Origin of the sequence: Thioclava sp. SK-1, from assembly GCF_001705665.1 — a bacterium.
Lineage (GTDB): Bacteria > Pseudomonadota > Alphaproteobacteria > Rhodobacterales > Rhodobacteraceae > Thioclava.
The window spans coordinates 1-57671 of sequence record NZ_MDHA01000028.1 but is presented as its reverse complement, the minus strand read 5'-3'; the positions used below and the strand labels follow the sequence as shown (position 1 = coordinate 57671).

Annotated in this window: 44 protein-coding genes (1 of these 44 running past the window's edge); 31 read left to right on the top strand and 13 right to left on the bottom strand. The window is 56.0% G+C overall.

The window, feature by feature from the left end; all coding sequences use genetic code 11:
- The 3 genes from BFP70_RS05160 to BFP70_RS05150 form a co-directional block, all read left to right on the top strand.
- Positions 1 to 530, top strand: partial view of an AAA family ATPase gene (locus BFP70_RS05160; protein WP_066010307.1) — the final stretch only. 874 nt of this gene lie to the left of the window's left edge; 530 of the gene's 1404 nt are visible here — the last part of the coding sequence; its start codon lies beyond the left edge, outside the window; it ends in the stop codon at positions 528 to 530.
- 87 nt (positions 531 to 617) lie between these two features.
- Positions 618 to 1784 (top strand): ParB N-terminal domain-containing protein, encoded by a 1167-nt coding sequence (locus BFP70_RS05155; protein ID WP_083217369.1) that lies wholly within the window; start codon positions 618 to 620, stop codon positions 1782 to 1784.
- A 185-nt stretch (positions 1785 to 1969) separates the two neighbouring features.
- On the top strand, positions 1970 to 3313 hold the full coding sequence (locus tag BFP70_RS05150) for a hypothetical protein (RefSeq protein ID WP_176715496.1): 1344 nt from the start codon (positions 1970 to 1972) through the stop codon (positions 3311 to 3313).
- A gap of 48 nt (positions 3314 to 3361) precedes the next feature.
- Here BFP70_RS05150 and BFP70_RS05145 read toward each other — a convergent pair whose 3' ends face one another.
- Positions 3362 to 4252 (bottom strand): ExeA family protein, encoded by an 891-nt coding sequence (locus tag BFP70_RS05145; RefSeq protein WP_083217367.1) that lies wholly within the window; start codon positions 4250 to 4252, stop codon positions 3362 to 3364.
- Between the two features lie 323 nt (positions 4253 to 4575).
- Here BFP70_RS05145 and rfbC point away from each other — a divergent pair, with 323 nt between their 5' ends.
- The 9 genes from rfbC to BFP70_RS05100 all read left to right on the top strand — a co-directional run bounded on the left by rfbC (position 4576) and on the right by BFP70_RS05100 (position 18061).
- A complete protein-coding gene (rfbC, locus tag BFP70_RS05140) occupies positions 4576 to 5133 on the top strand; it encodes a dTDP-4-dehydrorhamnose 3,5-epimerase (RefSeq protein ID WP_066010305.1) in 558 nt (185 codons plus the stop codon).
- Positions 5134 to 5136: 3 nt separating this feature from the next.
- The gene (gene rfbB / locus BFP70_RS05135; RefSeq protein ID WP_066010304.1) at positions 5137 to 6204 is read left to right on the top strand and encodes a dTDP-glucose 4,6-dehydratase; all 1068 of its coding nucleotides are present in this window, start codon (positions 5137 to 5139) and stop codon (positions 6202 to 6204) included.
- On the top strand, positions 6201 to 6977 hold the full coding sequence (locus BFP70_RS05130) for a hypothetical protein (protein ID WP_066010303.1): 777 nt from the start codon (positions 6201 to 6203) through the stop codon (positions 6975 to 6977). Before rfbB ends, BFP70_RS05130 begins: the two co-directional genes overlap by 4 nt.
- Positions 6978 to 7040: 63 nt before the next feature.
- Entirely contained in the window at positions 7041 to 7880 is an 840-nt protein-coding gene (gene rfbD, locus BFP70_RS05125) for a dTDP-4-dehydrorhamnose reductase (protein ID WP_066010302.1), read from the top strand.
- Positions 7881 to 7904: 24 nt separating this feature from the next.
- Entirely contained in the window at positions 7905 to 8648 is a 744-nt protein-coding gene (locus BFP70_RS05120; protein ID WP_066010301.1) for a sulfotransferase family 2 domain-containing protein, read from the top strand.
- A 21-nt stretch (positions 8649 to 8669) separates the two neighbouring features.
- Positions 8670 to 9554 (top strand): glucose-1-phosphate thymidylyltransferase RfbA, encoded by an 885-nt coding sequence (rfbA, locus tag BFP70_RS05115; RefSeq protein WP_066010300.1) that lies wholly within the window; start codon positions 8670 to 8672, stop codon positions 9552 to 9554.
- Positions 9555 to 9901: 347 nt separating this feature from the next.
- A complete protein-coding gene (locus tag BFP70_RS21515) occupies positions 9902 to 13492 on the top strand; it encodes a calcium-binding protein (RefSeq protein ID WP_066010299.1) in 3591 nt (1196 codons plus the stop codon).
- 195 nt (positions 13493 to 13687) lie between these two features.
- A complete protein-coding gene (locus BFP70_RS05105) occupies positions 13688 to 16603 on the top strand; it encodes a hypothetical protein (RefSeq protein WP_066010298.1) in 2916 nt (971 codons plus the stop codon).
- An 81-nt stretch (positions 16604 to 16684) separates the two neighbouring features.
- A complete protein-coding gene (locus tag BFP70_RS05100; RefSeq protein WP_083217366.1) occupies positions 16685 to 18061 on the top strand; it encodes an oligosaccharide flippase family protein in 1377 nt (458 codons plus the stop codon).
- 67 nt (positions 18062 to 18128) lie between these two features.
- On the opposite strand, the gene BFP70_RS05095 is transcribed toward BFP70_RS05100, so the two are convergent.
- A complete protein-coding gene (locus BFP70_RS05095) occupies positions 18129 to 19196 on the bottom strand; it encodes a glycosyltransferase (RefSeq protein ID WP_066010297.1) in 1068 nt (355 codons plus the stop codon).
- A 189-nt stretch (positions 19197 to 19385) separates the two neighbouring features.
- Between BFP70_RS05095 and BFP70_RS05090 the strand changes: the two genes are divergently transcribed.
- Positions 19386 to 20411 carry a glycosyltransferase gene (locus tag BFP70_RS05090; protein ID WP_066010296.1) on the top strand — a complete coding sequence of 342 codons (1026 nt, stop codon included), beginning with the start codon at positions 19386 to 19388 and terminating at the stop codon, positions 20409 to 20411.
- Between the two features lie 245 nt (positions 20412 to 20656).
- Here the strand turns inward: BFP70_RS05090 and BFP70_RS05085 are convergent, their stop codons facing one another.
- Together BFP70_RS05085 and BFP70_RS05075 are read right to left on the bottom strand one after the other, a co-directional pair.
- Complete coding sequence (locus BFP70_RS05085; protein WP_066010295.1) at positions 20657 to 21934, bottom strand: glycosyltransferase family 4 protein; 1278 nt, start codon at positions 21932 to 21934, stop codon at positions 20657 to 20659.
- Positions 21935 to 22314: 380 nt separating this feature from the next.
- The gene (locus BFP70_RS05075) at positions 22315 to 23778 is read right to left on the bottom strand and encodes a hypothetical protein (RefSeq protein WP_066010293.1); all 1464 of its coding nucleotides are present in this window, start codon (positions 23776 to 23778) and stop codon (positions 22315 to 22317) included.
- Between the two features lie 156 nt (positions 23779 to 23934).
- On the opposite strand from BFP70_RS05075, the gene BFP70_RS05070 reads away from it, so the two are divergent.
- Both BFP70_RS05070 and BFP70_RS05065 read left to right on the top strand, forming a co-directional pair.
- Entirely contained in the window at positions 23935 to 24909 is a 975-nt protein-coding gene (locus tag BFP70_RS05070; protein WP_066010292.1) for a glycosyltransferase family 2 protein, read from the top strand.
- Complete coding sequence (locus BFP70_RS05065; protein WP_083217365.1) at positions 24902 to 25924, top strand: glycosyltransferase family 2 protein; 1023 nt, start codon at positions 24902 to 24904, stop codon at positions 25922 to 25924. The genes BFP70_RS05070 and BFP70_RS05065 overlap by 8 nt, the downstream gene beginning before the upstream one ends.
- 100 nt (positions 25925 to 26024) lie before the next feature.
- On the opposite strand, the gene BFP70_RS05060 is transcribed toward BFP70_RS05065, so the two are convergent.
- From BFP70_RS05060 to BFP70_RS05050, 3 genes are read right to left on the bottom strand one after another with little or no spacing between them, the layout of a single operon-like run.
- A complete protein-coding gene (locus BFP70_RS05060; RefSeq protein ID WP_066010291.1) occupies positions 26025 to 26852 on the bottom strand; it encodes a CpsD/CapB family tyrosine-protein kinase in 828 nt (275 codons plus the stop codon).
- 10 nt (positions 26853 to 26862) lie between these two features.
- Positions 26863 to 28395: a hypothetical protein gene (locus BFP70_RS05055; protein WP_066010290.1), complete on the bottom strand. Its 1533-nt coding sequence runs from the start codon at positions 28393 to 28395 to the stop codon at positions 26863 to 26865.
- On the bottom strand, positions 28392 to 29243 hold the full coding sequence (locus BFP70_RS05050) for an ExeA family protein (protein ID WP_066010289.1): 852 nt from the start codon (positions 29241 to 29243) through the stop codon (positions 28392 to 28394). The genes BFP70_RS05055 and BFP70_RS05050 overlap by 4 nt, the downstream gene beginning before the upstream one ends.
- 285 nt (positions 29244 to 29528) lie before the next feature.
- Between BFP70_RS05050 and BFP70_RS05045 the strand changes: the two genes are divergently transcribed.
- From BFP70_RS05045 to BFP70_RS05005, 8 genes are all read left to right on the top strand, one after another.
- A complete protein-coding gene (locus tag BFP70_RS05045; protein ID WP_066010288.1) occupies positions 29529 to 32009 on the top strand; it encodes a tetratricopeptide repeat protein in 2481 nt (826 codons plus the stop codon).
- Between the two features lie 130 nt (positions 32010 to 32139).
- Positions 32140 to 32727 (top strand): polysaccharide biosynthesis/export family protein, encoded by a 588-nt coding sequence (locus tag BFP70_RS05040; RefSeq protein WP_066010287.1) that lies wholly within the window; start codon positions 32140 to 32142, stop codon positions 32725 to 32727.
- Between the two features lie 39 nt (positions 32728 to 32766).
- Positions 32767 to 34128 carry a hypothetical protein gene (locus BFP70_RS05035; RefSeq protein ID WP_066010286.1) on the top strand — a complete coding sequence of 454 codons (1362 nt, stop codon included), beginning with the start codon at positions 32767 to 32769 and terminating at the stop codon, positions 34126 to 34128.
- A gap of 42 nt (positions 34129 to 34170) precedes the next feature.
- Positions 34171 to 34812 (top strand): rhomboid family intramembrane serine protease, encoded by a 642-nt coding sequence (locus BFP70_RS05030; RefSeq protein WP_066010285.1) that lies wholly within the window; start codon positions 34171 to 34173, stop codon positions 34810 to 34812.
- Positions 34813 to 35090: 278 nt separating this feature from the next.
- Complete coding sequence (locus tag BFP70_RS05025; RefSeq protein WP_141693102.1) at positions 35091 to 35540, top strand: DUF2726 domain-containing protein; 450 nt, start codon at positions 35091 to 35093, stop codon at positions 35538 to 35540.
- Between the two features lie 335 nt (positions 35541 to 35875).
- Positions 35876 to 36613, top strand: coding sequence for a WecB/TagA/CpsF family glycosyltransferase (locus tag BFP70_RS05015; protein WP_083217363.1), 738 nt, complete (start codon positions 35876 to 35878; stop codon positions 36611 to 36613).
- Positions 36614 to 36632: 19 nt separating this feature from the next.
- The gene (locus BFP70_RS05010; protein ID WP_066010282.1) at positions 36633 to 37847 is read left to right on the top strand and encodes a glycosyltransferase family 4 protein; all 1215 of its coding nucleotides are present in this window, start codon (positions 36633 to 36635) and stop codon (positions 37845 to 37847) included.
- Between the two features lie 65 nt (positions 37848 to 37912).
- Positions 37913 to 38983, top strand: a complete 1071-nt coding sequence (locus BFP70_RS05005) for a glycosyltransferase 61 family protein (RefSeq protein ID WP_066010281.1) — start codon at positions 37913 to 37915, stop codon at positions 38981 to 38983.
- A gap of 90 nt (positions 38984 to 39073) precedes the next feature.
- On the opposite strand, the gene xrtD is transcribed toward BFP70_RS05005, so the two are convergent.
- Positions 39074 to 40660, bottom strand: a complete 1587-nt coding sequence (xrtD, locus tag BFP70_RS05000; protein ID WP_066010327.1) for a VPLPA-CTERM-specific exosortase XrtD — start codon at positions 40658 to 40660, stop codon at positions 39074 to 39076.
- A gap of 375 nt (positions 40661 to 41035) precedes the next feature.
- Here xrtD and BFP70_RS04995 point away from each other — a divergent pair, with 375 nt between their 5' ends.
- Together BFP70_RS04995 and BFP70_RS04990 are read left to right on the top strand one after the other, a co-directional pair.
- Positions 41036 to 42979, top strand: coding sequence for an acyltransferase family protein (locus BFP70_RS04995; protein WP_066010280.1), 1944 nt, complete (start codon positions 41036 to 41038; stop codon positions 42977 to 42979).
- A 227-nt stretch (positions 42980 to 43206) separates the two neighbouring features.
- Positions 43207 to 44283 (top strand): acyltransferase, encoded by a 1077-nt coding sequence (locus BFP70_RS04990; RefSeq protein WP_066010279.1) that lies wholly within the window; start codon positions 43207 to 43209, stop codon positions 44281 to 44283.
- Between the two features lie 174 nt (positions 44284 to 44457).
- Here the strand turns inward: BFP70_RS04990 and BFP70_RS04985 are convergent, their stop codons facing one another.
- Positions 44458 to 44976 (bottom strand): hypothetical protein, encoded by a 519-nt coding sequence (locus BFP70_RS04985; protein ID WP_066010278.1) that lies wholly within the window; start codon positions 44974 to 44976, stop codon positions 44458 to 44460.
- Between the two features lie 142 nt (positions 44977 to 45118).
- Positions 45119 to 45247, bottom strand: coding sequence for a hypothetical protein (locus tag BFP70_RS21320; RefSeq protein ID WP_255356593.1), 129 nt, complete (start codon positions 45245 to 45247; stop codon positions 45119 to 45121).
- 358 nt (positions 45248 to 45605) lie between these two features.
- On the opposite strand from BFP70_RS21320, the gene BFP70_RS04980 reads away from it, so the two are divergent.
- The 4 genes from BFP70_RS04980 (at position 45606) to BFP70_RS04960 (ending at position 52091) form a co-directional block, all read left to right on the top strand.
- Positions 45606 to 46280: a sugar transferase gene (locus BFP70_RS04980; protein ID WP_066010277.1), complete on the top strand. Its 675-nt coding sequence runs from the start codon at positions 45606 to 45608 to the stop codon at positions 46278 to 46280.
- A 188-nt stretch (positions 46281 to 46468) separates the two neighbouring features.
- Complete coding sequence (locus BFP70_RS04975) at positions 46469 to 47911, top strand: DUF6212 domain-containing protein (protein WP_066010276.1); 1443 nt, start codon at positions 46469 to 46471, stop codon at positions 47909 to 47911.
- Positions 47908 to 50583: a glycosyltransferase gene (locus BFP70_RS04970; RefSeq protein WP_066010275.1), complete on the top strand. Its 2676-nt coding sequence runs from the start codon at positions 47908 to 47910 to the stop codon at positions 50581 to 50583. The genes BFP70_RS04975 and BFP70_RS04970 overlap by 4 nt, the downstream gene beginning before the upstream one ends.
- A 479-nt stretch (positions 50584 to 51062) precedes the next feature.
- Entirely contained in the window at positions 51063 to 52091 is a 1029-nt protein-coding gene (locus tag BFP70_RS04960) for a hypothetical protein (RefSeq protein WP_066010273.1), read from the top strand.
- A gap of 66 nt (positions 52092 to 52157) precedes the next feature.
- Here BFP70_RS04960 and BFP70_RS04955 read toward each other — a convergent pair whose 3' ends face one another.
- Positions 52158 to 52973, bottom strand: a complete 816-nt coding sequence (locus tag BFP70_RS04955; RefSeq protein ID WP_083217361.1) for an ABC transporter permease — start codon at positions 52971 to 52973, stop codon at positions 52158 to 52160.
- A gap of 113 nt (positions 52974 to 53086) precedes the next feature.
- On the opposite strand from BFP70_RS04955, the gene BFP70_RS04950 reads away from it, so the two are divergent.
- Positions 53087 to 54553 (top strand): hypothetical protein, encoded by a 1467-nt coding sequence (locus BFP70_RS04950; RefSeq protein ID WP_066010272.1) that lies wholly within the window; start codon positions 53087 to 53089, stop codon positions 54551 to 54553.
- Between the two features lie 9 nt (positions 54554 to 54562).
- Complete coding sequence (locus BFP70_RS04945) at positions 54563 to 55216, top strand: ABC transporter ATP-binding protein (protein ID WP_066010271.1); 654 nt, start codon at positions 54563 to 54565, stop codon at positions 55214 to 55216.
- A 517-nt stretch (positions 55217 to 55733) separates the two neighbouring features.
- On the opposite strand, the gene glf is transcribed toward BFP70_RS04945, so the two are convergent.
- Together glf and BFP70_RS04935 are read right to left on the bottom strand one after the other, a co-directional pair.
- On the bottom strand, positions 55734 to 56870 hold the full coding sequence (glf, locus tag BFP70_RS04940) for a UDP-galactopyranose mutase (RefSeq protein WP_066010270.1): 1137 nt from the start codon (positions 56868 to 56870) through the stop codon (positions 55734 to 55736).
- A gap of 99 nt (positions 56871 to 56969) precedes the next feature.
- Positions 56970 to 57671, bottom strand: a 702-nt coding sequence (locus tag BFP70_RS04935; RefSeq protein ID WP_141693100.1) for a calcium-binding protein, incomplete at its 5' end; no start/stop codon positions are given.

Below are 57671 nucleotides of genomic sequence, written 5' to 3'. Positions count from 1 at the left end.
ACATCGTCTTTCTCGATACCCCGCCTGCACTTGGTTATCTGACGATCAACGGGCTGGCGGCGGCGGATATCTTGCTGGTGCCTTTGGGGGCGTCTTTTCTGGAATTCGATTCCACAGGACGGTTCTTTGACATGTTGCATTCCACCTTTGCTTCGATCGAGGATGGGGAGAATATGGCGGCCCGTGCGCTGGGGCGGGAGGAAATGAATTTTCAATGGGATGCGGTGCGTGCCGTTGTCACCCGGTTTGATGGCGCACAACAAGGGGAGCTGGCCTCGCTGATGCAGGCCTATCTGGGCCGCACCCTCTCGCCGCATAAACAGGATTTCACCGCGCTGATCGGTCAGGCGGGGGAGCAGGTCAACGGCATCTATGAGGCCGATTACCGTGACTTCAACCGTGAAACCTATGTGCGTGGTCGCCAGACCTTTGATGCCACCTATGCCGCGTTCAAACGGTTGCTTTTGGGCAGTTGGCGCCGTGATGAGCTGGCATTGGCGGATACGGCAGTATCAGAGCCCGCACAATGATGCGCAGCGCGCGGTCAGTTTACCGCGCGCTGACCTGTCCGCATAGAGCCTGAGGCAGCTCTGCGGTTGTGATATAAGGAGAACGACATGGCCAAGCGCAAACGCCTGACCCCTGCCCGTCCGGATTTTCTTCAAACCTCACCGGAGGCGCCCATACGCCCCCCCCTGTCTGATCTGGCACTTGGGGATGCGCTCTCGGTGCAAACCGATCCGCAGACGCCCACACATGGCGTGCCCCCTGATGATGACATGGAAACAGCTCTGCCTTCCGATCTGGAAACCAAAGCGATCTTCCCGATGGGAGTGGCGCGCACCGTCACCCATAAAACGGGCGTGCGCCCGCCCATTGCCAAGGTCGCCGGTGATGCCTCGGACCGCGCGGCATTGGAAGAGCTGTCTGAAATGGTGGCACAGGCCCGTGCCAATGGGCGTATGGTCGAAGCACTGCCTTTGGATCAGATTGATGCAGGCCATCTGGTGCGCGACCGTTTGACCAGCGATGATGAGGATATGGCCGCGCTTGTCGCCTCGATCCGGGCGCGCGGACAACAAACCCCGATTGAAGTGATCGACAATGGCTCTGCCGCGCAGCCGCGCTATGGGTTGATTTCGGGGTGGCGGCGTTTGGCGGCGTTGCGCCAGATTTCAAATCAGGCACAACAGAGCCTTTCTGCAGCACGCATTTTGGCAGTGATCCGTAAACCAGAGACATCGCAAGATGCCTATGTTGCGATGGTTGAAGAAAACGAGATCCGCGCAGATATCAGCTTTTATGAACGTGCCCGTATCGTGGTCAAAGCGATGGAACACCAGGTGTTCGATACCCAAAAACAGGCATTGCAGAGCCTGTTTGCCAATGTTTCGCGTGCGAAACGTTCCAAGATTAAAAGCTTTATGACGCTGGTCGAACAGCTTGACCCGGTGTTGCGTTTTCCGACGGCGATTTCCGAACGTGCCGGGTTGGATCTGGTTAAGCGGCTTGAGGCGGATCCCGATCTGTCAGCGCGATTGCAAGATCGGCTGCGTGCCGCACCACCCTCTGACAGCGCCGCAGAACAGATGTTGCTTGCAGCAGATTATGCAGCCCCGGCAGTGCCAACAGGTCCCGATGCAGCCCCCGTGCCCGCTGCAACCGAAGAGATGCCCGATGTAAAATTCGACCCTATAACGGGAGAAATTCGGATTTGTGGGCCGCAGGTGGATGTGGCTTTGCAGCGCGCCCTTCAGGGCTGGCTGCGCAAGCGCTATTCATGATGCGCTGAAAAATCTTCCCCTGTCCCGGGGATATGCCACGTATTCAGGCACGGCCACCAGGGATATATGGCTTGTCAATATAGACGCCTGGACCCGTGTTTGCGCGCGGGACAGGCATGCATTTTTGTGCTAAAGTTCATTTTTGTAATGGTCTTATCTTACAGCCTGCTCATAAGGATTTCACAGTGCGACCCAACATCATTTCGATGGTCGCGTTGAGCTGTTTTTGTATTGGTGTTGCGGCCCCATCCGGGGCTGTCACACTGCTTGATCCGGTATTTACGTTCAACGCACCTACTGCAACAACAGGAGATCAATTCGGATCTTCGGTTACGATCTTTGACGACAAAATTCTGATCGGTGCTCCGCAAGCCGATACGAATGGCGTTTCCAACTCTGGTGCCGCCTATATGTATGATCTGAACACAGGAGGGCTGCATGCGGTACTGTCGCAGCCCAATCCGCAAGTGTCGGCAAATTTCGGCTATTCGGTCTCTATGTCGGCGGATCAGGTGGCCGTCGGGGCGTATCGTGCGAATGCTTCAGGCGTGTCATCCGCCGGCGTGGTCTATGTGTTTGGGACCGATAGCGGCGCGTTAAACTATCAGGTTTCTGCGCCGGCGCCTGAAACTTCGGGATATTTTGCACAGTCTGTGGCCCTATCAGATGAGGATCTGGTGGTCGGCGCGCCCAGGCATTGGTTGGAATATGTCGGCCCTTCTGGCGCGGCCTTTCATTTCGCCGCCGATACAGGAACGGCCCGGGGGGAATTGACCAATCCAGACCCTACAGGGGCGGATTTCTTCGGCACGTCGGTCGCTGTATCTGGCGGATATGCGGTTGTGGGCGCATATGGCGATGATCCAGATGGCGCGGCTTCGGCCGGATCGGCCTATGTCTATGACACAGCTACGGGCGCGCAGGTGTCGACCCTGACATCCCCGGAACCGGCGGCCTATAGCTATTTTGGCAAATCGGTGTCTCTTTCGAATGGCTATGTGCTGGTGGGGGCCTATGGTGCAGATCCGGGCGGTATCAGCAGCGCAGGCGCTGCCTATGTATATGATGCGATCACGGGTGCCTTGGTCTCTACGCTGTTAAGCCCGGAACCAGAACGGTTCGATTGGTTTGGCTATGCCGTGTCGATTTCAGGGGATTATGCGCTGATAGGGGCTCATCGGGCCGATCCGTATGGCATCAGCAATGCTGGTGCTGCCTATGTGTATAATATCCATGATGGCGCGTTGCTGGCCACATTGACCGCCCCCGACCCGGAGCGTTCCGATTATTTCGGCTATGCGGTGTCCCTATCGGGTACGATGGCTTTGGTTGGGGCCTATGGGGCGGATGCAGGCTATCTGTTTGATCTTAGCCATGTGGTTCAATCTGCATCCGTGGTGGCAACCCCTATACCATCGGGGATCCTATTGCTGATGTCGGGTCTGTTGGCGGGTGGTTATCTGACCCGGTCGCGTCAAAAGCGTGATCTACAGGCGCGTAAAATGGGGGCGCAAGATACGGCTCTATAAAGAGCACCCCCAATGTTTCGCATGCGAAACATTGGGGGATATTGCAGCTTAGGCCACTTTGGCCAATGCGGTCCCAGGCGCTGTATCCGCATCCGTGTGGCCGGCCAGCGCAAAGATGAATGTGCCGGCCTCTTGCATGACTGTATCGACAAAATCACGGTCGATCTGCATCTGAAGATCGGTATAGGCATAGACCAATGTCAGATCACAAATTTGGTTGATCAATCGGGGGATACCGCCTGACATCGCGTGGATCCGGGCCTTGGCCTGTGGGGTGAACAGCCCCGGCTGCGCCCCCGCCACCTGAAGCCGGTGGTCAATATAGGCCGCAGTTTGCCTGCTGTGCAATGCGCACAGTTCGGTCCAGACACCGATACGCTGTGTGAAATGCGCCATATCTTCCTGGCGCAACCTGTCGCCCAAATCGGGCTGACCGGCCAAAACCAACTGAATCAATTCTCGTTTTCCGACATTGATATTGGTCATCAATCGCAGGGTTTCCAGGGCAGCCCGGTCTAGGTGCTGGGCTTCATCCACGATTAAAACCGTATGTTTGCCGCGGGATAATTGCCGGGCCAGAAACCCTTCAAATTGATCAACTAGACTGTTTTGGGGCAGATGCAATGTGTATTGCACCCCCAGGGACTGCATGATCCAGCGCAGGATTTCGGCAGATCCCCGTGCGGCATTTTGCAGCAAAATGGGCGTTGTATCGGCGGGCAGGTCGCGCATCATATGACGCAGAATCGTGGTTTTTCCACTGCCGGTGATGCCGGTCATAACCGTTATCGGCGTGCGGCTTTCAATACTGTAGCGCAGTAAGGTTGCCGCTTTGGAATGCGCCGGCGACAGATACAGGAAATCCGGGTCAGGCAGCAATGAAAATGGTCGTTGCGACATGCCAAAATGCTGACCGTAAATATGCATCATATTGGACATTGGACGCGACTCTCTGACTCGTGAATGATTAAATTTTTACCCTTAATTTTCATCTCTAATAAAGGCTTTGGGCAAAACCATGGCCAAAACATGACCCAGGCTGCAGAAATTACCCTGCCCTACAGCCACTGCGGCCTTTGCACGATGCCAGAGAAATGGACAAACATCGCCTGAACTGCCCTGGGCTGCCGCATAACGGTTGTGATTTCTTAATAAATTGCGCAGGCTTCGCCGAGGTGGGTCTGCCAATCTGCGCATTCTTGTGAAGACTGCAGGCAGGTGGGCCGCGCCATATTGAAACCGATGCAAGACGAGCTTTGACCATGATCGAACAAACCGCCCTCCCCGGCGTTGTTATCGTAACTCCACCGCGTTTTGGCGACCATCGGGGTTTTTTCTCTGAAAGCTGGAACCGCAAGAAGCTGGAAAGCGAAGGCCTGCACCTGCCTGAATTTGTCCAAGACAACCATTCCCTGTCGCGCGAAAAAGGCACCGTGCGCGGTTTGCATTTCCAATCGCCGCCGCATGCGCAAGGTAAGCTGGTGCGCTGTGGCCGAGGGTCGGTTTTTGATGTGGCGGTGGATGTGCGCCGCGGCTCGCCGACCTATGGGCAATGGGTGGGGGAAACCTTGTCATTTGAAAATGGCAAACAGCTGTGGATTCCGGGCGGGTTCTTGCACGGGTTCATGACGCTCGAAACTGATAGCGAGCTGGTCTATAAATGTACCGATCATTACGCGCCGGACTGCGATGGCGCAGTGAAATGGGACAGCTGCGGGATCGACTGGCCGATTGACGATATCACCCCGATTATTTCAGAGAAGGACGAAAAGGCGCAAAGCCTGTCCGATTTCGACACACCTTTTACCTTTGAGGGCTGAGCCATGAAACTTCTTATCACCGGCGGCGCCGGGTTTATCGGATCGGCTGTGGTGCGCTTGGCCATGGCGCGCGGATATTCAGTGGTCAATGTTGATGCGCTGACCTATGCGGCCTGTCTGGACAATGTGGCACAATGCGCCGACAGCGCCAATTACGCCTTTGAGCAGGCCGATATTCGCGACCGTGCCGCGCTGGATGCGGTATTTGCAAAACATCAACCCGATGCGGTGATGCATTTGGCGGCGGAGTCCCATGTGGACCGATCGATCGACGGGCCAGGCGATTTTATCGAAACCAATATCACCGGCACCTATAATATGCTGGAAGCCGCGCGCGCCTATTGGGTGTCAAAGGGCAAACCAGACAGTTTCCGCTTCCATCACATCTCTACCGATGAGGTCTTTGGATCGTTGCCTGCGGATCCATCGGTCAAATTCACCGAAGACACGCCCTATGATCCGCGTTCACCATATTCATCCTCCAAGGCGGCATCGGATCATCTGGTACGGGCATGGCATGAAACCTATGGTCTGCCGGTGGTGCTGACCAATTGCTCAAACAATTATGGCCCGTATCATTTCCCTGAAAAGCTGGTGCCGGTGATCATCTTGAACGCGCTTGCGGGCAAGGATCTGCCGATTTACGGCGACGGGGCGAATATCCGTGATTGGCTGTTTGTCGAAGACCATGCAGATGCGCTGCTGTTGGTGGTGGAAAAAGGTGTGCTGGGGCGCAGCTATAATATCGGTGGCGAGAATGAGCGCACCAATCTGGAGCTGGTGAAAACCCTATGCGAAATCCTGGACCGTAAACGGCCCAAAGCCACAGGGTCCTATGCCGATCAGATCACTTTCGTGACCGACCGTCCGGGCCATGATGCGCGCTATGCGATTGACCCGACCCGGATCCGCACCGAATTGGGCTGGCGTCCCAGCGTGACGGTGGAAGAGGGGCTGGAACGCACTGTGGATTGGTATCTGGCCAATGATGCATGGTGGAAGCCGCTTCAGGCGCGTCACGGCGTTGGTACCCGTTTGGGCACAGGCGAAAAGGCAAAGGAAACCGCATGATTGATCAAGGTGTGGCGGACGAGGTTCTTCTGCTGACCGGGGCCATCAATACCAGTCCGAAGATGGCCAATAACCAGCGCAGCAATTCCGATTTGCGCCGGGCCGATTATCACGAGGGTCTGGGCCATTACATCGACACGGTGCCTGCGCGGATCAAGACGATCTTGTTTTGTGAAAATACAAATGCAGATCTGAGCGATTTTGAACCGTTCAAAGCGCGCGCCGCCGCACGGGGTATCACGTTAGAGCTGCTGAGCTTTCAAGGTGAAACATCGCCCGAATTGGGCAAGGGGATCTGCGAGTTTGAGATCCTGGACACAGCATATCGGTTTCTTGCGCAGCGTTTCGCGCGCGAAACATTTGTGTGGAAAATCACCGGACGGTTGTTGGTGAAGAATATTGCGGCAATGATCGCGTCCCGGCCACAAGATGCGGATATCTATGTTGATATGCGCTCTGTGCCGTTGATCGGGGAACGTTTGGGCGGCAATGACTGGGCCGAAATGCGGATGTTGGGCTACAGGCTTGGCACTTATGAGGATCTTCTGCTGGGGCAGGGGCGGCGTTGTGGGTATGTCACGGAAAAGGGTCTGTTCACCTTATTGCAAGAGGCGCGCGACACCGGGGCAAAGATCGCGCCGCGTTACCGGGTGCAGCCACGGTTCAAGGGGATCTGTGGCGGATCCAACAAGGATTACGAGAGCTTTGAATATCGTATGAAGGATAATATTCGCGGTGTGGCCCGTGTGGTCGCGCCGGGGCTATGGCTGTAGCAGGACGTCTTGGAATTTGCGCCGCGTGCCCTATGATAAGAATATGATTTAGAAGGATATTTCATGATTTTGGTTTTTGGATCGACAGGGCAGGTGGCGACAGAACTGAAAACGCTTTTGCCCGATGCGTTGTTTTTAGGCCGCGACCGGGCAGATTTGTCCGATCCGGCGGCCTGTGCGCGCGCGATTGCCGATGCCGCGCCCGAGGCGGTGATTAATGCGGCCGCTTATACCGCTGTGGACCGGGCCGAGGAAGAAGAAGATCTGGCCACGGTGATCAATGGTGCAGCCCCTGCGATGATGGCTGCGGCCTGTGCCGATCTGGGCATTCCTTTCGTGCATATTTCAACTGATTACGTCTTTGACGGGGCAGGAAATACGCCCTTTGCGCCCGATCATCCAACCGCCCCTTTGGGCGCATATGGTCGGTCTAAACTGGTGGGCGAAGCCGGGGTGATTGCTGCGGGCGGGGCATTTGCAGTGATGCGAACATCTTGGGTATTTTCTGCCCATGGTGGCAATTTCGTCAAAACCATGCTGCGCCTGTCGCAAAGCCGCGATCACCTGACGGTGGTGGCCGATCAGATCGGCGGCCCAACCTCGGCGGCATCGATCGCACGTGCCTGTGTGACCATGGCACAGCAGTTGCAAACAGACCCTGATAAGGCGGGTTTGTATCATTTCTCTGGTGGGCCCGATGTCAGCTGGGCTGATTTTGCCCGGGCGATTTTTGCCCAATCGGGGGCCGCAACCACAGTTGAGGATATTCCCGCATCCTCTTATCCCACACCGGCCAAACGTCCCGGTAACAGCCGGATGGATTGTGCGACAACGCAATCGGTCTTCGGTATTGCCCGGTCCGACTGGAAAGCGGACCTTGCGGATGTGCTACGCGCTTTGTAAGCGCGCCTTGTTCATGAGGTTTTTATGCCCCTGATCCGTTCCGATGCGCGCGCCGCCTATTTTGCCCATTGCCCGAAGGCGGGGGGGACATCTGTAGAGATGTTCTTGATCGATAATTATCCGCAAACAGAGCTGTATGACGGCGACTGGCACAGCCGTCGGCTGGCCGGAGAGCGGCGCGATCCGGCGTTTGACTGTTCGCCCCAGCATCTGACCTGGGCGGATGCGCAAGGGCAGTTATCTGTGGAGCCAGATCTGGTTTTTGGCATTGTGCGTGACCCGGTCAAACGAATGATCAGTGAATATAAATTTCAGCGGATGTATCGCAAACGGTTGTTTTGGCTGACCCGGCTGGGGTTTTCGACCTGGTTACATGTGGTTTTGGCTGCCGCCCGGCGCGATCCTTATGTGTTGGACAATCACCTACGCCCACAGGTGGCGTTTTTGCCCGAGCACGCGCAATGGTTCAAACTGGAAGATGGGTTGGACCCGGTGCGTGATGCGGTGGTGGCCTGTCTGGGGTTGGGGCAGGGCATGTCCGATATTCCGCATTCTCTTAAGGGCGCATCTCCGGGCCAGGCGGTGCGCCCGGCGCGTGCCGATCTGGCACTGATAACCCAGGCATTTGCGGCCGATTATGACCGGTTCGGCTATGCCCGGCCCGACCTTTCCTCTGCGCCCGATGATGGGCGCGGTCTTCTCCGGCAGGCCGTTGCGGCCTGCCTGTCCCCGGTGCTTTGCGGTCTGTACCGCGCACAGAAACTTTAAGCTTCGACAGGATATTTTGATATGGCAGATCAAAGTCAACGCAAGGGTATTATCCTCGCCGGCGGGTCCGGCACCCGGCTCTACCCGCTGACGATGGCGGTTTCAAAGCAGCTGATGCCGATCTATGATAAGCCGATGATCTATTATCCCCTGTCGGTTCTGATGCTGACCGGCATTCGCGACATTGCGATCATCACGACACCAGAGGATCAGCCGCAGTTCAAACGGCTTTTGGGTGATGGCAGCCAATGGGGTATCGCCCTGACCTATATCGAACAACCATCCCCCGATGGTTTGGCGCAGGCCTATCTTTTGGCTGAGGATTTCCTGGCCGGTAGCCCGTCAGCGATGGTTTTGGGGGATAATATCTTCTTCGGCCATGGCTTGCCAGAGATGCTTAAATCGGCCGATAGTAAATCGGTGGGCGGCACGGTATTTGGCTATCATGTGGCCGATCCAGAACGCTATGGCGTGGTCAAGTTCGATGCAGATGGCACGGTGCAGCAAATCATCGAAAAGCCAGAAGTTCCGCCGTCGAATTATGCTGTGACGGGGTTGTATTTCCTGGATGGCGAGGCGCCTGCGCGCGCGCGCGCAGTCAAAAAATCACCCCGTGGTGAGCTGGAGATCGTGACATTGCTGGAAAGCTATCTGGGCGATGGCACCTTATCTGTTGAACAGATGGGGCGCGGCTATGCCTGGCTGGACACGGGCACGCATGCGTCCTTGCTGGATGCGGGGAATTTTGTGCGCACCTTGTCGACCCGGCAGGGGATGCAATCGGGCTGCCCCGAGGAAATTTCCTATAATCAGGGTTGGATTGATGATGCCATGCTTGCGAAACATGCCGACACATTCAAAAAGACCAGCTACGGTAAATATCTCTCGGGTTTGTTGAAATCATAACGAATCATTAACCACATCTGAGGCGGATTTTTTCCAATCTGCTTGATCGTTGCCCGCCTGTCGCCAATTTGGCGGCAGGTTTTTTATTGTGTATCAATACCCGCCGCAGAACGTTCGCGTTTCATTAGGCAATGTTTCCAGATCGGCACAATCTTGGTGCAATTTTTATTACTAATTCAATTTTCAGAACCTGCCGCTGTTTTGCCTTAATGAGAACGCGGTTCTTATCGGTTTCGCAGCAATAACAGCACCAAGCGCAGAGGCCTCCACCTTTGCGAAATCGTTATCGTTGCAACAGCTTGTTTATGTGCATCGATCCTTGCGGCTGAACATATGGACACACAAACATGACCCTCCCCGCTGTCGGAAATGAAAACCCTATTCTTGCAATCAATTTGGCCGGGGTTGGTGATTATACCACTTCATCGCAATATCTTGACCTGATGCAATCAATGCGAAAATGGGTTGGCAATTCAGCCACACAATGGGGATCTATCAGCCATGAGGCCGTCGTAGAAAGCGGTGTTCTGGATGAAAACGGCTGGCCGACGGAGATCCCCGAAGGCATGGGCGGGATTGGCACAATCTGGGATTGGAACAGTTCCAGCACAGAGGATCCGCAGGCTGCGCAACTGCGTGCAGGTGTTTATATTCTGGAATATGAGGGCGAAGGAGAGATCGGGATTTGGGGGGCCACGATCCTTTCACAAGAGGACGGAAAGATTGTCTTTGAAAACCGTAGCGGGGGCACGTTTTCAGTCAATATCCGGTCCACAGATCCCGATGGAACGGGCGATTATATCCGCGATATGACCATTGTGGCCGAAGAGCATTACGATCTGTTCAAGGCCGGTGCGATCTTCAACCCTGATTGGATCGAAAAGATCGAGGATATGCGCCAGCTGCGGTTCATGAACTGGCAAGGCACCAATAATTCGACGCTTGAAGAGTGGGAGGATATGCCCAGCTCGGACAGCCGCGGTGTCGCCGATAGTATGTCTGTTGAGGATATGGTGCGTCTGGCCAATGAAACCGGCACTGATCCGTGGTTTTGCATGCCCCATGCTGCCACCGAAGAGTATATTCGTGAATTCGCGACCTATGTACGCGACAATCTGGACCCTGATCTGCAAGTGCGGGTAGAATATTCCAATGAGGCCTGGAATTCGATGTTCTCGGTCAATGCCTGGCTGAAAGAGCAGGCGCAGGAAAATTGGGGCATGAGCGGTGAAATGGCGACCGATGCCTATTACACCATGATGGCCACGAAATCCGCTTTGATCTGGGAAGATGTCTTTGCACAAGAAGCGGACGCGCGGCTGGTCAATGTTCTGAGCACGCAGGCGCCGAACCTGTGGCGCACGATGCGGATTTTGGATCCGGTCCGTTGGGCGGAAAATGACCCTGATAGCTATGTTGATCCGGCTGACGTATTCGACGAGCTGGCGATCACCAATTATTTCGGCTCCAACCCGCTAAGCACGACAGAGGGCCGTTCAGACGTTCTGAACCTTCTGAAAACCGAAGGTTTGCAGGCGGCGATTGACTATACGGTCGCGTTGACCATGGATCCGTCAAACGAAAATTCGATCCCGGCGCTGGCTGAAGTCTGGCAAAGCCAGTCTGAACTGGCCCATAGCCTTGGGATGGATCTGGTAGCCTATGAAGGCGGTCAGCATATTCACGCAGCTTATAACACCGCGGGTCTAAGCACAGCAGATCAGGATCTGTTGCAGGATTTTCTGGTGGCTCTGGTCCGCTCGCCAGAGATGGCCGAGATGTATCAGGAGGTCTATGAGATCTGGACCGAACTGTCCGATGGGCCGTTTATGCAATATACCGATGTCGATAATGCCACGATTTGGGGATCGTGGGGGCTGTATGCCAGCTTGCTGGATGAGAACCCGCGTGCCCAGCTTCTGGAAGAGCTGAACGCGATTGCTGAACCCTGGTGGGACGCCAATGGGGGCGAGCAATATATGCAAGGCGTGGTGCGTATCGGTGAGGATGGCGATGACCTGATCGCGGGCACCGTTGAAGAAGATTACCTGACTGGCGGGGCCGGCAATGACACGATCATCGGCGGTGAAGGCAATGATGGGATCAATGGTGGTGCGGGAACGGACCGGTTGATCCTGGCGGGCACGTTGGACGATTACACCATCACGGTTGAAGGCGAAGGCTATATGGTGGTGGGGCCTGATGGCACGGATTACATCTATGACGTCGAGGAGTTGGAATTCTCTGGCTCTGGTGCGGTGATGACGGTCCAAGCAGCGGTGGCAGGCGGCACGGCGGTCGAAGAAAATACGGCCTCTGTCGTGACACCTGCCGCCCCGGCCGAAGCGGCGGTGGCAGCGCCTGAACCAACCCCAGAGCCAGCCCCAGAACCGGTTGCCGCCATCCCGGCGCAACCCGGTGTCGTGGATCTGTCTGATCTGACCGAAGGGCAGGCGATCTCTGGGATCAATAAATACGGTCTTTTGGGAAAAGAGCTGGGCCTGTCGGAGGAAAATGCCTATTTCACCGCAGCGCGTGATGCCAGCGCTGATTTTAACGGCGAAAACGTGTCTGCCAATTACTACTCCATCAACCAGAACCGTGCGGTGGCAGGCGGCGACCTATTGACAGGGTCGGCGACGGAAACCGCTGAAATTTTGGGAACAGTCAGCACGGATGTCACCAAGGTCATCGGATCTCAGGGCAATGACCATTTCGATGGTCGTAGTGCGGCAGATCATTTCCAAGGCGGTGATGGCGCCGATTATATGGATGGTATGGGCAGCGATGACCTTTTGGAAGGCGAGGGCGGCAACGATTATCTGCGCGGTGGCAAGGGCAATGACACGTTGGAGGGGGGCTCCGGTGATGACAAGCTTTATGGGTTGGAAGATGACGATCAGCTGACCGGCGGGGCAGGGGCCGATCACTACTATTTCTCACGTGGGATTGGTCATGACACGATCACGGATTTTGCCGCTGAAGACACGTTGCATCTGGGCACCTTCTTGACCGGATACAGCGACCCGATCACTTTGGCAGAAACGGATGACGGCCTGCTGCTGAGCAATGGCACCGATAGCATTACCTTTGCAGGATATGGTTTGTCGGATGCAAATTGGATTTTTGCGGGCACGGATGTACCTTTGCCCGAAGATGACCTGATTGTAGCCCCTGACTCTGCGGTGCAGGCCACCCCAGAGGAGACCGGCGAAGCCGGTGTTGTGGACTTGTCTGATCTGACCGAAGGGCAGGCGATTTCCGCGATCAATAAATACGGTCTTTTGGGCCAGGAACTTGGCCTGAAGCAAGAAAATGCGTTTTTCAATGCAGACCGTGGCGTGACGGTCAACATCAACGGGCAAGACGTTGGCCCACAGTATTATGCGATCAACCAAAACCGTGCCGAGGCGGGCGGTGCGGCATTGACCGGTTCGGCCAAAGAAACGGCGGATCTGCTGGGGAATGTGACCACGGATGTGACCAAGATCATCGGCTCACAGGGCAATGACAGCTATAATGGCCGCAGCGGGGCAGATCACTTTGAAGGCGGCCAAGGGCATGATTACATTGACGGTGCCGGCGGCGATGATGTGTTGATCGGTGATGCGGGAAATGACTGGATGCGCGGTGGTAAAGGCGCGGACACGCTGGATGGTGGCGAGGGTCATGACAACCTGTTCGGCCTGGAGGATAACGATGTCCTGACCGGCGGTGCGGGTATGGATACGTTCTACTTCTCACGCGGGATCGGCCATGACACGATCACCGATTTCAGCGCCGAAGATTCTTTGGATCTGGGCAGCTTTATGAACGGTGTCGACAATGTCTTCGATCATCTAAGCGAAACCGATGATGGGCTTGTGCTGACCAATGGCGACAGCTCCATTACCTTTCAGGGGCTGACCTTGGCCGATGCAGACTGGATCTTCCACTGATCTTTTGCGGGTGCTTTTGACAGCATGAATGTCTGACAATCTGTCACAGTTGATTGAGGGGGGCGTTTTGCCCCCCTCATGCATTTACAACCCTGTCCGGTCATGGAAGCCTTCGGTTGAATTTGGCTTTGTGCAGTCATGGCGAACATGATGCGGCAGGGTCGTTTTGCATGCGCCCCCGAAAGGAGCCCATTCATGATCTGGCAAAATATTCGATACAGGCTTGGTGGGCTTTGGGGCATGATCTGTGCCGCAATGATCGTGACGGGGCTGCCGGCCGTGGCACAAGAGCCCGGATCACGGGGGCATTTTTCGGTCCGCTCACAGGTGATCGCACCAGACCTGCCCGGGCTGACCGCCACGATCCCGGGCATTGGAAACGGCAGCAGGCTGTCGGGGGCAAAGGGCTTTGAACCGGTGATCTACCGCACCATGTTGCGCACCACACAGGGGTCCGACACGCAGATCATCGCGGATCCATCTATGCTGAGTGATGGGTTTATGCTGCGCGACGGTGCGCTTGACGGGGCCGAAGTCGAGGTGCTGCGCATTGAAAATGGATCATTCGTATCGGTGCGGCGCAGCAAAATTGCCATCGGCGGGTTTCATGCCAGTGGCTGGCGCAATCTGGCACCGGGGCGGATGCTGACACCTGATCAGACATCCCTGCAGTTGGCCTTTTCACCAAATGCGCGCAGCAAGGTGCCGTATTATTACACAGTGCGAGCGGTGGATGATCAGGGGCGGTTGTCCCCCCCGGCCAAGGCAGTGGCGCTGAATGCGCCCACCGACCCCGGCAAAGGCACCGTGCAACCGCAATATACCAAGGTGAAGGTCGATGCTGGTGCACAGGCCTCTTTGGGCGCGCCACAGGGTCTGACAGGGCGGTTGCGGCTGGATAAAACGGTGCAGCTGTCGTGGCAACCTGTGGCGGGGGCTGCGGGCTATATGGTGTTCCGGTCGGACTATGCGCCTGAAGATCAGTCCGGCTTCAGCTGGGAACTTGAGGGCGCGGGCCCGGCGATTCACGCAGGCGATCTGGTGATGCTGCGCGCGCGGCTGATGGATGGCACGCGTGAGCGGATGATCAGCAATTGGGAGTGGAACAATTGGCAAATGCGATCCAAATTCGCGCCGCGCGGGATCAGTGAACAGCAATGGAACGGGGCATCAACGTCGCAAACCCCGGCGTGGGAAATACGCCCCCATACCGCAGACAGCCCGGTGACCGATGGCGGCGACACCTATGTGCATGCGCGCGTTGCACAGGGGCAGAGTTTCGTTGCCGGCGATTACAATCATTCGGGCGTGGGTCAAAGCTGGTATCAGGTGTTGGATCCAGATCATAGCTACCGCGCCGAGATCTGGCTGCGTGGTACGCCGGGTATGACTGTGCAGTTCCGTGTTCATGGCCCGATGGATGGCAAATTAAAGGGTCTGCCTGCGACATTTGATTTGACTGAAGACTGGCACAAATACAGTGTCGATTTTCAGCCAACGACCCTGCTGCAAGGCGATGCGCCGGGCTTTATGGGGGTGGTGGTCAGCGGCAATGGCACAGTGGATGCCGATAATCTGCGGATCTTTCGCGCCGATGCCGGGTTCTTGCAGCTGCTGCCCGAACGTCGCGCTGCGCTGGAAGCATCTGGCATGTCGGATCTGCGCACCCATGCGTTTATCAAGACGGGGCGGCGTAGCTATGATCTGGCGCAGTTGACCAATCCGGCGGGGAATATCAGCCTGTGGAATGGCAATACGCTGCCCCAGACCCTGCAGGTGATTGATCAGGTAAAGATGAACCCCTGGCTGCAGGTCGAGCCGCATTTCTCCCGCGAGGAATGGTTGGGACTGGCTGAATATCTGGCGGCGCCTGCCAGTGCTGCAACTGATGGTCATGGTGGGAAATGGGTGCAAAAACGGCTGCAACAGGGTCGATCAGCCCCTTGGATTGATGCGTTTGACCATATGCGGTTTGAGGTCGGAAATGAGACTTGGAACACTTTGTTCCGGCCTTGGGTTTTCCCGCGCATGACCGATTCTGCCACAGGTGCCCGGTACGAACCCGGTGCAGTCTATGGCATGTATCAGGAATATGTTTTGTCGATCCTGCGCGATAGCCCGTTTTGGCCCGCATTAGAGCCAAAGCTGATCCCTGTTTTGGGCGGGTTTAACGGGTTTGATTACGGGCTTAAGGCGGCCGAACATTCCCCACATAGTGCCGAGCTGACTCATGCAGAATATATTGGCGGTTGGGATCAAGGAGAAGGCCCGGTCAGCCCATCAATCCCAGGTCTGTCATCGGTGCTGACCTTTGGCGTGCAGATGGGCGGGCCCAATGCCAAAAAATACAGTGATTTCGCCCAAGACCTGTCGCGTAAGCGTGATCGGCCCCTATCGGTAGGCACATATGAGGCCGGTCCGGGCTATGCGATGAATGGTTTGAATGGCGGTCAGGTTTCGGATGAGCAAAACCGGTTGCAAGAAATCGCGATGAAAAGCGTGGCGGCGGGCACGGCCACATTGGACAGTTTCTTACTGCAAGCGCAGCAGGGATATCGGGTGCAGAACTATTTCACCTTTGCAAACGGGGCACGGTGGAGCTCACATGCGAAATGGTATCACGGCGGTCAGGCCTATCCGTCATGGGCATGGCTGGCCCTGATTGGGCATGACATGCTTGCGGGGGGGGATGCGCAGATGTTGCAGGTTGATACGCGTGATGTGCCGCGTATGTCGCTGGACAAAATGGTCAACCGGCCGGCACAGCGCCGCGCCCCGATGCTGGCAAGCTATGCGTTTTCCAAAGGCGATAAGATGATGGTGGTCGTTTTGTCGCGCCTGCTGCCCGATCTGCCGAAAGGACAAAATGGCCATGCCACAGTTCAGGTGGATCTGCCATTTGCCAGCGCGGCTCAGGTGACGCGGTATCAGATGACCGGCGGCTATGGTGCCAGCAATGCTTTTGCGGATGAAACGCAGCTGGTGTCCCAGCCTCTGGCACAGACGGATTGGCAGGCGCCGGGATCACACGACGGGCAAGCGGTGCTTAATATTCAGGACCTGCCCCCCGGAGAGGCCTTCGTCTATGTCTTTGATGGCGTTCAAAACTAAATTGGGCGCATCGTTGCTGGCAGGGCCGTGGTAAACACGCTATGGCAAAAGCAATCTTGACCTGACCGTAGAGAGGTTTCCGTGATTACCGGTATTCGTAATGCGTTTCGCGGAGACAGCACGCGGGCGGCCTCGTTGCGCAGCTCGGCATTGGTGGCCATCGGGTTTGGTGGGCAAAATGTTCTGCGCCTTGTGTCCAACCTGATCCTGACACGGATTTTATTTCCCGAAGCCTTCGGATTGATGGGACTTGTGTATGTCTTCATCTCGGGTGTGACGATGTTTTCTGATCTGGGGATCAACACATCGATCATGCAAAACAAACGTGGTGAGGAGCCGGATTTTCTGAACACCGCCTGGACCGTTCAGATCTTGCGCGGGTTCTTGTTATGGGTTGTGCTGCTGATCTTGGCCTATCCTACGGCGCAGATCTATGATGAGCCGCGGCTGATCTGGCTGTTGCCTTCGGCCGGGTTGATTGCGATTGTGCAAGGGTTCCGCACCACCAAAGTGGCCGTTGCCAATAGAAACATGAAAATCGGTGTGCAGGTCATGAGCGAGCTAAGCGCGCAGACCATTGGCATGCTGTGCACCGTTGTCTTGGCGATGATCTGGCCCGATGTCTGGACATTGGTCGTCGGCGCGCTGATTGCACCAGTGATCAACAATATCGTGTTGCATATCCGCCTGCCTGGGCCACGCAATCGTCTGCATTGGGACCGCTCAGCGGTGTCCGAGCTGATCCATTTCGGCAAGTTCATCTTTTTAAGCTCAATCGCGGGTTTTATTGTCAATCAAAGTGACCGTGCGGTGCTGGGTGCCTATATTCCAGTGCGTGATCTGGGAATTTATATGATCGCCTATACGGTCGCCAGCATCCCGTTGTTGCTGGTGCATGCGGCGGCCAGTAAAATTCTATTGCCGATCTACCGAAAATTTCCGATGCATGAATCCCAGGGCAACCGGGCCAAAGTGCTGCGCGCGCGGCGGTTGATGCGTGCGGCCTCTATGTCGCTGGTCTTTGTGTTTTCCGCATTTGGTGTGGCGCTGATTTCATGGATGTATGATGCGCGCTATGCGATGGCCGGCCCGATGGTGATCTTTATGGGCTTGTCTATGGCGGCACAAATCGCGACCTCGCTTTATGATGGGTGCTACCTGTCACAAGGCGACAGCAACAGCCATTTCCGCCTTGTTGGTTTGGGGGCGGTGCTACAGCTGATCTTTTTGCTGGTGGGGGTGCATTATTTCGGCACGCTGGGCGCGATCTTGGCCCCCTGTCTGACGGCGATCTGCCAATACCCCTATCAGGCACGGCTGGTGAACCGTTACCATGCGTGGGATCCATTGGGCGATGCGCTGTCATTTTTGCTGGGCGTGACCGGTGTGGCCTTAGGCGCCTGGATGTGGCGTGATGCGGTCGGGGTATTCTTGGCCAGTACCTTCGGGGCCGGGTAGTGGCCATCACAGCCGGGTCACGCCCGGTGCCAATGACATATAAGATCTGCTTGTAACACCTGTCAGGTCAGACCCTGTTATTGCTTAAATTCCGTTCCAGCGTGGCCCAGCAGTCCAGAACCCCGGCCTGAAAGCCAGAGGTCGGATAGCGGTCTTGAATTCGGTGGGCGGCACGTTGGCGCAATGTATCAAAACAATGCGGATCGAGGCGCAATGCTGCAATGGCCTGTTCCACTTGTGCTACGATGCCAAATGCATTGCCTTCGGGGATCGGGAAGCCGACATCATGGTCGAAATATTCCGCGCCCCCCAGCCCGTCAAACCCGATGACCACACAGCCTGCCGCCATTGCTTCGGCGGCCGGAAAGCCCAGGCTTTCGTGATGCATGAGTGAGATAAAAAATTGGCTGCGCCCCAGATGTTCAATGACTTGGGTGCGGGGCATATGGTCCAGCGCTTGTAGCTTGAACCCCTGCAACTGTCCGCGGCGTTCCAGTGCCTGATGGATCAGACGGGCCATATCAGGGCGTTTGCGCGGCATATAGGTGATTAGGGCGTCTTTCGTGTCTACGAAAGGGATTTTGTCTGGATGCATGCTGACACGAAATTTGAGCGGTGTTGGCGCACCGATCAGGTCCAGATGATCGTGGCAAATATCTGAGGTGCTGAGGAAGGTGTGGATCTGCCGGGACAGATCCTGACCACGCGCTTGTGCTGTGGCATGGGCGTCCAGCAGGTAGAACGGGTTTTGAACAAGCCCGCATAGGGTCTGATCAGGATAGGCCGACAGCGCATCTGATAGCCACAGCTCTGGCACGATGATCACATCTGTCCGGCGCAGGTCCAATTTGGGATTGTCCCCTTTGCGCAGCTGATTGCGCGCCTGTGCCAGATATAGCTTGGCATGGCCACGTGCGCGGCGCGTATGGTGGTGGCGGCCACGCAGCAGCCGATCATCCCAAAAACGCGGCACCTGTGTCGGGTAATCGGGATAGTGGCCACCGGCATGACCATGGACCACGGCCGCATCGCGGCCCGCATCGCGCAGGGTTGTGACCATATCATAGATCACAGCCGCCCCACCGGCAGGCCCTGAAATATCAGGGCAAAGAAAAAGAAAACGTTGAGCCGTCACTATATCTGACCTTCAAAGCTGTTGTAATAGTGGTGGCGGCTTCGGTCCCCGGTGGCAAGGCCTGTTCTGTTGTATAAGCGGGCGTATTGGGTTTTTTTAACTTGCGGGCCGCGAGGTTAGGCATCGCCGCTTGAGTTGGCCTCGGCCTTTGGCCACAGTGGATGGATAGGTTTCAAGAACGGGTTTTTCATGCAGCGTTATCTGGATATCGGGGTTTTCGCCCATAATGAGGCGGCCGGGCTGGCCGATATGCTGCATGATTTGCTGCGTCAGGATATTTTCACGGATCCTGATATCTCTATACAGCTGCATGTGCTGGCCAATGGATGCAGTGATGATACGGCTGATATTGCCCGTAGGGTGCTGGCGCATCTGCCACCCGCGCAGGTATGTGTACATGATTTTACAGATGGCGGAAAATCGCGGACATGGAACCGTTTTGTGCATGAACAGAGCCGACAGGAGGCAGAGGTCTTCTTGTTCCTGGACGCAGATATAACGATCCCACAGCCAGATATGCTGCGTCAGTTGCTGCAGTTTTTGCTCGACCGGCCGGATCTGTCGGGGGCCTCCAGCCGTCCGGTCAAGGATCTGGCGCATGATCCGTCGTTGATCCGGGGGCCTTTGGACCGGGTCATCACGATGGCCGGAGGGGGGTTGGATGACTGGAAAGGGTCGATTTGCGGACAGCTGTATCTGCTGCGTGCAGATGTCGCGCGCAATTTGTATTTGCCCATTGGCCTGCCGGTCGAAGACGGGTTTGTGCGCGCCATGGTGCAAACCAATCGGTTCCAGACCACGCGGGATCTGAACCGTCTGGATGGGCGCGATGGGCTGTTCCATGTATATGCTTCTGAGCGCAATCTGGGTGCGTTGATCCGTCATCAGACCCGGATCGTCATAGGGGGGGCGATCAATGATGTGGTGTTTTCGGATCTTAATGGGCGTGGCCCTGATGGCGTGTCCGCGCGACTGGCACAGGTGGCTGGCGACCCAGATTGGCTGGCGCGGTATCTGGCGGAAAAACTGCCCAGCCCCTCGGGCTATGTGCCGCGGCATTTCCTGACCAAACGATTGAGCCGCTGGCGGGGGCTGCCCGATAAATGGCGGCCAAAACGCATGGTGATCACCGCGCTTGGTTTTGGATTGGATGCGATTGTCTATCTGCGCGCGCGCCGTCTGATGGCACGCGGACAGGGCGCGGGGCATTGGTAGGACCGGCTGTCTTACCGTATAATCTGGCACAGATTTGACGGTTCTGTCTCAAAGCGCGCTTATGGCCGACGGTCGGGGGGCGTGTGACATGAGTATGCTGCGCGTGCGGCGAAAATCTGGATGACCAAAGCACCATTGGCCGTGGCAGAGATCTCCATAGTGAGGTTATTGCTGAAACATATATACTTAGGGTGATCGGTCGGAATTTGGGCCGGAAATGTGATCACGGCCCAAAATCACGCTGTCTATGGGGTCGGCGGTGTCAACGGCGGACGCAGGGTTGGCGGCAATGTGCCCGTCAGGCTGGCGTGCAAGATGTCCCCCAGCCACATGGCCTCTTTGTGCAGGTCGAACTGCTCGCTTACGCGGTCGCGGCCTGCGCAGCCCATACGGTCGCGCAGATCCGGGTCCGACAACAGCGTGTCCAGCCGGGCGGTCAGCGTATCGACATCGCCGGCTGGGATCGTATAGCCCGATATGCCATCATCGATCAGTTCGGACACCCCGGCCACGCGGCTTGCGATCACGGGCAGTCGTGATGCCATGGCCTCCATCAATGTTACCGGCACACCTTCGGCGAAGGATGCCAGCACCAGCACATCGGAGCGCGCCATAAGGGCTGCGACCTCATCACTGGATTGATAGCCCAGGAATGCGATTGAATCTTTTGCACCACATGCGGCGGCAAGGGCTTCGTATTCGGCGCGTGTATCGCCATCCCCGACGATTGACAGGCGCGCATCGGGATGGTCGGCGTGGATACGGGCGAATGCCTCGATCAACAATGGCACGCCTTTGACCGCCGACAGCCGCCCGACAAAGATCACTTCTTTGCCCGGCGCAGCATGCGGGTCGCGACCATAGTTTTCGGGTTCAACCCCGCAATGCACGATCTTTAGTTTTGACCAATGCTGGGTGTCGGAAAAGAACATTGCCTGACTGCGGCAGAAATGGCTGATGCAGGATACAAAAGCTGCGCGCGCAATTTTTGCGTCAATGCGCCACCACATCGGTTCAAAAAAGATCGCAGGCCCATGCATGGTAACCGAAAATGGAATGCCCGACATTTCCGAGGTCAGCATCGCCACCGAGCAGCTGGAATTGGCGAAATGATTGTGCAGATGGCGCACGCCCCGGTCCAAAAGATGTTGTGACAATACGCCGGCTTCTAAGAAGTAGAACATCTGCCACAGCCCGGCCTTCAGCCCGGGCGGGCGCGTGGACCATGCCAATTTCAGGCTGGAGATCCAGCGTTTTGGATCGCGGCGCAGCATCTGCATATGCGCCTTGATCAGCCGGGCGGGGGATTTTGCCGCCTCCAGGATGCAAAATGTGCCTGTTTGCTCGTCGCGTTGGTCTTGTCCGACCACATCCTTGGCTGGTGCGCGGCGCACGGTGCAGGCCTCGACCGTCCAGCCTGCATGACGCAGGGCTGTAATCTCGCGTTGGATGAACGTATGCGAAACCTTGGGATATTCGCCCGTCAGATATGCAATCGGGGGGAGGGAATGTGATTGTGTCATAGCGATTATCAGGTGATCCGTTTTGCCCAGCGTGTGAAGCGGTTTTCGAAATGATATGTCGACAGATGCGCCAACGCGAATATGGCCAGAAACGACAGCGAACGCTTGATGAAATTGCGCAGCCATCTCGATTGGGTGTTCATGAAACCATGTGCGGTGCTCAGAGGCCAGACATAGAGTGCATAAGATCGTTTTGCGGCCGGATCCGAATGCGATGCGCCAGGTCCCAGTGGTAAAAGATGCGCCGATAATCCCCCAAAAACGGATATGGTTTTGATCCTATCCAACTCTTGTCTATGGACCGGCATTGGACGCGGTCGGGAACATGATGGGACTGCGGTGATGGACATCAAAAAATGCTTTCACAAAGAATACGGGCATTATCCCGAGGCGGTAGACTCGCGCGAGGATGCGGCCCTGGGCCGGTTGTGGCGTGTTTTTGTGGTTGCGGTTTGAACCTGATCATATTGTGCCCAAAGCGCACCGACCAAGATCCACAAAGGCGGCATGCTTGAAGAATTTGGCAACAAATCCAGAAGATTGGCAGCCACGATCAGCAATAGGCCGGAATCGACCAGATCCAATTGGAAACGGCGGGCACGCATTCCTAAGACAATTACCGGCAGACATAACAGCCCGAAGGTGCCCAGATACCCGATCCAGCCGAAACTGCCGATAACGATGATCCAACGGCCATCGGTGATGCTGGTGTTTTTGCCTGTCTCGGGATCATATAACATGTTGCGCCCCCAACCGCCCCAACCTGCCAAGGGTTTCAGATTGGCACGTTCAAGCAATGTGTCCTCATTGCTTAGACGGAAATTGAGCGATCCGGCGCGTTCAGGAGAATATTGTGACATGAAAGACGTGATTTCATTCACAGGAACCAATCCGGCCCCGCGCGCCAACGGGTAGATAAGGACCAGCGCTGCGATACATAGGGCCGCAAGGCTTTGGATCTTGCGCGAGGTCAGAAAGATGATTGGTAACAGGGTAATGGCAATCAAAAAGGCGCCGATGTTTTTTGACAAAATCAGTGCCAGAACCATCCAGGCCGTGGCCGCCAGCCAGCGCAGACGGCCTTTGTTGGTGTCTGCGCTGCATGACAAAACCGCACAGGCCATAGCGGCCATACATAGGAAAATCCCGACCCGAAGCCCGTGCTCCAAAAATACGATGGCGCGAAATCCGCCCTGGCGCATATGCTGGGCGAAATCATTGCCAAAGAACCCATAGATCCAGACATTCAGCTGCGGGCTGAAACGTGATTCAAACATCACCAGCACAGAATATACCAACCCGCTCCACGCCAGGGTGCGCAGCAAGAGCAATTGTGCGTTACGGCCCTTTAAATACAAATACCCCACGAAGAACGGCACCAGCATCACCAGTGTGGCCAGTGACAGCGATGCAATATCATAGGGCCGCAGACCAGAAATATAGACTATGCCATCGATCATTGGTTCGCGGTTTGTCGCCCATGTCAGCACGGGCATGGTCAGCATCAGAACCATCACGACCAGAACGATCTTTTGTACCCGGCTGCGCGGTGCGCGGCGGGCGCTGCGTGGCGGGCGTTCGCCATTGCGGCGCATCATCCGCTGTTCGGCCTGATGTTGCGCACGGGTCTGCAGATAGGCGAAGACCAGCGCCGAAAGCGACGGGATCAAAAATTTGTTGAATGGCGGTAAAATAGGCAAATCGATCGACGGTCGCGTCGGCAGGAACAAATAGCCCAAAATCACCGAGAGGATCGCCGCTTTTTGGATCGAAAACCGGCGAAACAGCAGCCATGTCACAAAGGGCCAGCCGAAAAGGGCCAGATAGGCGATAGGATTGGGCATTTATACGTTCACAATTTTTGCTTTCGGCTCCGAAGCTTCCATGTTCAGTGGGAAAAATCGAGGGGCAAATGCAGTTTCCCGCGCATTCTTGTTCCGCTGCCATATATCAGGCATGCTGGCAGGTGAAGATTGGGTTGTGGTGGGAATTTTGATTTAATGGCTGAAATTGCGGTAATAATTGTGAATTATGGCACTCCGGATTTGTCTATCGCCGCGGTTGAGAGCGTGATCTCACGCAGCCACGGGGGGCGATCGGTCGAGGTGCATTTGCTGGATAATGCATCACCTGGGACGGATGCTGAACAATTTTCCAGCACCCATGCCGAACGCGGTTGGGGGGATCAGGTCACGCTTTGGCCGCAGACGGTCAATCATGGATTTGGACGTGGAAACAATGTGGTGATCGATGCGCTATTGGTGCGCCCTGATGCGCCGCGCTACATATTTTTGCTGAACCCTGACGCGACATTGGAAAATGAAGCGCTGGATGTTCTGGCGAAGTTCATGGATGATAATCCATTGGTTGGCGCGTCGGGGGCGGCAATTTCCCTGCCCAGCGGAGAGCCTGTCAGCGCGGCGTTTCGGTTCTTTTCGCCCGCAGCAAGCTTTGTGCATGCGGTGAATTTCGGTCCCTTGGCACGAATGTTTCCACGTGCCGCCGTGGCTTTGCCGCCCAATACCAAGGCGGGTGGGGTTGATTGGGTGTCAGGGGCGGCGGTGATGCTGCGCAGCGATGTGCTGCGCAAGGTTGGCACATTCGACCCAAAGTTCTTTTTGTATTTTGAGGAAACCGAGCTGATGTACCGCATTCAGGCGGCGGGATATCATGTCTGGCATCTGCCGCAGGCGCGGGTGTTACATGCCGAAGGTGTGGCGACGCAGGTGCAGGTCAACCGGCCAGAACGTCGCGCCCGTCCGGCCTATTGGTATGATAGCTGGCGCCATTACCACCAGGTCTGCATGGGCCGGGGGGGCGCTCTTTTGACGGGGTTTGCGTGGATGGCCGGGGCTGCGATCAATGTGCCGCTGGCCAAAATACGCGGACAAAATCCGCATGCACCGCTCAATTTCTTTTCGGATTTCTGGTCGCAGGTTATGGTGCCGTTACTGAAGGATCGCAAGAATGCCTGACGCTGGTTCAGAGCCTGTTTTAGACCCTGTTGCGCCGCAAACAGCAGTGCAGCAGATCGGTGCGATTGCGATTGGTCGCAATGAGGGCGCACGATTGGTGGCCTGTTTGGCATCATTGTCGGATCTGGCGCAGCTGGTCTATGTGGATAGCGGATCACGTGATGGATCGCGCGAAATGGCCCGCGCCCGCGGGGTTGACGTGGTGGAGCTGGATATGAACCAGCCCTTCACCGCGGCGCGTGCGCGCAATGCGGGGCTGGAGCGGTTGCGCGCATTGGCCCCGGATCTGCGCTATGTGCAGCTGGTGGATGGCGATTGTGAGGTGCGCGCCGATTGGGTGGCACGCGCGTGCGCCTTTTTGGACAGCCATCCGGATGTGGCCATTGTCTGTGGGCGCAGGCGTGAACGCCACCCCGAGGCCAGTCTTTATAACGCGCATTGTGACCGGGAATGGGATACGCCGGTGGGCGAGGCCGATGCCTGTGGGGGCGATGCCTTGATGCGGCTGGATGCGCTGGCCCAGGTTGGTGGGTATGATCCGACCCTGATCGCGGGCGAAGAGCCTGAAATGTGTGTGCGGCTGCGCAAGGCGGGGTGGAAAATCTGGCGGTTGGACGCAGAAATGACCCTGCATGATGCCGCCATGACGCAGCTGTCGCAATTTTGGAAACGTGCGCGCCGCGCAGGTCATGCCTTTGCCGAAGGGGCGCATATGCATGGCGAAGCGCCGTGGCGCCATTATGTGACGCCGACCCGTCGTGCGCTGGCCTGGGGGGCGGTGTTGCCGTTGCTGATTGTGCTGGCGGCAGTGATCGTGACGCCCTGGGCGCTTGGTCTTGTGCTGATCTATCCGATACAGGTGTTGCGCCTGTCGCGGCGTTCAGGGGGCGGGCGTGTGGCTTGGGAACATGCAGCCTTGCTAACATTAAGCAAATTTCCCGAAGCCATCGGCGTGCTGGAATTTCATCTGCGCCGGATCAGCAATCGCCGTGCCGGGCTGATTGAATATAAATGACCCAGTTGGCTGCGGCCCCGGTCACAGGGATCCGGGCAATACCGATATGACACAGGCACCCAAAACTGGACGCTTGTGTCATATGTCGGGGCGGCAAGCTTTAGTAATAACTATAGCTGGCGGCGTCGCTTTCATCGGGGAAATGGCATTTGTTCAAAACGATGCCCAAAACTGTCGTCAATTCTGACAATTTCTGTTCCACCAGATCAATCTGCGCGCGCGGTGTGACCTCGGCCTCGATGACCAGAACCACCGCATCGACCTGGCGCAGAAACCCATGCGTGTCATCGGCCAAAAGGAAGGGCGGCATATCAAACAGCATCAGATCGGGTTGATACGTTGCCTGAACCGCCTCTAGGAAATCTTGTGTGCGGTCGCTTTGCAGCAATTCCGATGGGTTGGCCACAGAGGAACGGTTCATCCCAAAGGCCAGATTATTCCCGTGGCGCAGCACATGGTCTTTGAAGGCAAAATCGTCATTGATCACCGCGCCCATATCGGCGGCAGGGGTTTGCCCCAATAACCGGTGCAACGAAGGGTGACGTAGATCGAAGTCACACACCAACGTGCGCATGAACGGCAGGCGGCCAAAGGAAAACGCCAGATTGGCCACGGTCGTACTTTTGCCCGCCCCAGGCCCGGCCGATACGATGGCGATCTTGGAAAATCCGCGGCGGCGGGATTCTTCGCGCAGCTTTGTGCGTAACAGATCGTAATGTGTGCTGTCCGCGCGACCGTTGCCCGATACGATACGGTTTTGCATCAGCACCTTGGGATCCAGTTTCAGTTCCGTCAGATCCGCCCATAGGTCCGATACCTCGTTTGGCGTTTGTTCGGGCTCTGCGCCAGTCTTGTTGGCCGCAGGGCCTGCCTTGTGGCTGACCCGGTTCGCGCGGGCTTTTTCAAGGGCTTTTTGAAGCTTTTCCATGGGCGTCCCGTCAGATGTAAAGGCCGATCTTCTGGGCGATCTTCTGAGCGATCACTTCGAAAGGCATATAATAGGAATGAATGACCCAGACCGCCACCGGAATGGCGATGCCGATCCCTGCAGTCAGGGCAATCTGGCGTGTGCGCCGGCGCCGGCTTTCGGTCTTTGTGGTCAGATAGGGGATCGTGGCCAGCGGCGTGATATCCAGCGCGCGGCTTAAATCCGAGGACCGTTTGATCGTCGTGCTCAGCATTTCCAGCACCGCGATCAAACCCAACCCGGCCATGATCCCGCCCAAAATCCCGGCGGCTGCGATTTTCTTGCGCGACGGTTTGATCGGTTCAGATGGCACCGAGGGCTGCTCGACAACACTGACCCGTTGGCCGCGTGACAGGCTTTCGATCCGTTCCCCGGTCGAGGCCTGCGACAGCCGGTCTACAGCCACATTATATTGATCCTGGATGTTTTTGTAATCGCGCTCCAGCGCCCCCAGAGTGATTGTATTGCCCGGGATTTTCGCCAATGCGTCTTGCACATCTTTCAGCTGGGAATTGTAATAATCACGTTCATCTTGCAGCTGTTCAATCTGGCTTTCGATATCGGAGATTTGCAGGTTAAACACGGCCTCGCCCGGGTCGCTTGGCGTATCATCATTTGCGCCGCCACCCAAATTGGCCTCCATCTGCGACAGGCGTTTTCTTAACACCGTGACGCGCGGGCTGTCTGCGGCATAGACGGCTTCCATATCGGCCAATTCATTGCGCAGATCCTGAATGCGTTGTTCTTGCGGGCTCATTTGTGAGCGGATCGACGACACCTGACCGGTGGCTTCATAGATCTGACGCAGAGACATTTTCTGCTTTTCCAAACCTGCAATATCGCGGTCAATCTGTGTGGTGCGGTTTTGATAATTCAACTGCAGCGATTGGAAATAATTCTGGCTTTCGGGCAAGGCATCGGAATTGGCGGTTTTGAATTCCAAAATACGGCCGCTTTGCGCGCTCATGGCGGTGCCAAGGCGGGCAACTTCGTTTTCAAAGAATTCCTGTGTTTGGTTGGCGCGCCCGGTGCGATATTGTGCGTCTTCAGCCAGGATGAAGGTCAGATATTCATTCAGCACATTGGCGGCGATCTGGGGCGAGGGCGAATCGAAGCTGAGCGACATGGTTGTGGCTGAATTGCGCCCACTGGAGGATTTGATCAACGTATTGGCCCGCATTGCCCGCACGATTTGATCGGGGCTCATTTCCGCCTGTTCGGGCACAGCATTCAATTTGCGCGCCACATCCAACAGATTATCACGCGTTAGCAGCCGTGTTTCAAATAGTTGCAACTGTTCTTCGGCCGGTGTCGTGACCGTTGATGTGGCCAGCCGGTCCGGGATCTGCGAGCTTTCCACAACCAGCTGCATCTGTGATCGATAGACAGGCGGCAGCGTCAAGGCGGCCAAAATCCCAGTCACCGAACACAGGATGAAAACCAACATGAACAGCGGTAAACGCCGCCAAAACAAGGCTAAATAGAAACGAATATCGGAGTTCATGGGGTCGGTTCCATTCCTGTATCGCCGAAGAAGACACCATCTTTCAAGACGGATTCTACGATAGCAACTGTGATGACGTTTTCGTCTTCGCTCCATGCATAAAGCATGGAAAAATCGCAAAGCTGGTTGATCAGCCGCGGAACGCCTCCGGTATGGGCGTGAATGAGGCTGCACGCAGCAGGCTGAAATTCCTCGCCTGTGCCCCCTGATTCCTTTAACCGATGGGCAATATAGGCCAGCACATCTGTTTCGCTCAGCGGGCCCAGATGGAAGCTTGCAGCGACGCGCTGCGCCAGCTGGCGCATATTTGGGGCGCGAACAATGTCGCGCAGCTCTGGTTGGCCGACAAGGATCAGCTGGATCAGCTCATCTTTGTTGGAGTTGATATTGGTCAGCATCCGGACCTCTTCCAGGCCTTCGGAGGACAGGTTTTGTGCCTCATCAACAATCAAGACAACCCGGCGGTTGGCAGCATATTCTGACAATAGAAAATTCTGAAAACGCTGAAACAGCGAGACGTAATCCGTCGGTCCATCCTGGGCTGGCACGTCAAAGGCATTCAACACCCATTGCAGCAATTCGCCGCGCCCGCCCTGAGCGTTGGAGATCAACCCTACGGTCAGATCCTGATCCATTTCTTGTAAGATCGCCTGAACCAATGTGGTTTTGCCCGATCCGATCTCACCCGATACCAATGTGACTGGAGCGCGCGACATCAGCCCGTATCGCAAAACGGTCAGTGCCCGACTGTGCTGCGCGGACCAATAGATCAGCGACGGGTCGGGCAGAAGGGTAAATGGGCGTTCGGTGAGCCCAAAATACTGTGCGTAAAGGTCGGAATCAGCCATCAGGGAACTATTGGGCTTTCATTGCACTGATAGGCACCAGGCCCCGGAGCAGAAGGTTTCATACTGTCTTATAGTTATACGGTCTTATAGGGAGATAAACCCTTTGGGGCAGGGTAATACAATATGATTTCAATTAAACCCCTGTCTTGCTGTAATCTTTTTTCGGGTCGTGTTGATTTTGGCTGCTTGCTTATGCAAAATTTGGAAAAATAGACATCAATATAACGCATATTCCGTGATTGTCGGGATATGCGCAACTGTTGTAATATGTTGGAAAATCGGGGCATGTTAGGCGCAACGGATTTTCCAGTTGTGGGTGACGCTTTGAATAAAATTATTTTGGCGGCTTGTGTTGCACTGATGATTTCAGGGTGTGATTCAGCTGAAGAGCAGGCTGCCAAACATCTGGCACAGGCACAAAGCTATATTGCCCAAGGCGACACCCCCCGTGCGATTGTTGAACTGCGCAATGCGCTGCAAAAAGACGATGACCTGCAAGAAGCCCGCAGCCTGTTGGCCGAACAGCTGATTGCCGCCGGGCGCGAAACCGAGGCCTTTGGCCAATATCGCCAGATTGCCGAGGCCGACCCGGATAATCTGATTGCCAACCGCCAGATGGCTCTGATTGCACTGGATGTGTTGGCATGGGATGATGCGGCGCGCTACGGGGCCGCGGCCTTGCAATTGGCGCCCGATGATCCACAGCTTCTGGCAGCGCAGGTTGTGCTGGATTATCGCACGGCAGCCATGGCGCGCGACACCGCGCAGATGGATCGAGCGGCGGCGCGGGCACAGGCGCTTTTGGATGCGGATCCGGGGGCGCTACGTGCGCGCCGGGTGGTGATTGCCAATCTATTGCAACAAAATCGCCTGGAACAGGTTCTGGCGGTGGTGGATGCCGGGTTGGAACGTCAGCCGCAGGACCGGGACTTGAACAATGTGCGGCTTTTGGTCTTGGGGCGTTTGAACCGCACCGATGAGACCGAGGCGCAGATCCGTTCGATGATTGACACATGGCCCGAAGATGAGGAGTTGGGCCGGGTTCTGGTGCAGTTTTACCTGACCGAGGGGCGCAGCGATGAGGCGCGCAGCTGGCTGTTGGATCAGATCGATCCGCAAGACGACGATCCGCAGGCACGGATCTTATATTTGCGTTTCTTAGCGGAATTGGACAGCCCTGCCGTGATGCGTGATGCATTGACCGATATGCTTAGCCAGTCTCCGGCACCGGCTGATATTTCCGCCAATGAAACCGTGTTTCGTGCGTTAAAGGCGGGGGCGGATTTCACCTTGGGTGATGAGGATGCGGCAATGTCGGATCTGGAGAATTTGCTGAAGGGGGCCGAGCCGTCAGAAGAAATCAACCGGGTGCGCATTCAATTGGCCCGGATGCGGCAGGCCAGCGGCAATCCTGTCGGCTCGCAGGCGCTGGTTGAAGAGGTGCTGGCGCAGGATGCCGGCCAATCTGACGCATTGAAGATGAAAGCTGCCTGGCTGATTACGGATGATCAGACCGAAGAGGCGGTTTTGACCCTGCGCGCGGCTTTAGCCAATGACCCGACAGATGCGCAGGCGATGACCTTGATGGCGCAGGCCTATCAACGTGAAGGTCGCACGCAGCTTATGGCGGATATGTTGGCCCGCGCGGTAGAGGCCTCCAATCAGGGGGCGGCGGAATCGCTGCAATATGTCGGATATCTGTCCAGCCAGTCGCAATTCAGATCGGCGGAAACCATTTTGATTGATGCGCTGCGCCGTCAACCGCAGAATATGGCCCTGTTGCAGACCTTGGCAGGGGTGCATTTGCAAATGAAAGACTGGGGCCGTCTGCGTCAGGATGTGGCCGCGATCCGCAGCCGTTTCCCTGATGAACGTGGTCAGGCACTGGCAGATGAGCTGCAGGCGCAGATGTTGGCCGGGTTGGGGCGCAATGATGAATTGGATGTGTTCTTAAAAACACTGGCCGATCAATCGGCCGGCGATCTGGGCGCGCAGATTGCTGTTATCCGCAATACCGTGAAATCGGGCAATATTACACAGGCGCGCAATGAGGCGATGGCATTGGAAAATGCCTATCCTGATGCGCCCCAGGTTGCCGTTTTGCTGGCCCAGATTGATGCGGCCAATAATCAGACGGCCCCTGCGCGTGAGCGGCTGTCGAAGCTGATACAAACGCATAGTGATTTTGAGCCGGCCTGGACCATGCTTTATGTGTTGCAGATGCGCGCAGGCGAGGGTGAAAAAGCGCGTGAGACGTTGGGCGCCGCCGTTCAGGCGCTGCCCGACAGCCGGCGTTTGAATATGATGCAGGCCGGGCAAGATGAGCGCGATGGCGATATCGAAGCCGCGATTGCAATTTATGAAAAACTTTATGCGGCTGATAGCAGCGATACGATCGTGGCCAATAACCTTGCCAGCCTTTTGGCTGCGACCCGTGCCGATGAGGCCAGTCTGGAACGGGCCTGGGTGGTGGCGCGCAGGCTGAATGGCGCGACCGAGCCCGCGTTTCGCGATACATATGGCTGGCTGGCCTTTCGGCGTGGTAACGTAGAGGTCGCCTTGCCAGAGCTGATCGCTGCCGCCCAGGGCCTGCCACAAGATCCCTCGGTGGCCTATCATCTGGGGCGCGCCCAGGCGGCATCGGGCAATCAAGAGGCCGCACAGGCGGAATATGCCCGGGCGCAGATGCTGATTGATGGCGGCGCCACGGCCTATCCTGGGTTGGAACGTGCCATTCAATCGGCACAAGAGGCGCTTTTGCGCTGAGCGTCATGCCCAAAGTGCGACCTTTCCGCGTCACTCGGCGATGGCTTGCCTGATTGAAATTCAGATGGCTTTGTCATTTCCGCGTGATTGGGTAGGGTTGTCGCAAATTGACAATAATCTTGGGTGAGGCATGTCCAGAATCGTATCTGCATTTTTTGCGCTGGCTTTGTGGGTGATTCCCGTCGCCGCACAGGCCGCTTATGCCATTCAACCCGGCGATATGCTGCAGGTTGAGGTGGTGGAAGATAATTCCTTGAACCGGACGGTGCTGGTGCTGCCTGACGGGTCGCTGACATTTCCCGGCGCGGGCACGATCCGGGTTGCAGGAAATTCGGTAGAGGCAGTGCGTCAGGCGCTGATCAACCGTCTTGCGAATGAATTTGCCAACCCGCCATCGGTCTATGTCAGCGTTGTGCAATTGGCCGAGCCGGGCGAAGAATTGGATGATTTGGGCAAAATCTATGTGATGGGTGAAATCAATCGCCCCGGCTTGCTGGAGGTTGATGAGGGCATCACCTTGCTGCAGGCGATTGCGCAGGCGGGCGGATTTACCCGGTTTGCTGCAACCAAACGTGTTGAGCTGCACCGGATGGATCCTTCCAGCCAGACCGAGCAGATTTATCTGTTCGATTATAAGAACCGCACAGGCCTGTCGGGCGCGACGCTTTTGACGGATGGGGATGTGATCACCGTTCCTGAACGCCGGCTGTTTGAATAAGACCCCCAGTCAGCAGGGGGCTGTAAGGAAGAGACGGCTATGTGGTTTTTGAAACAAACGGCACTGGCGGCGGGTATCGGTAGTGCTGTGTTGGTGCCGATGGTTTTCGCCCAGGAAACCGATAACAACGTTGCAACGGGGAGCCAAAGCGCGCTCTCCTTTCAGCTTGGGGTCGAAACCGGGCGCAATCTGGATTTGCAAGACGGGGCCGATGATCAAGACACCGAACTGAACTCCGGGGTGTCATATGATTATACGCGGATAACCCGGCTGAGCAGCTTCCGGTTGGGTACGGTTTTGCGTTGGGTCATCGATGACGATGGTGACGACCTGTTCTTGCCTTCGGGTGGGATCGGATATTCCTATTTGGGATCGCGCAGCCGGTTCAATTTCAACTTGCGTCATACCCGTACGAAGGTCACGGATCAGTCGGTGTATCTGGATGACACCACGGGTGCTGTTTTGGACTATGACGGGGTTGGCCAACGTGGGCTGACACAGTTGGAGTTCAACGCAGAGAGCGGTCTGGATGAGCCGATCGGCTATAAATTCGATTACCGCCTGGAAGATCTGAAATATCACGATTCCCCCAGCAGATCTGATGAAGAATCGCGACATGAATTTTATGATATCGGCCTGCGCCTGACGCCCAACAAAGTGATGCGCCATCAGCTGACGCTGCACCGTGATATTTATAAGGTTGAGGATAGCGTTGACACACGGCGCGCGACCAATCGGATTACCTGGGAAACCGAACGGCAGATAAACGCGGTGCTGACGCTGGTGGGGGCGATCAGCTACAGTCAGATCGATACCGAACGCACGGTTGGCGATGACAGCAAAGACGGGTTTGGCTTTAATCTGAATGTGATCCGCGAAGACAGCTTGGGGCAATATCGGCTGGGCTTGCAAAACATCGCGACCAGCACGGGCCAACGCACGCAGGTATCTATGCAACGCGCCCGCGAGATGGTGGACGGTCAGATCACATATATGGTTGGCTTGTCAGAAAGCGATTTGGGCGGGATGAACTGGATTGGTTCTGCGCGTCTTAACAAAGAATTGCGGCGTGATGATCTCTCACTCAATTTCCAGCGCCGAATTTACAACAGTACTGATGATAACGAGATCACCGTGACACGGTTGGAAGCCGGCGTGTCACATGATCTTTCTGAGATCACGGGGCTGAATTTTTCGCTGATCGGCACGCTGACAAATGAATCTGATGGTCCTGATGAAACCCGCGTGGATGCAGAGATGGCGTGGGAACGCGCGCTGCCCCGGCAGGCCAAGCTGGAAGCTGGGCTGCGCGCGCGGCTGGCGGATGACAATATCGGTGAGGATGCGCGGTCACATTCGCTCTTTGTGACCTTAAGCCGCGATCTTGATTTCTTGCATTAAGCAGGGATCATGTGATCCCCCTTACGACAAGATAGGCCTGATATGATCGTTTCCCTGCGTCTTCCAGCCGTGTTGGTCGGGTTGATCATTCTGTGCCTCTTGCCAGAGGCATGGCTGTTTGTTTCGGGCAATGGTGGATATCTGCGCGGGCGGATGTATCAAAACTTTGCCTTTTGGCCGGGTCTGTTACGGGGCTGGCAGGAAAACTATCCCGGGCAGCGTTTCGCAATGTTTCTTACCTATGGGTTTTGCCATGCCGGGCTAAGCCATTTGGGCTTTAACCTGTTGACGCTGATATCGTTGGGGCGGCCTTTGGTCGAAATATTGGGGCAATGGCGGTTTGGTCTTGTTTATCTGGCTGGGTTGTTGGGCGGTGCGGCCGGCTATGCGCTGCTGTCGCGCGGCACGCAGCCGATGGTGGGGGCGTCGGGGGCTTTATTTGGCATGGCCGGAGCGGTGCTGTGGTTGCGCCTGATCGACGCCTGGCATGAGGACAGTTTCCTAAGCGGGCTAAAGGGTCTGATCTGGCCGCTGCTGTTGCTGATCGGGATCAATGTCGTGATGTATTGGACGTTGGACGGCCAGCTGGCATGGGAAACCCATTTGGGCGGGTTCCTATGTGGTGGGCTTTCGATGGCGCTGGGGCGGTTTGGGGCGGTATCGCGCCCACGGGGAGAGGAATGAGCCTGCAGGCTGTGGTTCAAATTTTCCTGTTCAGCCCATAAGCCATCAACCAAAGACCATAGTTTCGCCCCAATTGAACAGGCAGATGGAGCCGGATTTCTGGAGCCTGTGGTATGGTCGACATTGCCCTGTTAACGTTTGTTTGTGTGTCGGTTCTTGTCTGCGGGGCCGGTTTGTTCACCAGTTTTAGTGGCGGTTCTTTTGTCATAGGCACGGCCAGACGGGACCATTGTCGCGGGGCAAAGACGGGCGTGCCTGTACGGCGTGGCTCACAAGCGATGTCCCCGGCGTCGCCATCCTCTGTTTGCGCCACGCCCATTTATGAACCAAAGACCACGGTTGAAGCACTTACACCGCTGTTATCACCACGTGAAAATGGCTGGTTGCAGGCGCTGGAATTGGGGATGAAAGAGCTTGACCCCGGGTGCAGGTTGCTTTTGCAGGTCAATGCCGGGCGGTTATTGCACGCTGATGCGCTGGAAGGTGATCGGCGGTTGCGCCGTCACAATTTCGATTTTGCAATCATTGACCGTGATCAACGTCTTATGGCGGCAATTGAAATTGCCGACCCAGATGACACGCGTAGTGATGACCGTTGGGCCAGTCTAAGGCCGGTTTTGTGCCGCCATGGTGTGTTGGCGTTGCGCTTAGATGATCGCAGCACGGCAGAAATGCTGTTCGATGCGATTTTATCCTTGGCCGAGCAGCCATTAAGCCGATCGTGTTAGACTATTCGCAGGGTCACCTTAGTGCATTTTTCGCGCGCTCTCTCCCCCCGTAAAGCAAAGATGGCCGCGCAAATGATATTGCAAAATAAGGGCCTCACCCAATGTTTTGGACTGTTGCGCACAGGGTGCAGCATGCGCAAATGCGCATCCCCATGGCGTTACAGTATCGATATCGCAGCGCTGCCAGGCGGTATATCCCGCGCCTGTTGTCGCGCCTGTTACATGGGCATTGGGTCCTGCGCCTGGTGACAGGGGCGCGATTGATTGGAAAAGCTGTTTGCTAAAAGGCAGGTTTCATTATCATATGGGAAGCGAATTTATTAAAGGTGCCTCCCATGTCTTATCGCACCGATATGACTGAAATGACTTTCTTATCTTTGGATTTCGCAGTTGCCGATCATGATGTCTGGCGAAGCCGGCTTTTGGACGGGCATGATGGGTTTCGCTATCTTGTTACGCCAAATGTCGATCACGTTGTGCGACTATCACGTGATCCGGCGATTGCACCCGCATATCAGGCGGCCACATGGCGCATGTGCGACAGCCGGATTTTGGAACGTCTGGCCAAGATGCGCGGAATGGCGTTGAAAACCTATCCCGGTGCATCATTGGTGCGGGATCTTTTGGAAGATCCGCGCAGCCGGGATCTGACGATTGCCATTGTAGGGCCGGACACAGCGCATTTCGATATTTTGTGCCAGCGGTTTACAGGTCATCGTTTCATTCATGTCGAAGCGCCGTTCATGGCGCCTGGGGCACCCGAATGGGAGGCCACGCTGCACGCCACAGAGGCAGCGCAGGCTGATCTGATCTTGTTGTGTCTGTCCTTTCCAAAACAAGAATATTTCGCCCATGATCTGCAACAGCGCGGTCACGCGCGTGGCACCGCGCTATGTGTCGGGGCCAGTATTGATTTTCTGACCGGCCATCAGGCGCGTGCGCCTGAATGGGTGCAACGCGCAGGGATGGAATGGGCGTTTCGCCTGCTTAGCAATCCGCGACGCTTATGGAAACGCTACCTGATTGATGGGCCAAAGGTCTTTGCGCTGTATCTGGCGGATGGGCGCCGCTGAACCAGGCCAAGGAGGTTTTATGATCGCGGGACGTTATACGTTATTTTCACGGATACCGGCCTATGAAGGGCCAGATGGATCGGTTCACACCACCCCACTTTGGGCAAAGGATCTGCAGCTTCATCTGGGGTATATCGCGGATTTCGCACTGTGTTGCCCGCTGCTGCCGCTGGCGCAGGCCGAAGAAGACACCGCCCCTGTGGCCGGGCTACATGCGGATCAGGTTACCGCGCTGCGTGAAGATCATGGCTGGGGCTCGGTTGGGCGTAATTTCATTGGGAATTTTCGTGCTGTGGTGCGGGCTGCGCGGGGCAGTCGCATCGTGCATTCGGATGGGGCAGGCTGGGCGTTTCCGCTGGCCTTTTATCTGTTGCCGCTGTCGTTTGTGATGGGGTTTCGCTGGATTATGGTGATTGAATCCTCATTTTGGATGATGCCGAAAACCGGGGCCAGTCTGCGACAAAGGATCAGTCATGGTGTGCATAAAACAGCATTGCGGCTATGTTTGAAACGCGCCGATCTGCGGATCTTTACACAAGATGGCTATCGCCGGCTGTTTGGTATCGGAACGGAGCGTAGCCTGATTGCACCTGCGGTTTGGATCAACGAGGATCAGATCCTGACCCCTGACCAGAATATGCAGCGTCTGTCGGGTCTGTCATCAAATATGACGCGGTTTATCTTTCCCGCCCGGTTGGTGCCCGACAAGGGCATCACAGCGGTGCTGCAAGCGATCGACCATCTGGACCGGGCCTTGTTGGACCTGCCAGAGGCGCAACGCCCCGATATCGGCATTGATCTGATCGGGGAAGGACCGTTGCAACAGGAATGTCAGACATTTTGCGCAGTACATGACGGGCCGGTGCAGGTCCGGTTTCTGTCGCCCGTGCCCTATGGGGCGCCGTTTTTTGCCCTTCTGGGGCAGTATCATGCGATTGTTCTGGCCAACCGGCAGCATGAACAGCCACGGGTGATATTTGATGCGTTCAGCCAGGGCGTGCCGGTGATTTCCAGCGATACCGAAGGGGTGCGCGATATTATTCGCGCCGACAACAGTCTGCTATTCCCGGTTGATGATCCTGCCGCGCTTGCGCAGGCTTTGCTGCGCTTTGCCAAGGATCCCCAGATGCAGGCGCAATTCGCCAATGCTGCGCGTGATGCGGCCGATGGGCATTCGCATAAAGGCATGCATGAAACGCGTGCCGATGCCATTGCGCAGCATATCCCCGCCTGATCTGCGCTTCTCTCCGCCCTTGAAAGCCCGCTCCCCAAAGCCCGCTCCCGAAAGGATGCCCCATCATGCTGCGCCGCTTGCGTCCCTATACCAGCCGGGTCTGGTCAAAGATCCTCAAGCATGAGATCGAAGATCTGGCGGTTGAAACCCGTGTGATCCATCCCGGTCAGCCAGTGCCGATCCGACCGCCGGTGGCACCTGAAGGTGCCTTTGATCATATTACGCAGTTTTCCCCAGGAACGACGCGGGCCGTGCAAGAAAACTGGACATTCGGTGCACAAGATACGAACGGGCCGACCCGCGCATATCGGCTGAGCGATATGTTGCTGACACGCGGCGGGGCATATCATGCGCGCGGTCTGCGTCACCTGCGGGGCAAAAGCGAACATGTCATGGTGCGCGGCCCGATTGCCACGGCCCAATCAGCCGCGCTTGTGGCCACCGATGTTAGCGAACGCTATTTTGGTCATTGGTTTCGTGATGGGTTGGTGGCCGAACGTCTGGCGATGGACATGGGGCTGTCTGCGGTGCGTCCGGCCCGGCCCGCATGGCAGCATGAACCCGGTTATCGTGATTTGATCGGACTTCCGGCATGCGATGTCGAACCCACGTTATACCGTGATCTGTGGCTGTTTCGTGATGAACATCTTAACCCACATCGGATTGAGCGCTTACGGCGCAACCGACTGGCGCTGCGAGCCGGGTTGACCGGGCCTGTGGGCGGCGTGCCGGTGTTCTTGCGCCGTGGTACCACCGGTGCTGCGCGCCGTTTGGTGAACGAAGATGCGATCTTGGCGCGCCTGGCCAAGATGGGGTTTGTGGTGTTGGAGCCTGAGCATCACACGCCGGCAGAAATTGCGACCATTCTGGCGGGTGCGCCGCTGGCCATCGGGGTGGAAGGGTCCAATATCGTGCATACGCTGATGTGCCTGCCCGAAGGCGCGGGGATTTTGGTCATTCAGCCGCCGGACCGGTTCAATGCGATGGCACGTGTGTTCGCCGAAAGCGTCGGCCATCGATACGGCTTTACCGTGGCACGTCCGGCAGATGGCGGGTTTGAACAGCCCATTGATGAGCTGATGCAGACCATCGAGTCCTTGCTTGCGCAAACCAATGCTGCAGCGCCGATGCTTTAGGCCTTTGTGATTGGGGGCTAACGCATCGACGCTGGGACCCAATCACAAAGATATCGCCGGCACAAAGACATCTGCACGGGCGCAATTATCTTAGTCGGGAATGAAACGCGGTAAGGTTGCGATGGTTTCGATGAACATGCTTTGCAGCCGGGCCTCGGCCTGATCCATGCCTTCATCGGGCGCGATAGCTGTGGTCAGCCGGACCAGCCCGCCATCGGTGCGCTGAATGGTGAACCCATCCCACAATAGCATCAGCTTGGCTTCAAAATCCCACGCCACATGGCGGCCGTGGCTTTCAAACCAATAATAGACCAGCATCTGCGCTTCGCCTTTTTGGATCACGGCCCGGTTCAACCGGAACGGTGCAGTCAGATCCAGCTGAGGCGCAACATCCACCCGTTCCAGGCTGGCAATTTCCCAGCCTGATGACGGCAGACAGATTTCTGGCGAATGGGTGCCGCCCTTGGTTTGATCATCATAAAAGGCGGAAAACAGTTCGACCGAGGGCTCTTGCCGCATACGGGTGAAATTCAGCCCGATATAATCATCCGCGCCCAATGTCTGCTCCACCGCGCGTGACAGGCGTGCGGCCGGCGCGCCGTGCCAATCGCCCAATTGGGTTGGGAACAGCGCGAAAGGCTCACGGTTGATCGGCTCTGGCGTGGGCACAGGACGGATCTGCCAGGCGGCGGCGGCCAGCACCATCACCAATGCGGCCAGGATCATGGTTTTGGACGGTTCCACCAACGCCAGACGTTTCGCCTGTGGCCACAGGTTGGAGAAATCCAGATCCAAGGCTTCGGCCACACTCATCGGGCTGCGCTGTAGCTTCAACATGGTCCAGGCAAGAACGAACAGCAGCACGACCGAGGCCATGAAAATCACCCAGCCTTCAAAGAAATGCGAAAACCCTTCCAGATGCGCTTCGCCGAAATATTGCACCAACCAGCCCGCAACCGCGATGCGCACCGAATTCATCAACACGGTGATTGGTGCCGCAGCCAGCAGCAGAACGGCCTTATGCCACATTGGTCCACGATACAGCACGGCAAATACATAGGAAAACGACATGATCGGGAACAGGTAGCGTAGGCCGGAACAGGCTTCGGCCACATGCAGCTTTAGCACCCCAAGATCAATGATATTGCCATCCAGAAACACCGGCACATTCAGCCAGCCCAGAAACAGCACCCCCAATTCTGAGGACACGCCTTGCAAGAAAGTGGACAGTTTATAATAGATCACCCCGGGCAGTGGCAGCATGTAGACCAGATGCAACACCGGGACCCAAAACCGCCGCCCTTGTGCCCAGCCAAAGCTGATCAAAAGCATCGCCCCAACCCATAGGATCGTGGCATAGGCCACCACATCGTCGATCTGTGAAAATTTTCCAAGCGCGCCGAGCAGCACCGCTGCCACCATCACGATGAACCCCGGCACCCGGTTGACCGGGCCGTGCCGGATCGGTTCGGCCTTCAGCTCTTGCAAGAACATAAAGGCCGACAGCACAGGGATCAGGGGGCCGTGGCTATATTCCGGCGTAGCCCAGGCAGCCAAAAGCGCATTCAGCCCTTCATGGAAATAGATCCCTGCCGCCAGCGTCGCCAGAAAGAACCAAAACGGTCCGGAAAAATTGCTCAAAGACCGTTGGGCCGGCACTGTTGCGGTGTCGCTCATATCGCGTTGTTCTTTCGGGCGCGATCGCGCCATCACGGGGCCGTAGGTAGGATACGGGGCCAAAGATAGAAAAAAAGCCGAAGCCGAAGGGGGAATGACTGGGCCGGTGCACATGAATCTTTCAACCATGTTACCTCAATCATGTGTCATCCCAAAGGCAAACTCTGCAAAGGCCGGTTTTGACGGTTAAAATCAAGACAATTTGATGAAATGAGCCGAAAACCACGGCTCCAACGCGTAACTTCACCTCATTCTGCTTGGCATAGCGGTGAAATGGCTACACGCTTTGATTGCATCTTGCTTCAGTTGTTCATCTTAAGGCTTTGGCAGGATGCGCCTTTGGCCCTGCTGTTTTGCAACGATGCGTGATCGTATATGAAATATCGTCCCGAAATTGATGGTTTGCGTAGTCTTGCGGTGATCCCTGTGGTGGCATTTCATGCCGGGGTCAGCGCGGTGCCCGGCGGGTTTGTCGGGGTGGATGTATTTTTTGTGATCAGCGGGTTTTTGATCACCAGCCTTCTGGCCGAAGACATCGCGGCCGGACGTTATAGTCTGATCGGGTTTTACGAACGCCGGGCGCGGCGGATATTGCCGGCGCTGTTTGTAATGATAGCGGCCTGTTTGCCGCTGGCTTGGCTGTGGTTGACCCCGGCTGATTTGAAGGATTTTTCCCAAAGTCTGGTGGCGGTGGCGGTGTTTTCCTCCAATCTGCTGTTTTGGCATGAAACCGATTATTTCGCCGCACAAGCCGAGCTGAAACCGCTGTTGCATACATGGAGCCTCGCGGTTGAGGAACAGTTCTATATTTTATTCCCCTTGCTGTTGGCGGGGCTGTGGCGGCTGGGTCTGCGCCGTTTGATCGGTCTTGTGGCGGTGTTGGGTGTGATCAGTTTTGGCGTGGCACAGTGGGGGATCAGCGCTGCGCCGGCGGCCAGCTTCTACCTGTTGCCGGGGCGGGCGTGGGAATTGTTGGCAGGCGCGCTTGCGGCGCTGTATCTGCGGCAGGGCGGGCCATCGGTGGTCGTATCTGCGCAGGGGCAATGGCTGTCCTGGGCCGGGGTGGCTTTGATTGTCGTGCCGATGTTTACCTATGATCATGCGACGCCCTTTCCGGGGCTTGCTGCGGTGCCGCCGGTATTGGGAACGGTGCTGATCGTATTGTTCTGCGGGCCCAAAACCCATGTGGGGCGGGGCTTGGCGCATCGGGTGCCTGTGGCGATTGGGCTTATATCCTATAGCGCTTATTTATGGCATCAGCCTTTGCTGGCCTTTTATCGTTATCCGCTGATCGCGCCGCCGAACCCGTGGATTATGGCCGGGTTGGGCGGGGTCAGTTTTGTCTTGGCCTGGCTGAGCTGGCGCTACATTGAACGGCCCTTCCGCAATCGCAGAAAAATTTCTGCAACTGCAATATTTGCGATGTCTGGGGGAGGGCTGGCGGCCGTTGCAGCCTTAGGGCTGCTGGGACATCGCAACGATGGGTATGACGGGCGGTTCCACTATGTAGGGGAAATCGGGCAGCTGGCGGCCATCGACAATCTATATGACCATTTCGATTATGCTGCCGTTGTGCGTGAAGGCGAGTGTCATGCGGTTCGTCCAGAGGACTGGTTGGCCAATGGCTGCCGCGATACGCGGGCGCGCACGATAATGCTGTGGGGCGACAGCTATGCGGCGGCGCTGTATCATGGATTGGCGGCGTGGCGTGACACGGCCCATCCCGAGATTGGCATCGTGCAGACAACCGATGGCAATGGCACACCGTTTTTCATTCGTGGCAAGGCGGATGATCAAACGCCTTTGGTTGAGCTGAACACACGCCGATTGGACATTGCCGCGCAGGTTCAGCCAGACCTTATTCTTCTATCGTGGTCGGTACTGTCCCCAAATGCGCCGCGCGAAAAAAAATCGCAGATAAATGCTTTATATCAGACGATTAATAAGATCAGATCGCGGGTTCCTGACAGTTCTATCCTTATCGTCGGACCCGTGCCGCAATGGAACGGCACGTTGCAAAAGCAAATGTTGGCCTATGTCAATCGGTTCGATACCGACCCTCCACGCTTCATGGATCTGGGCTTGCTTGAGGATATATATGATTGGGACACGCAGCTTGCGCAGGGTGTGCCCGAGGATGTTGGATATGTCTCGCCACTGGCGCATATGTGTACGCCACAGGGCTGTCTGACGCATGTGTCGGATAGCTTGCTGGATCTGTCGGCCGTCGATTGGGGGCATCTGACACAAAGCGGCTCAGCGTATTTGGCTCCATATTTATGGGCCCAGATATACAATAGGTTGGAACAGCAGATGTGAAATGCCTATGCGATGGGCAATTACAGGCATCCTGCTGATCTCTTATGCATGTGACATGAAAATGCGCAAATGCATGTTGCTTGAGAAACAATTCAGGCAACTTTTCGCTCATTGTGCAATTGCAGCATTGGCTTTGTCGGATTAAAGGCGAATGTTAACCAAGAAGTTACAACCCTGATCTTTAAATATGACCCAACCTCCTCCGTCGATCCCAGAAGGGAAAACGTATGAAGCTTGAGCGTATACGACTTAATAATGATACGTCCCTAACAATCAAAAATGCACGTGTCCTATGCATTTTATTTATGATGACATATCATGTCTGGCCGGGGGGGGATCGGATACTTTCGGCCGAGGTGAACCAATATCTACACCTGTTTTACTCTGTGGTTGTGGATCATCTGGGGCGGGCCTCTGTGCCGCTGCTGAGCGTGTTCTCGGGCATGTTATTTGCAATCTCTTTCACGCGGCGCAAAACATTAGGATCTTTGATCCGGCATAAATTCAAAAGCTTGATGATACCGATTTTTGTCTGGTCGCTGCCATTGATGATCTTGATGGTTGTCGGGCATCAGATTTTACCGCAGCAGATTGACGCACCTTCGGGGGTGATGACATGGGTCAATGGGCTGACCGGGGTGTTTGCCACCCCAGCCAATGGACCGCTGCATTTCCTGCGCGATGTCTTTGTGGTCTGCCTATATAGTACGGTAATTTTGCTGGCCTATGAACGGTTCAAGCCCTTGGGCATTGTGATTTTGATTGCCCTGTTGGCAGCCGAACATAATGGAACTGGATTTATTTTGTTCCGTAACCAGATCGCGACATTCTTCTTCTTCGGTCTTATGCTGGCGGTCAATCATCGCAGCGGCTGGGTGCCAAGCTGGGTGTTGATTGGATCTTTGATCGTCGGGAATGAGCTGGCACAGCGCTATGTCGTGGGCACAATCGATATGCCGCATGTACTTGAAGTGGTGTTTTATCATCTGCCGCGCGTGGCAATGTCCTTCCTGATGTGGCGTGTGGCGATGATTGTGGCAACCTCTGGCTCTTGGTTTCAGCGCGGGCTGCTTTATCTGGAAAAGCATATCTTTGTCATATTTTGCAGCCATAGCATCACGTTGAAATTTATCGGCATGTTCGCCGTGATCTCGGGTGTGTCAGAAAATGCCACCAGCTACCTGATCTTGTTTTTGCTGCAGGTTCCGATCTGCGTGATGATCGGTATCGTCCTGTCCAATATGATCAAACCCAAACCTGTGGGTGTTGTGGTATCTTGGGTGCGCAACCGGTTTGCGACGTAAAAGATGCCTAAGTTGATGTGGTCTTTGACGTCGTATCTACCTTTTGGAGGCCAGAACAATATGGCCTCTAAAGGCCGTATTCATGCAAACGCCGCCCTGCGCAAAGCGACGGGGCGGCGTTACGATGTTGAGGGTGTCACCTTGTTAGGTCGTCACCCTGGGCTGATCTTTCGATCAGGCCGCTTTTTTACGACGACGCGCGATCAAGCCACCCAGACCCAACGCACCTGCCAACAGCGGCAGACCTGCGGGCAGCGGGATTGGCGCAGGCGAAACGGTCACAGTGACCGAACCCGGCGTGGTGCCAAACAGGCCGCTTTCTGCGCTGACGGACAGCGTGTAATCGGGGTCGATTGTGCTGTTGGCTGTCAGGTAATAGGTGAAGTATTCGTTACCGCCGGTGCTGCCTACCGAATAGAATGCGATGTCATTGGCAGCGTCTGTTGGATTGATTTCAAACAGGAAAGCTGCGGGATCGATATCGTCGGATTCAACGGCAAAGGAGTAGTAGCCGCTGTCGACGACATCATAGCTGAACGTATAGGTGTAAAAGGATACGCCCGACATGTTGACGCTGTCAGCCGTGTCGGTGCTGGTCGTGGAACTGGTTAGCGAAATGGTGGCTGCCTGTGCGGCGGCCGCCAGGCCCAGTGTCACAGCGGCAGCTGTTGTGATGGTTTTCAGAAAATTCATATAGTCCCCCTTAACGGAATATGGATCAGGTGATCCACCAAGATAATTATGTCGCAGTCGCAGATTTGCACCAAACCACCGTCATACGGTCCCTTAATGCTGCACTGCACACATGCCCTCATCAAAAGGTTAACGAAGGCCTTCACATATGGGTTATTTGAGCCGAACCCGGATGTTTTTCAAGCAAATCCCAAGGGTAAATTGGATTTGCCTGAAATTTTGTCAAAGATACGCCTTGAAAATGATCATTTTCGCGGATCGGCTGCGACATAAAGCGGTCATATGTGTCACGCGACGTAAACATGGGGCGGCTCTGATGAAAATATCAATGAAATATAGCGTTCATTGATATTTCCTTTATAGAAACGATTCGTATTAAATTTCTGAACAATCGCCAATTCTAAGGATTGCAGGGAAAGCGTTTAAGCTATCGGCGTATATTCGCACAATAAAGCGGCAAGATCCTGCATTTTTCGGGACTGGGGGTTTTCCTTCCTTGAAACCGTGAGAAAAGCCCTTTCTAAGTGAACGAGACATTAACCTTTCGTCATAATGCTGCATTGCAGAATGCCCATGCAGAAAAAACCGTATCATCTTTCGGCCCACTCCTTCCTCAAAGGGTAAACCCGATGAAATTCGCATTGACCGCACAATCCCGCCAAACTGCCCTTCGTGACGGGCTTGGCACTGTTGCCTACCGTCGTCTGGGAAAACGCCCATTCGATATTTTTCTTGCACTACTTTTGCTGCCAATCCTGCTTCCAGTGATTGCAGGACTTTGGTTCTTGGTGCGTCGCGATGGCGGCTCTGGGTTCTTTGTACAGCCGCGCATTGGCCGTGATGGCCGTGTGTTTAACTGCTATAAACTGCGCACAATGGTGACGGATGCCGAAGCGGCACTGAAGAAAATGTGCGACGAAAGCCCTGAACTGGCCCATGAATGGCATGTGAACCAAAAGCTGACCGTTGATCCGCGGATCACCCGTGTGGGCCGCTTTTTGCGCGCGACATCATTGGATGAGCTGCCGCAGGTGTTCAACGTTATCAAAGGCGATATGAGCTTTGTTGGTCCACGCCCCTTCCTGGTGGATCAAGAAGCGCTGTATCGCAACGCAGGTGGCGAAAGCTATTTTGACATGCGTCCGGGCATTACCGGTGCGTGGCAGGTTGAAGGTCGCAACTCTACCACCTTCATTGGCCGCGTGGCCTATGATGATGATTATCACCGCGGTCTGAGCATGTGGCGCGACATCGGGCTGATCGCCAAGACAGCCGGGATCGTGTGCAAACGCACCGGACGGTAATCCAGGCCCCGTTGATACGGGGCGGATAAATCGTAAATGCATCAACGCATGTAATTCCTCCCCCCCTACAGCCTGGCTGCAGGGGGGTTTTGGTCTATCGCATTGCATTTTGCGTTGAGAACCGAAAATATGCCCCCAAGGCCGTCTGGTCTGCAAATATGACGAGCGAAGTAAGAAATGGACGGATTATGGTGAAGGCTACAATTTTGACGCGCGATGGTGAAATCGCCCGACATTATGGTGATGACGCGCGGATCACTTTTGTTCTTATGTCACCGGATCCAGACACCCAGAAGCTTGTTTTTACGACATGCGATGGCCAGTCGCTGCGCCCCGAGCAGGTTGCTTTGGATGCCGACGCCTATCTTCGCCCGACACAAGAGAATGACACCGCGCATCAGGACATTGTTGCGCTATGGGAGGAGATGTTCGGGCTGGCCTTGCCACCTTGCCTGCCACAGGCTGATATGCCCGATATCGCCGCGCTGCGCGATCGGGTGTTGGATGTCGTGTTGGAGCAAAATGCAGCTGCATCGCGCGTATCGGCGCGCCATATGCGTGAATTGGGTCTGCTGCGTCAGCAACATGACCTGATACAGGCCAGTTTTCGCGGGTTGGAACATTTCGTTTATGGGCTGAATGTGCAGCATCGCACGCCCGGTCCGATCATTGCACCAACACGCGGTCAACCCGTGGTAACGTTGCAAAATGGGATGCAAGTGCAGCAACGCGTGGCCAGTGCCAGCCCAGGACTGTGCGATCTCGCCCTCTGGTTTGATCCAGAAGGCGCCGCGCCAAAGGGGATGGTCAGCGTCACCCTGACCGGGCTGGACAGTGATCAGGTTCTGGCGGTGTGGGATTTGCAGGCCGCACAGCTTTCTACGGGTTGGAACCGATTTTCATTGGAACGTGCGCTTGGTCCCGATCCGGTCAGCTTGCAAATCACGGTGCATTGGGTGGGCGGGGGCGTTTTGACCCTTGCCTGTGCGACGGATCATCCAGATCCCCGCTTTCGCCCCAAAATCGGTGATGATGCACGCCCCGCTGTTTTGGCGCAGCGCGTCTGGTCCTGGGTGCCCGGTGTTGCCGCGCCACTGCTTACCGGCGCGCATTTGCCCAATGGGTATGCAGGCAAGGGGCAATTGCGCCATGTCGGGCGCGAATGGCTGGAGCAGGCGCTGGATATGCGCAGCCTGCGCGCAGATATTCCGTTCATTCAGGGGACAGATGCGCTGCTGGTCCATGTGCTGGAACAAGATATTGCTGCTGCGATCGTGCCGGATCTGGTCTTTCCCGGCGCGGTCGAAATTTCGGCCGGGATCTGTACGTATCACAAGGACGGTCCAGAGGTCGAATATGCGATGCTTGCCCTGCCCAAATCCGAACGCCCCACTGCGCCGGGTATTTTGCCACAGGCATTGCATACGCGCCTGACGGCCGATGCGGCCGAAACTTTGAACTGGGTGCGTGTGGCCCCGGACACCGCATCGCAATGCCGCCTGTATCTGGATCCATCAGAGCAGCGCCAGGATCTGTATCTGCTGACACGGTTGGCAGATAAAGATGGTACCAATGCGTTTGGCTGGTCAGGGTTTTCTGATCTGAAACTGCGTTTCGGGGCGCAGGCATGATCATGACGAAAGGTAGCGATCAATCCGCGTCTGATATGGCGGTGCGTGTGGCGGTGGTTATCCCGATCTTCCGGCACTCGGTCTTATTAAGTGAAGCGATCGACAGTATTTTGGATCAAGATGCGCCTTGGGGCATTCGCATTGTCTTAGTCAATGACGGTTGTCCGCATCGCGAAACGGATCAGGTGTGCCGCACCTATGCGCGGGCCTATCCTGAGCAGATCGCTTATGTGCCGAAAAAGAACGGTGGCCTGTCGGATGCGCGCAACTGCGGCATTGGTTATGCTTTGGCGCGCTGGCAAGAGCTGGAAGCAATTTATCTGCTTGATGCTGACAATCGTCTGCGCCCGCCTGCATTGCGCCGGGCGATGACAGCGCTGGACGAACATCCCGATGTGGATTGGGTGTATCCTAACATTGATATGTTTGGCTTGCGCTATGCGGGTGATTACGGCGGCCCATATTCCCGGCTGATCCATACGGTGATGAATGTTTGCGAAGCTGGCAGCCTGGTGCATCGCCGGGTCTTTGATGCAGGGGTGGTGTTTGATACCTCCTTTAAATCCGGCTTTGAAGATTGGGATTTCTTCCTGACAGCGGGGGATGCCGGGTTTACGGGCATGAACCTGGAAGAATTCGGCTTTCAATACCGCAAACGCGGCGAAAGCATGCTGGCGGATTCAGAACGTGATGCCGATGCGATCCGGGCTGAAATGCGCAAAAAACATAAACAGCTGTTCAGCCCAAAGGGGCTGTTGGCATTAGAGCAGGAAGAAGCGCCCCGCTTTGCCATTCACCTGAGCGATACGGATCAGGTGATCTGGACGGTTGATCCGTCCAGCCCCAATCGCAAGATATACTCCTTTGACGAATATTCCGATCTGCTGTTTCGCAGCACCACCGGCAACAAACGTTATTTCGTGCCGCCCTTAACCGTTGTGACAGACAGTCAGCTTTGGAAGACGTTGTGCGATGGGGGGCTTGTTAGCGGGGTGTTATGGGCCCTGGAACGCCAGCTTGACCACGCGTGTCCCGTGACCGTGGCACATGTGATGCCGGGTAACCCGGCCCTGCCGCAACGCCAGGACACGCTGACGATGCGCGTCAGCCGCGACCCCTCCGCCCAGCCCGTCACCGGTGGTATGGCGATGCTTGAAACACAATTGGTCCGCAAAGTGCTGAAGGACAGCAGCCTGTCCTGGATCTCGCAGTTGGAATTGCCGCACTGCCCGATTTCGGTCGCGCGGATCGAAATGACTGTGCCACAGGCCCTTTGGAACGGGGCAGGGGCTGCGCCCGACCGGGTGGCATGTGATTTGCTGGCGCTTATGGCCCGGTTGCGCCGCAACAGTTTGACCCTGGCGGCGGCCCATACATGGGAATGGCGTACCCAGGACATCGGCTGGCGTGAGCGCACGCATAAAATTCCGCGCCAGACCTGTCTGTCTTCGGCGGCATATCCACGGGTGGCCGATGGCGGTCTTCATATTGGGTTCTTGCTGCCATTGGTGGAATTTGGCGGCGTAGAACGCGTTGCATTGAATGTCGCGCGCGCGTTGAAACGGGCAGGGTTCCACCCGCATCTGTTTGTCCTAGAGCAAGACACGATCACCTATCCGGCGGAATGGCGCGAGACATTTGACACGGTCACCTTCCTGGCAGATCCTGAATTTGCCACTTGGGGCCCAACGCAGGCGGCTTATTTCGGCACTGATATTTCCGATTGGTCGCGTTGGGGCAACAAGGGCAATGCCACAGCGATGCTTGCATGGCTGGACGGGGTGGTCAACTTCCACGGTGCCGCGATTTCAGGGGTGATGGGGCAGTTAAAACGGCTTGGGGTCGTGACAGCCAATTCACTGCATCTGTCGGACCATTCGGTCTTTGCCCGTCCGGTGGGAAATACCTATCATGCGCTGGCGTTTGAACATGCCTATGATATGATACTGCCATGTTCTAATATGTTGGGGGATTGGTGCCATGCGATGGGCATGCCCGCCGAAAAGATCATCCCGATCCCAAACGCTCCCAGCTTTGATTTGCCCGCCACTGCCGGGGCGCCGCGCACGCCCCACGTTCCAGAGCGCGCGCTGCGCGCACTTTATATCGGGCGGCTGGATATGCAAAAGGGGCTGGACCGGTTGGTGCCGATTGTCGAAGGCAGCCAGGAAGCCGATTTCGATATCAAATGGCGGTATATCGGTGGAACAGTCCTGGGGACAGGCGGGGCAGCCCTGCCTGCAACCATCACCGACAGTCTGGAACCGCCCAAGACCACGCCAGAGGCCATGACCGAGGCGCTGGAATGGGCTGATGTGATTGTCTTGCCATCGTATTTCGAAGGCTTGCCCTTGATTGTTTTGGAAGCCATGCGCGCAGGCGCTGTGCCATTGGCCACAGATGTGGGGGCTGTGTCAGAGGCGGTTGTGGATGGCCATAACGGGATCTTGTTGTCCAATGCACATTGTGTGACGGATGCAATGCATGCACTCGATCGGCTGGCATGCGACCGCGATCTGTTGCAACGCCTGTCACAACAGGCAATTCAGGATATGCAGGATCGGACGTGGGATGGTGCGGCTCAGCCGTTCATACACAGGCTCAAACAGCTTTGTGCTTTACAAGGCCAATCCCAACCGGTGCCCTCGACCCAATCTGGGACAGATCCATGAGCCAAACGCCGATCATCTGCATGCAGGCCGAAACTGGATCAGTCCAAGAGCTTGATTATACGGCGCATATCAGCCAGGGGCTGCGGTTTGTCGTCTTGTCCTATCTGATCTGTGTTCGCAGCCTGAAAAGCCGGTTTATATCGGCAGTGCGTAAGAAACTGCGCGATCTGGCTGAATATTCGCGCTTGCAACGCAAGGCGGTTTTTTTTGATCACATCCCGGGTCTGCAACTTGGAGCTGTCGAAAATTTTACGGCGGGCTCACATAAAATGCGGGTTGCGACCTTGGTTCTGGCGCTGAGCCGGTTATGGATGCGGGGGTGCTCACTCCGGGGGATGTATCGGCCAACCGAACGGAAAAACCGATACTTTTGCTGCGGGGCAAACGGCCATCGCACAGGCATATGCGCCCGATTTTGATATGATCGCGCAGCTTGGCTGACGTATCCTTTGCGGGGTGCAGATTTGACGGGGATAAGCATGAAATTGACGTTCCATATCGGCATGGGCAAAACAGGCTCCAGTGCCATTCAGGCGGCGTTGCGGGCGAATGCGGATAGGCTGCGTGCACAGGGCGCAGATTATCTTGGCATGTGGTTCGATATGATCGACCCGAATTTTTCCGGGGTTGAAAAACAATCGAATTTCTTTGCCTTATCCCCGCCGGATATGATCGCGGCAACAGATCATCTGATTGGGGTGTTGCGTGCCCGCAATGACCAAAACGGCACCGATCATTTCATTTTGTCAAACGAGGCATTCTCGGGCAATGCAAAGACTATGCGGCCGATGATTTCGCAACTGGTTGCGGCCGGGATCACGGTGCAATTGATCGGTTATGCGCGTGATCCGGCCTCTTGGCTGCCATCGGCCCATGTGCAGTGGTCGATCCGTGACAAGGTCTCTCCAGGGCCGGTGCAGGCCTATAACGACCGCGCGCGTGAACTGGTGCAATGGTATTCTGGCCTGATCAACTGGCATCAAATGGCAGGCGATCTTTTGGATGTGCGCTCCTATGATGCGGCCGATGATATTGCCGAAGATTTCGCTACAGCCATCGGCGTGACCTTGGATGTGCCCCAAAAGCGTGTGCTTGAACGTGGTGAGGATTTTGAAATTCTCTTGCGTGCCGCGTTCAATACGCGGTTTCCAGACCATGTTCTGCCCCGGGCTTTTGATCAGGCGATTTTCCGTTCGGCCTCTGACATCCCCTCGCTGGAACAGCTTGCCGAGCAATGTTTCAACTATGATCAAACGGCACAGATTGTCGCACAGGCCAGTCCGTTGTTTGAAGAGTTCAAATCCTGTTTTGGGTTCGATCCAAGGGATGCGGGCAAAACACCGCCCAAACAGCCGGATATGGAGCACTTGCGCCGCCGGATTTTGGACTACCTGGTCGAGACGAATATTCGCCAGGCACGCAGGCTGCTGAAATTGGAACGTCAAATGGCCGATACCGAGGCACAGATGCAGCATCTGGCCCAAAGGCTTGATGCCGCGGGACTGTAACCGACCCCATGATCTGACCTGTGGAATTATGCGGGCCGCAGGTCAGGCCTTGCGCCGGGCGCACGCCTAGCGGTTCAAGATGTCCCGGTGATAGCGCCCCAGCAAAACCAAGCCTAAAAACAGCATGCCCAGCGACACCATGATAACATATAGGGGCGAAATATGCACGGGATGATAGGTTGGGTAGAACCCCATATGCATCAGCCCCACGATATGCAAAAGCGGGTTGAACCACAAAATATCCTGAATGGTTTGCGGTAAGGTATCATAGAGAAAGAACACGCCAGAGATAATGAACAGCGGCCGGGTAGCAATGGACCAGATCTGATCCCAGACCGAAATGACCCCCATCAGCGCGCAGTTCAGCGTGCCGACCGACAGCCCCAAAAGCAACGTCAGCAACAGCCCTTCGATCAGCGGTCCAACATCCAGATTGGGCCGTTCCCCGGTGATCACCAAGATTGAGACAATGGTGATATATCCCACCATGATACCGGTCAGGCTATTGAGGATGAAACGTGCCAAAATAGCATCCAACCAAGACACCGCCGGATAGCTGAGCAACTGTTTTGAAAAAGCGATTGCGCGGGCCACGGTATTTGAAATTCCCTGATACAGGTTAAAGGCTGTGAACCCGCTGGCATAGAACAATAAGAAACTGGTTCCCAAGGGCGGGCTGCGCACCAGCAGGGAAAACCCTAATGCCATCACGAAAATACCACCCAACGGTTCCAAGATAGCCCATATATACCCCCCCGGAGACCGCCCGTAACGCGAGCTCATTTCGCGCAGCGTCAGGGCCATAATCACACGTGCCATACGCAGACCACGGCTTGCGGGCTTGCGCGTTGGCAAAGACACGGGCATTGGGGGGGTGGTCATCTGTGATAAATCCCGAGTGGACATTATCCCCCAGTATCACCAGAATTAGGCAAGTTTCAAATAGGTCCCGCGTGAACAGCCAACAGCCCAAGCCCCCCTCGCAAAATGCATCGATGTCCGATCCTACCCTTCAGGCTGGCGCATCTGCCACGCCGCAGGCGGCTGGGGGCACACAAGGTGCTGTGGGCCCGAACGGCGCCGCAGCCAAGCAGGGCGCCGGGCCGGGTAACACACAAGGGAATGGTGCTGGACGTGTTCCGGGCGGGGCTCAGGCGCCGCGCCCTGCGACAGGACCTGCCGTAGGGCGCGGGCCCAATAATGGCCCTGGGCAGGGCGCAGGCAATGGGCCGGGCAACGGGCACAATCGGGGGGCAGGGCCCGGTCCGAATGGCCCGGGCAAGAAAGCCGGCACGCTTCCCGGTCCACACGCGGTCAAGCCAAAGGTGCTTCCGGTGGCCTCGCCCGCGACGCTCAAACCGCGCCATCGCGGATTGCTGATCAGTTTTATCGCCTGTGTCCTGGCGCCGATGATTGTGATCGCGGCTTATCTTTGGCTGGTGGCCGATGACCGATATGCCTCAACCGCCGGGTTCACGGTAAGATCTGAAGAAAGTACCGGCGCGTCAGAGCTATTGGGGGGGTTGGCGACATTTACCGGCACCTCGTCTTCGTCGGATGGGGATGTACTTTATGAATTCATCCGATCCCAGCAGATGGTGCAGGCCATTGATCAAGAATTGGATTTGCGCGGCCATTATTCCCAAAACTACTGGTCTGACCCAGTGTTTGCACTGGCCCCTGATGCCACGATCGAAGACCTGACCGCCTATTGGGATCGTATTGTTCAGGTGTCTTATGACCAATCCACAGGCCTGTCGGAAATCGAAGTGACCGCTTTTGATCCCGATTATGCCCAGGCGGTAACACGCGCTGTCGTGATGGAAAGCCAACGGTTGATCAATATGCTCAGCGAAGCGGCGCGCAATGACGCGCTGCGTTATGCACGCGAGGATCTGGACCTGGCACAAGACAGGCTGCGTGATACCCGCGCCTCGTTGACCGAATTCCGGACCCGTACGCAGATCGTTGATGTGGATTCCGATATTGCCAGCCGGACCGGCGTCTTGACCAATTTGCAGCAAAGCCTGGCACAGGAACTGGTCGCCCAAGACGAGCTGAGCGGCACCACATCGCGCCCCGACGATCCCCGACTGGCGCAAACTCAGCGCCGCATTCAGGTGATCCGTGACCGAATTTCCGAAGAACGGCGCAATCTGGCAACCAGCAAGGTGGAGGGCACTGACGAGGATTACCCAAGCCTGTTGTCGCAATATGAAGGCCTGGAGGTTGAACGCCAGTTCGCGGAAAGTGCCTATACCGCTGCGCTGACCGCCTTTGATGCCGCCAAGGCGGAAGCGTCCCGGCAATCGCGTTATCTTGCGACCTATGTGGCGCCCACGCTGGCACAGGCTTCGGAATATCCGCAACGTGGACAGATCCTGGGGCTGGCCGTGCTGTTCTTATTATTGGCATGGGGGATTGCCGCGCTGGTCTATTATTCGATCCGCGACAGGGGCTAAGGCAGATCCATGATCCGGTTTGAAAACCTGTCCAAAAGCTTCTGGGTCGGCCATGAGCGCAAGGTGATCATCGATAATCTGAACCTGACCCTGCCCACGGGGCGATCCCTGGCTTTGCTGGGCCGCAACGGGGCGGGGAAATCCACCTTGATGCAGATGGTCGCGGGCACAATGCCAGCCGATCAGGGGCGGATTGTCACCGATGGGCATATTTCATGGCCCGTGGCATTTGGCGGATCGTTTCACCCGCAGCTGACCGGTGCCCAAAATGTGCGGTTTGTGGCGCGGATTTACGGGGTGGATACCGATGAGCTGCTGGATTTCGTGCGTGACTTCGCCGAGCTGGGCAAACATTTTGATATGCCGGTGCGAACCTATTCAGCCGGGATGCGATCGCGGCTGACCTTTGGCACCTCAATGGGGGTGCCGTTCGATACCTATCTGGTGGATGAGGTAACATCGGTCGGCGATGCCGCGTTTCGCCGCAAAAGTCGCACTGTGTTTTTAGAACGTATGCGCCATGCCGGGGCGATCATGGTCAGCCATGCCATGCCGGATCTACGCGATTTTTGCGATTCCGGCATCGTGTTGGAAGAGGGCAAGCTGCATTATTTCGAAAACCTCGAAGAGGCGATCAGCTTTCATCAAAGTCTGATGGCCTGAAACGCCGGATCGGGGTCTGTTCCGGCTAGGTGCAAGATCGTATGTTAACGCCCCACCGGAGGGGGCGCGTCAAAATCACAGCCCCGATTTCAGGGCGAACACAGCTGTAGCCAAGATTGCAAAATTGGCGCTGTAGGCTGAGTATTGTCCGGCGCGCTCGGCAAGTCTGCCCTGTTGCCAGGCCAGAAATGATCGCTCCTGCAACAAAGCTTAACGTCAACCGCCAGACCATTATGCTGGGGCCATTGCGCTGGGACGCAATGTCTATCATCGCCCGCCTCCGGTGTCGGACATCAATTGGAAGGAATGCACCGGCTCGACACGTCACCTCGCTCATTAAGCACCTTCGCCGTCACAAGCTGCTGGCTTGGATGAACCGGGTCTATAATTCAAGACGCCGACACTCAACACTTGGCTGGAAAAGCCCAGGCGCTTTCAAACGGAAGGTGGCTTGAACGAGCATTTGGGACGGCACGGTGATGGTTGCGGGGACGACGGTCGGTCCCCGCATATGCGTTTACAACGGTGACACAGCAAAGGCCGGGGCCGTGTCCTTGGTTATGAACCCCTGAGCCACATCCAACGCCTCGCGGATGGTCACATCCATATCCAGATAACGATATGTCCCCAGACGACCAACAAAGGTCACACCGGTTTCCTTTTCCGCACGGGTGACATATTCCGCCAAAAGCGCCTTTTCCCCCATCTGACGAATGGGGTAGTAGGGGATGTCTTCGGGCGTGCACAGGCGCGAAAATTCACGGTAGCAGACAGACCCTTCATGGCTTTCCCATGGCGCGAAATGCTTATGTTCCGTGATCCGGGTGTAGGGCACGCTTTCTTCGCCGTAATTCATCACTGCGCAGCCCTGATAATCGCCTTGATAGGTGAACCGTTCAAAATCCAATGTCCGATATCCCAAACGTCCCAGATCATAATCGAACCAACCGTCGATCGGCCCGGAATAGAACACATGATCATATTCCGCCGCCTGGTCGCGGGTAAAACGGGTCGACAGTGACAGCTGAATGCGTGGATGGTTCAAAATGGCTGCGACCATCGGTGTATAGCCGTTTTCGGGCATACCCTGATATTTATGGAAGAAATAATTATCGTCATAGTTGAAGCGCACCGGCAATCGCTTCAGGATCGAGGCTGGCAGCTGCGACGGATCCATTCCCCATTGCTTGACCGTATAGCCCTTAAAGAAGGCCTCATAAAGGTCGCGCCCGACAAAGCGCAATGCTTGATCTTCAAAGGTCTGCGGGTCAGTGATCGTGGTATCGGCCTGTTCTTGGGTGATGAAATCATGCGCTTCGTCGGGGCGCATGGTGCGCCCAAAGAACTGGTTGATCGTATGCAGGTTGACGGGCAGTGAAAACACCTGTCCCCGCGATGTCGTCTTGACCCGGTTCTTATAAGGCATAAAGCAGGTGAAGGCGTTGACGTAGTCCCACACCTCGGCATCATCGGTGTGAAAAATATGCGGCCCGTAGATATGCACCATCACGCCGGTATCCGCATCGCGTTCAGTATGGCAATTTCCGGCAATGTGGTCTCGCGCATCGACAATGGTAATGTCATGCCCGGCGTCTGCCAGTTTGCGCCCGATCACGGCCCCCGAAAGACCGGCCCCCACACATAGAATTTTCACGCGCTACGCCTTGTCCATTTTCTGAATTTATACGGCGTTTTCGCATCTAACGCCCTGTTTGACAAGCAAAGCGATTAACACACAAAGGGCCTGCCCCGATTACATCAGGTCAATATCCGTGTCGGGGTGAATGTCGCTCCATTGCACAGCTTCCAGCAAAAGCGAGCCACCCTCCCATTCCAGTCGCAGACCCTGTTGCCAATCCGCATGATACAAATCAGAGATATCATCAATACCAATATCCAAAACAAGATAGTCAATTCCGGGCGTAAAATCGGCAATCCGGTCCGCCCCCTGATTGCTGTGAAAATAAAACATATCCATCCCGAAATCGCCCCAAAGCGTGTCATTGCCCATCCCGCCCCAGATCAGGTCATTGCCCGCGCCGCCATGCAGCTGGTCATTGCCCGCGCCGCCTGTAATCCGGTCGCGGCCCATCCCACCCCAGACCGTGTCATGCCCCAGATTGCCCTGTATGCTATCATCGCCGGCCCCGCCGCCGATCAGATCATGATCCGCCCCACCAAAAAGCGTATCAGGCCCCACACCGCCCAGCAGCGTATCATTGCCTGCATCCCCCCAGATCCTGTCCGCCTGATCTTCGCCCCAGATCTTGTCAGCCCCTGCGCCACCATGCAGCTGATCGAGCCCATAACCTCCTGCGATTTGATCATCCCCCGCACCGCCCCAGACCGTATCAAAACCCAAGTTGCCCTGTATGCTATCATCGCCGGCCCCGCCGCCGATCAGATCATGATCCGCCCCACCAAAAAGCGTATCAGGCCCCGCACCGCCCAGCAG

What these genes read in the sequence shown, in the direction of transcription:
- BFP70_RS05155 (WP_083217369.1), top strand. Translation starts at nt 618, where the DNA reads ATGGCCAAGCGCAAACGCCTGACCCCTGCCCGTCCGGATTTTCTTCAA.
- BFP70_RS05145 (WP_083217367.1), bottom strand. Translation starts at nt 4,252, where the DNA reads ATGTCCAATATGATGCATATTTACGGTCAGCATTTTGGCATGTCGCAA.
- rfbC (WP_066010305.1), top strand. Translation starts at nt 4,576, where the DNA reads ATGATCGAACAAACCGCCCTCCCCGGCGTTGTTATCGTAACTCCACCG.
- rfbB (WP_066010304.1), top strand. Translation starts at nt 5,137, where the DNA reads ATGAAACTTCTTATCACCGGCGGCGCCGGGTTTATCGGATCGGCTGTG.
- BFP70_RS05130 (WP_066010303.1), top strand. Translation starts at nt 6,201, where the DNA reads ATGATTGATCAAGGTGTGGCGGACGAGGTTCTTCTGCTGACCGGGGCC.
- rfbD (WP_066010302.1), top strand. Translation starts at nt 7,041, where the DNA reads ATGATTTTGGTTTTTGGATCGACAGGGCAGGTGGCGACAGAACTGAAA.
- BFP70_RS05120 (WP_066010301.1), top strand. Translation starts at nt 7,905, where the DNA reads ATGCCCCTGATCCGTTCCGATGCGCGCGCCGCCTATTTTGCCCATTGC.
- rfbA (WP_066010300.1), top strand. Translation starts at nt 8,670, where the DNA reads ATGGCAGATCAAAGTCAACGCAAGGGTATTATCCTCGCCGGCGGGTCC.
- BFP70_RS21515 (WP_066010299.1), top strand. Translation starts at nt 9,902, where the DNA reads ATGACCCTCCCCGCTGTCGGAAATGAAAACCCTATTCTTGCAATCAAT.
- BFP70_RS05105 (WP_066010298.1), top strand. Translation starts at nt 13,688, where the DNA reads ATGATCTGGCAAAATATTCGATACAGGCTTGGTGGGCTTTGGGGCATG.
- BFP70_RS05090 (WP_066010296.1), top strand. Translation starts at nt 19,386, where the DNA reads ATGCAGCGTTATCTGGATATCGGGGTTTTCGCCCATAATGAGGCGGCC.
- BFP70_RS05085 (WP_066010295.1), bottom strand. Translation starts at nt 21,934, where the DNA reads ATGACACAATCACATTCCCTCCCCCCGATTGCATATCTGACGGGCGAA.
- BFP70_RS05075 (WP_066010293.1), bottom strand. Translation starts at nt 23,778, where the DNA reads ATGCCCAATCCTATCGCCTATCTGGCCCTTTTCGGCTGGCCCTTTGTG.
- BFP70_RS05070 (WP_066010292.1), top strand. Translation starts at nt 23,935, where the DNA reads ATGGCTGAAATTGCGGTAATAATTGTGAATTATGGCACTCCGGATTTG.
- BFP70_RS05065 (WP_083217365.1), top strand. Translation starts at nt 24,902, where the DNA reads ATGCCTGACGCTGGTTCAGAGCCTGTTTTAGACCCTGTTGCGCCGCAA.
- BFP70_RS05060 (WP_066010291.1), bottom strand. Translation starts at nt 26,852, where the DNA reads ATGGAAAAGCTTCAAAAAGCCCTTGAAAAAGCCCGCGCGAACCGGGTC.
- BFP70_RS05055 (WP_066010290.1), bottom strand. Translation starts at nt 28,395, where the DNA reads ATGAACTCCGATATTCGTTTCTATTTAGCCTTGTTTTGGCGGCGTTTA.
- BFP70_RS05050 (WP_066010289.1), bottom strand. Translation starts at nt 29,243, where the DNA reads ATGGCTGATTCCGACCTTTACGCACAGTATTTTGGGCTCACCGAACGC.
- BFP70_RS05045 (WP_066010288.1), top strand. Translation starts at nt 29,529, where the DNA reads ATGTTAGGCGCAACGGATTTTCCAGTTGTGGGTGACGCTTTGAATAAA.
- BFP70_RS05040 (WP_066010287.1), top strand. Translation starts at nt 32,140, where the DNA reads ATGTCCAGAATCGTATCTGCATTTTTTGCGCTGGCTTTGTGGGTGATT.
- BFP70_RS05035 (WP_066010286.1), top strand. Translation starts at nt 32,767, where the DNA reads ATGTGGTTTTTGAAACAAACGGCACTGGCGGCGGGTATCGGTAGTGCT.
- BFP70_RS05030 (WP_066010285.1), top strand. Translation starts at nt 34,171, where the DNA reads ATGATCGTTTCCCTGCGTCTTCCAGCCGTGTTGGTCGGGTTGATCATT.
- BFP70_RS05025 (WP_141693102.1), top strand. Translation starts at nt 35,091, where the DNA reads ATGTCCCCGGCGTCGCCATCCTCTGTTTGCGCCACGCCCATTTATGAA.
- BFP70_RS05015 (WP_083217363.1), top strand. Translation starts at nt 35,876, where the DNA reads ATGTCTTATCGCACCGATATGACTGAAATGACTTTCTTATCTTTGGAT.
- BFP70_RS05010 (WP_066010282.1), top strand. Translation starts at nt 36,633, where the DNA reads ATGATCGCGGGACGTTATACGTTATTTTCACGGATACCGGCCTATGAA.
- BFP70_RS05005 (WP_066010281.1), top strand. Translation starts at nt 37,913, where the DNA reads ATGCTGCGCCGCTTGCGTCCCTATACCAGCCGGGTCTGGTCAAAGATC.
- xrtD (WP_066010327.1), bottom strand. Translation starts at nt 40,660, where the DNA reads ATGAGCGACACCGCAACAGTGCCGGCCCAACGGTCTTTGAGCAATTTT.
- BFP70_RS04995 (WP_066010280.1), top strand. Translation starts at nt 41,036, where the DNA reads ATGAAATATCGTCCCGAAATTGATGGTTTGCGTAGTCTTGCGGTGATC.
- BFP70_RS04990 (WP_066010279.1), top strand. Translation starts at nt 43,207, where the DNA reads ATGAAGCTTGAGCGTATACGACTTAATAATGATACGTCCCTAACAATC.
- BFP70_RS04985 (WP_066010278.1), bottom strand. Translation starts at nt 44,976, where the DNA reads ATGAATTTTCTGAAAACCATCACAACAGCTGCCGCTGTGACACTGGGC.
- BFP70_RS21320 (WP_255356593.1), bottom strand. Translation starts at nt 45,247, where the DNA reads ATGTCGCAGCCGATCCGCGAAAATGATCATTTTCAAGGCGTATCTTTG.
- BFP70_RS04980 (WP_066010277.1), top strand. Translation starts at nt 45,606, where the DNA reads ATGAAATTCGCATTGACCGCACAATCCCGCCAAACTGCCCTTCGTGAC.
- BFP70_RS04975 (WP_066010276.1), top strand. Translation starts at nt 46,469, where the DNA reads ATGGTGAAGGCTACAATTTTGACGCGCGATGGTGAAATCGCCCGACAT.
- BFP70_RS04970 (WP_066010275.1), top strand. Translation starts at nt 47,908, where the DNA reads ATGATCATGACGAAAGGTAGCGATCAATCCGCGTCTGATATGGCGGTG.
- BFP70_RS04960 (WP_066010273.1), top strand. Translation starts at nt 51,063, where the DNA reads ATGAAATTGACGTTCCATATCGGCATGGGCAAAACAGGCTCCAGTGCC.
- BFP70_RS04955 (WP_083217361.1), bottom strand. Translation starts at nt 52,973, where the DNA reads ATGACCACCCCCCCAATGCCCGTGTCTTTGCCAACGCGCAAGCCCGCA.
- BFP70_RS04950 (WP_066010272.1), top strand. Translation starts at nt 53,087, where the DNA reads ATGTCCGATCCTACCCTTCAGGCTGGCGCATCTGCCACGCCGCAGGCG.
- BFP70_RS04945 (WP_066010271.1), top strand. Translation starts at nt 54,563, where the DNA reads ATGATCCGGTTTGAAAACCTGTCCAAAAGCTTCTGGGTCGGCCATGAG.